Here is a 56,918-nt window from a genome sequence, read left to right on the forward strand (position 1 = left end):
CGGCCTGCGGTACGCCGGCGTCGACCCGCGCGAGACGCTGCGGGCAGCCGTCCCCGACCCGGCGGAGGTCGCGGAGATCGTCAGCGGCCTCGACCGCCTCGACGCCGCCTCCCCCGTCGGTCCGTGGACCCGCGCCACGCTGCGCCTCATCGACCGCCATCCCGAGGTGCGGGCCCCCGAGCTGGCCGCCCAGGTCGACCGGCCGACGGCCGAGTTCAAGCGCGACGTCCGCAAGCTCAAGGAGCGCGGCCTCACCGAGTCGCTCGCGATCGGCTACCGGCTCTCGCCCCGCGGCGAGGCGGTGCTCGACCACGAGGACGGCCCGCGCGAGCGGGCACCGCGCCGGGAGGGCACGCCCCTGCCGCGCACCATCGGCGCGCCTGCTACCCGCGCCCTGCGCGCGGTCGACGTCCACACCCTCGAGCAGGCGGCCACCTGGACCCGCGCCGACCTGGCCGCCCTCCACGGTGTCGGCCCGATCGCGCTGGATCGGATGGAGGCGGCGCTCGGCGAGCTCGGCCTGGGCTACGCCGACAGCCAGGGCTAGGCGTTGGAGCCGAGGTCGAGCTGGGCGGTACCGCCCGCGCACGAGCCGAACGGCTCCGGAGCGGTCTCGCCCGCGCCGTAGGCGTCGAGGAACAGGCCGATCCGCGGGTCGTCCGGCCCGACCAGCGCGAGCTGGCGGCCCCAGACGGTGATCACAGCGGGCGCCTCCTGGTCCGGGACGGGCGACATGATCCCGTTGGCGGGCAGCTGGGCGGCGAGCTCGTCGACGCCGGCCGGGTCCACGAGGTCGGGCCGGTAGGTGATCCAGACCGAGCCGTGCTCGAGGTCGTGCACCGCGTTCTCGTCGGGGACCGGGACGTCGTAGACGCCGCAGTCGAGCCAGGCGTCGAAGTGGTCGCCGCCGACGGGAGGGGTCTGCGGGTAGTCGACGTCCTCGCGCACGTGGAACGGCTGGACGTCGTACTCCTCGACGAGGTCGAGGTTGCTCGTGTCGACCGTCGAGGACGGGCCCGCCGTCGACCGGCTGCCCTCGTCGTCGTCGCCGAGCAGCACCAGCGGGAGCACGACGGCGGCGGCCACCACCAGCAGCCCGGCCACGCCCGCGACGACGACCGGGAGCGTACGACGCGGCGACTCCGGGGGCTCCTCCACGCGCACACCGTAGTCGCGGTCAGCGGAAGACGTGGTACTCCCCCTTGCCGAGGAAGAAGCCGGCGTCAGCCGCACGGTCGATGCAGGTGACCCCGAACGACTCGGCCGCGCAGGTGACCTCACCGCTCACCACGACTCCGGGCGCGCCGACCACCTCGGCGCCCGGTTCGCGGATGGTGTCTGCGTTGCACACAGGGCGGGGCCGTCCCTCGAAGGTCTCGATCCGGCCGACCCGGTCCGTCGAGTCGGCGCCGCACACGTCCGGGTCGTTGATGAAGCCGTTGCCCAGCTCGCAGGTCGGGCCGATCACGGGGTCGTCGAGGAGGCAGTAGACGTCGTCGCCCCGCCCGCCCGACCCGTCGGTCCGGGTCACGAACCGGGTCGCGAACACCGTCGGCCCCTGGGTCGCGGTGGCGTTGATCCGGTCGATGGCGTCCTCGTAGGAGGTCGGACCGGCGGCCCGGTCGGGCGGCGGGGCCGAGGTCGGTGCCTGGTCGGTCGAGCCGTCGGTCGTCTCCCCGCCGGTCGCCTCGGTGGTCGCCTCGCTCGTCGCCTCCGTGGTCGCGGGAGCGGTCGCGGAGGTCTCGGGCGTCGCGGAGGACGCCGTCGGGCTGGTGGTCACCGACGGCTGCGTGGTGATGGTCGGGACGTCGTCGGCGTCATCACCGCCGGAGCCCCCGCCGACACCGCAGCCGACGAGCGCCGTCAGCGCGAGGAGCAGTGCCGCCGTACCCCCGAGCCGCGTCCACGTCGCCATGCGCCCATGGTGGCAACAGAGAAGCCCGATGGCCCGCCACCACGCGGGTGACGGGCCATCGAAGGAGGATCTGAGCGTCGGTCAGCCGCGCAGCAGGTTGCGCAGCACGAACTGCATGATGCCGCCGTTGCGGTAGTAGTTCGCCTCACCGGGGGTGTCGATCCGGACGACCGCGTCGAACTCCACGTCGTCCGCCTTGACCTTCACCGTGGACGGCGTGGTGCCGTCGTTGAGCGCGGTGATGCCGGTGATCGAGAACGTCTCCTCGCCGGTCAGGCCGAGCGACGCGGCGGTCTGGCCCTCGGGGAACTGCAGCGGGATGACGCCCATGCCGATCAGGTTGGAGCGGTGGATCCGCTCGTAGGACTCGGCGATGACGGCCTTGACGCCCAGCAGCGAGGTGCCCTTGGCCGCCCAGTCGCGCGACGAGCCCGAGCCGTACTCCTTGCCGGCCAGGACGACCAGCGGGATGCCGGCGGCCTGGTAGTTGACCGACGCGTCGTACACGGTCGTGACCGGGCCGTCGGCGACGGTGAAGTCACGGGTGAAGCCGCCCTCGGTGCCCGGCGCGATCTGGTTGCGCAGGCGGATGTTGGCGAACGTGCCGCGGATCATGACCTCGTGGTTGCCCCGGCGCGAGCCGTAGGAGTTGAAGTCACGGGCCGTCACACCGTTGTCGGTGAGGTACTTGCCCGCGGGCGAGTCGGCCTTGATCGAGCCGGCCGGCGAGATGTGGTCGGTGGTGACCGAGTCGCCGAGGCTGAGCAGGACGCGGGCACCGGCGATGTCGGTGACCGGGGTCGGCTCGTCGGGCATGCCGTCGAAGTAGGGCGCCTTGCGGACGTAGGTCGACTTCTCGTCCCACGTGAAGGTGTTGCCCTCCGGCGTCGGGAGCGAGCGCCAGCGGTCGTCGCCAGCGAAGACGTCCTTGTAGGACTCACCGAACATCTCGGAGTTGATGGCGCCGGCGATGGTCTCCTCGATCTCGGCCGGGGTCGGCCAGATGTCCTTGAGGAAGACGTCGTTGCCGTCGGTGTCCTGCCCGATCGGGTCCTTGAAGAGGTCGACCTTCATGTTGCCCGCGATGGCGTAGGCGACCACCAGCGGCGGCGAGGCCAGGTAGTTCATCTTGATGTCGGGGCTGATCCGACCCTCGAAGTTGCGGTTGCCCGAGAGCACCGAGACGACGGCGAGGTCGTTGTCGTTGATCGCGGTCGAGACCTCGGGGATGAGCGGACCCGAGTTGCCGATGCAGGTGACGCAGCCGTAGCCGACCAGGTTGAAGCCGAGCTTGTCGAGGTACGGCGTGAGGCCGGCCTTCTCGTAGTAGTCCGACACGACCTGCGACCCGGGTGCGAGCGTGGTCTTGACCCACGGCTTGCGGGTGAGGCCCTTCTCGACCGCCTTCTTCGCGAGCAGGGCGGCGCCGATCATGACCGACGGGTTCGAGGTGTTGGTGCAGGAGGTGATCGAGGCGATCGTGACCGCACCGTTCTCCAGCTCGAAGGAGGTGCCGTCGGCCAGGGTCACCGGGATCTTCGCGTCGACGTTGCTGCTGTAGCCCTTGACGTCCTCGGCGAAGTGCGTCGCGGCAGCGGTGACCTCGATCCGGTCCTGCGGACGCTTCGGGCCGGCGATCGACGGGACGACGGAGGCGAGGTCGAGCTCGAGCTTCTCGGAGTAGCGCGGCTCGGCATCGGGGTCGAGCCAGAGGCCCTGCTCCTTCGCGTAGGTCTCGACGAGGGCGAGCTGCTCCTCGGAGCGACCGGTGAGGCGCAGGTAGGTGATCGTCTCGCCGTCGATCGGGAAGACCGCGATCGTGGAGCCGAACTCCGGCGACATGTTGCCGATCGTGGCGCGGTTGGCCAGCGGCAGCGCCGAGACGCCCGGACCGTAGAACTCGACGAACTTGCCGACCACGCCGTGCTTGCGGACCATCTCGGTGATGGTGAGCACCAGGTCGGTGGCGGTGGATCCGGCCGGCAGCTCGCCGGAGAGCTTGAAGCCGACGACCCGCGGGATGAGCATCGAGACCGGCTGGCCGAGCATCGCGGCCTCCGCCTCGATGCCGCCGACGCCCCAGCCGACGACGCCGATGCCGTTGACCATGGTGGTGTGGGAGTCGGTGCCGACGCAGGTGTCGGGGTAGGCCAGCAGCTCGCCGTCGACCTCGCGGGTGAAGATCGTCCGCGCCAGGTGCTCGATGTTGACCTGGTGGACGATGCCGGTGCCCGGCGGGACGACCTTGAAGTCGTCGAAGGCGCCCTGGCCCCAGCGGAGGAACTGGTAGCGCTCGCGGTTGCGCTCGTACTCGATCTCGACGTTGCGGGCGAACGCCTCGGGCGTGCCGAACACGTCGGCCATGACGGAGTGGTCGATGACCATCTCGGCCGGGGCGAGCGGGTTGATCTTGGTGGCGTCGCCGCCGAGGTCCGCCATGGCCTCGCGCATGGTGGCGAGGTCGACGACGCAGGGCACGCCGGTGAAGTCCTGCATGATCACGCGCGCCGGCGTGAACTGGATCTCCTTGTCGGGCTGGGCGGTCTCGTCCCAGCCGGCGAGGGCCTTGATGTCGGCGGCCGTGATGTCCGCGCCGTCCTCGGTCCGCAGGAGGTTCTCCAGCAGGACCTTCAGGGAGAACGGGAGGCTCTCCACGTCGATGCCGTCACCCTTGACCGCATCGAGGCGGAAGATCTCGTAGGACTTGCCGTCCACGTCCAGGGTGCTCTTCGCGCCGAAGCTGTCCTTGCTGGCCATCCGGGTCTCCGTCCTCGTCGACATCTCGGTCGTCGGTAGGTCTGCCTGCCCATCCTGCCGCCGCGACCTGCCGGGGGGATAGTGAGGCTCGCCTAAGTCTCGCCTGATGTCGGATCGTTCGATATCTCTTGATATCAAGATACATGAGGTCGAGCGAGTTTTCCACCGTTTCTCGACCCGTGGGCGTGTCTCAGATCGGTCTCACAAGGCCCGGCATCGGGTGCGCTGCGGACGGACCGCTCCTTAGCCTCAGCCCGTGAGCGAAGCGCAGCAGAGCAGCGAGGCCGCCGCCCCGCGCCACCTCCAGGTGGTACGACCGGTGGCGCCGTCGTGGCCCGGGCTCCTGTCCCGGCGCGAGGCCGACGTGCTGCGCCTGCTGGCCGAGGGCCAGTCGACGACCGAGATCGCACGCACCCTCTTCATCTCCCCCGCCACCGTGAAGTGCCACGTGGCGCGGCTGATCGCCAAGGTCGGCGTCCGCGACCGCGTCCAGCTCGTCGTCGCCGCCTACCGCAGCGGGTTCGTCCCGGTCTCGACCGCCTCCGAGAACTGGGTCGTGTAGAGCTCCTCGTAGCGACCACCGGCGGCGAGCAGCTCGAGGTGGGTCCCCTGCTCGGCGATCACGCCGTCCTCGATCACCAGGATCAGGTCGGCGCTGCGGATCGTCGAGAGCCGGTGCGCGATGACCAGCGCCGTGCGCCCCGCGAGCACCTCGCCGAGGGCGGCCTGCACCGCCGCCTCGGACGTCGAGTCGAGCGACGCCGTCGCCTCGTCGAGGACGACGACCCGCGGGCGCTTGAGGAGGAGCCGCGCGATCGTGAGCCGCTGGCGCTCGCCCCCGGAGAGCCGGTAGCCGCGCTCCCCCACCACCGTGGCCAGCCCGTCGGGGAGCGACCGCACGAGGTCGGCCAGCCGGGCCCGCGCGAGGGCGTCCCACACCTCCTCCTCGGTCGCGTCGGGGCGTGCGAACAGCAGGTTGTCGAGGATCGAGTCGTGGAAGAGGTGACCGTCCTGGGTGACCATGCCGACGGTGTCGCGGATCGACTCCGCGGTCAGGTCGCGGACGTCGACGCCGGCCAGGCGGACGGCGCCCGAGTCGACGTCGTACAGGCGCGAGACGAGCTGGGCGATCGTGGACTTGCCGGCCCCCGAGGACCCCACCAGGGCGATGACCTGGCCCGGCTCGGCGTGCAACGTGATCCCGTGCAGGACCTCCTCCCCGCCTCGCGTGTCGAGGGTCGAGACCTCCTCCAGCGAGGCGAGGGACACCCGGTCCGCCGAGGGGTAGGAGAAGCGCACGTCGTCGAAGTCGACGGTGACCGGGCCGTCCGGCACCGCGCGCGCGTCCGGCCGGTCCCGGATGAGCGGCTCCAGGTCGAGGATCTCGAAGACCCGCTCGAAGCTCACCAGTGCCGACATCACGTCCACCCGCGCGCTGGCGAGGGAGGTGAGCGGGGCGTAGAGCCGGACCAGCAGCAGCGAGAGCGCCACCACGTCGCCCGCGTCGAGACCGCCGGTGAGCGCGTAGTAGCCGCCCAGCCCGTAGACGAGGGCGACCGCGAGCGCGGAGACGAGCGTGAGGGCGGTGACGAACGCGGTCTGCACCATGGCGATCCGGACACCGATCTGGGCGACCCGTCGGGCCCGGGCGGCGAACTCGGCCGACTCCTGGTCGGGCCGGCCGAAGAGCTTGACCAGGGTCGCGCCCGGTGCGGAGAAGCGCTCGGTCATCTGGTTGCCCATCGCGGCGTTGTGGTCGGCCGCCTCCCGCTGGATCCCGGCGATCCGGTTGCCCATCCGGCGGGCGGGGACGACGAAGACGGGCAGCAGCACCAGCGACAGCAGGGTCACCCGCCACGAGATGCCGAGCATCACCACCAGGGTCAGCACGAGCATCACGAAGTTGCCGACCACGCCCGACAGGGTGGTGCTGAACGCGCGCTGGGCACCGATGACGTCGTTGTTGAGACGGCTGACGAGCGCCCCGGTCCGGGTCCGGGTGAAGAACGCCACCGGCATCAGCTGGACGTGGTCGAAAACGGCCCGTCGCAGGTCGAGGATCAGTGACTCCCCGATGCTCGCCGAGAGCCACCGGGTGACCAGGCCCATCGCCGCGTCCAGGACGGCGATGCCGGCGATGACCAGGGCGAGCACGACCACGACCCGGGGGGCGTCACCCGCGACGATCGCGTTGACCACCCGGCCGGCCAGGACTGGTGTCGCCACGGCGAGCGCGGCGCCGGCCACGCTGAGCACGATGAAGCCGATCAGCTTGCGGCGGTGCGGCCGGGCGAACGTCAGGATCCGGCGCGCCGTCGCGGCGCTGAACGCGCGCCGGTCGTCCGGCGCGGCCATCCGCCGGTACAGCTGGTTCCACGCGATCGACTCCATGCTCATGTCGACGACCCTAGGACTTGAAGTCGACTTGAAGGCAAGTCCCGGGACCGTCCGGTCGGATCGCATAGGTTGCTGTCGTCATGCGAGCTGCGCCAGCTGGACCGTCGGGGGTCCGCGTCCTCCGCGTCCTCCGCGTCTACGGGCGCATCCTGGTCGCCGGCTTCCGCCGGCAGTCCGCCTACCTGGCCGCGGCGTTCGGCGGCCTGGTCGCCAACACGATGTTCGGCCTGCTCAAGGTCGCGATCCTGTTCGCCACCGTGCGCGCCGCCGGCGGGGAGCTCGAGGGGTACGACGTCGCGCTCATGAGCACCTACATCTGGGTGTCGCAGGGCCTGCTCGGCTCGGTCAACCTGTTCGGCCGGATCGACATCGCCGACCGGATCAAGGACGGCGACGTCGCCGTCGACTTCCTCCGGCCGCTCGACGTGCAGGCCGCTGCGATCACCACCGAGGTCGGCAGGTCGCTCTTCAATCTCATCCCCCGCGGCATCCCGTCGGTGCTCATCGGCGGGCTCGTCGTGGGCATGGCGCTCCCCGACGACCCCGCGGCGTACCTGCTCGGCGCGCTCAGCATCCTGCTCGGGATCACCGTCTCCGCCGCGACCGTCTACCTGGTGGTCGCGGCCCCGGGGTTCTGGCTCGTCGAGACCCGCGGGCTCCAGCTGCTCTACATGGTCGTGTCGGGGTTCCTCGCCGGGCTGTTCGTCCCGATCTGGATCTTCCCGCACTGGCTGGAGACGCTCGCCCAGGCGACGCCCTTCCCCTCGATGATGATGTATCCGGTCGACATCGTCTCCGGGCGCGTCGACACCAGCGGGGCACTGGTGCTGGTGGCGGCCCAGGTGGCCTGGCTTGTCGGCGTCGCCGCGCTGGGCCAGGTCCTCACCCGCGCCGGCCGGCGCCACCTGGAGGTGCAGGGTGGCTGACACTGTGCCGCCCACCGGGCTGCGGGACCGGCTGCGTCCCTACCGTGCCGTGCTCGCGTCGCGGGCGCGCTCGCAGACGTCCTACCGTGCCAGCTTCACCCTCGACCTCGCCAGCTCGCTCCTCATCGGAGTCGTCGAGCTGGCCGAGATCTGGGTGCTCTTCCACAGCGTCACCGAGATCGGCGGGCTGGACTTCGCCCAGGTCCTGCTCGTCTTCGGGCTGGCCGACCTGTGCTTCTCCCTCGCCGACATGTCCTTCGGGCACTGCGACAACCTGCCGACCTACCTGCGGGCCGGGACGCTCGACGTGTTCTACCTGCGCCCCCAGCCGCTGCTGCTCCAGCTCGTCACCAGCGACATCTCGCTGCGCCGCCTGTCCCGAGCCCTGGTCGGGGCGACCGCCCTGACCGTCGGGCTGGTCGTCAACGACATCGCGTGGAGCCCCGCGCACGTCCTCATGGTCATCGTCGCCGTGATCAGCGGATATGCGACGTTCGCGGGGATGTTCGTGTGGGCCGGGGGTGCCCAGTTCTTCCTCATCGAGGGCGCCGAGACCACCAACGCCTTTGTCTACGGGGGTCGCTACGCGGCCACGCAGCCGGCCTCGGTCTGGAACCGGCCGCTGTGGGCGGTCTTCGGCTTCTTCTTCCCGATGGCGTTCACCGGCTTCCTGCCCGCCCTGTGGCTGCTCGGCATCGAACCGCCGTACGGGCTGCCCGACGGCGTGGGCTGGTGCGCGCCGATCGCGGCGGCGTGGACGTGGGCGTGGGCACTGCTCAGCTGGCGGCTGGGCGTCCGGCACTACCAAGGAGGCGGCGGATGACCGACCAGACCAACGACCGGACCGCGAGCGTGCCGATCATCGAGACCACCGGCCTGACCCGGGAGTTCCGCGTCCGCGACGGGCTGCACCGGCGCACCGTGGTGGCGGTCGACGACCTCACGGTGCGGATCGAGCCCGGCGAGGCGGTCGGCTACATCGGCGCGAACGGCGCCGGGAAGTCGACCACGATCAAGATGCTGACCGGGATCCTGGTGCCGTCGCGCGGCTCCGTCACCACCTGCGGCCTGCGGCCCGTGCAGGACCGACGCCGGCTCGCCCGCCAGGTCGGGGTCGTCTTCGGCCAGCGCTCCCAGCTGTGGTGGGACCTGCCGGTCCGCGAGTCGTTCCGGATCCTCGCCGCCATCCACGACCTGTCCGCCGCGGCGGAGCACGAGCGCACCGACGAGCTCGTCGAGCGGCTCGAGATGGCCGACTTCCTCGGGCAGCCCGTGCGCCAGCTCTCGCTGGGCCAGCGGATGCGGGCCGAGGTCGCGGCCGCACTGCTCCACTCCCCCCGTCTGGTCGTGCTCGACGAGCCCACGATCGGGCTCGACGTGCTCGCGAAGCAGCGGCTGCGGGAGTTCCTCGTCGCGGAGCGGCGCACCCACGGCACCACGCTGCTGCTCACCACCCACGACATGGGCGACGTGGAGCGGCTCTGCGACCGGATCCTGGTGATCGACCGCGGGCGGCTCGCCTACGACGGCGACCTGCCCGGCCTGTCCCGGACGGTCGGCGCCGAGCGGGTCCTCGTGGTCGACCTCGCCGCGCCCACCCCCGACCTCACCGGCATCGCCGCGACCCGCCACCTCGCCTCCGAGGGCGGCGGCCTGCGCCAGCGGCTGGCCTTCGACGCCGAGGCCACCACCGCCGCGAAGGTGCTGGCCGCCGTCTCCGACCACGCCGAGGTGCTCGACCTCACCGTCGAGGAGCCCGACATCGAGGACGTCGTCCGCCGGATCTACGCCTCCCGCCGCCCCTGACCCCCGCCGAGTCGCCCATCCTGCGGGCCCGAGTCGCCCATCCTGCGGGCCCGAGTCGCCCATCCTGCGGGCCCGAGTCGCCTAACTTGCGGGACTGACGAACAAGAAAATCCGCGCAGGGGTGTCGTATCGAACGACCCACGTTCGTGGTGAGGTAAAGCAACCCCTCCCGGGGCCGACTCAAGGAGATCACCATGCGCACCCTGTACGTCACCGAGTTCATCACCCTCGACGGCGTCATCGACTCCCCCGGCGGCAACGAGGGCCACCCGCACGCCGGCTGGTCGTTCAAGGACGTCGAATTCCTGCCCGAGGTCTATGCGATGAAGGGCCAGGAGCAGGAGGAGGCCGGCGCGCTGATGCTCGGCCGCGTCAGCTACGACCTCTTCGCCCCGGTCTGGCCGTCGATGACCGAGGAGTTCCCGAAGTACAACGCGATGCCCAAGTACGTCGTGTCGACGACGCTCAAGGACGAGGACCTCGTCGACAACTGGGGCGACATCACGATCCTGCGCACGATGGACGACGTCGCCGCACTGAAGGAGACCGACGGCGGCCCGATCTCGGTCCACGCCAGCGCGAACCTCGCCCAGTCGCTGGCCGCTGCCGGGCTGGTCGACCGCTACCAGCTGCTCGTCTTCCCGGTCGTCCTCGGCTCCGGAAAGCGCCTCTTCTCCGACTCCTCCCCCGACAAGCACCGGCTCCACCTCGCCGAGAGCGAGTCCTTCGCCAACGGCGTGCAGAAGCTCGTGTACGACGTCGTGCGCTGAGACGAGAGGGACCACCCGATGGCCGATCGCGACAGCATCGCCGCCGCCGCGACCGCGGTGGTGGTGCTGGCGCTCGGCGCGGGCTACGTCGTGACCCAGGGCGGCTCCGACGGGGATGACTCCCGGCTGGTGCCGGACGCACGGAAGGTGTCGGGCCCGTGCGGCGCCGGCGACCTGGTCGCCGGCGCCGTCGACCGCGAGGGGGCGGCCGGGACGTCGTACCTCACGGTGAGCCTGGAGCTCGCCCGCGGCGCCGAGCCGTGCACGGTCCGTGGCTACCCGTCGGTCCTCGTCCTCTCCGACGGCCGTCCCGCGGGCGTGCCGACGGTCGACGACAGCGGCCTCGGACGGCCCGAGCGGCTCACCGTGCTGCCGGACCGGTCCGCGAAGGTGACCCTCGCCTGGTCGGTCGACCACTACTGCGGCCCGGTCGACAACGACGGGATCCGGCTCTGGGTGGCCGACGGACTGCCGATCGACCTGCCCGGGTTCGGCCCGACGTCGTGCTCGCCGGGCGAGTCGCGCCCCGCTGTCCGCGTCGGCGGCTACGCGACCGTCAGCCAGCGCGCCGAGGGCGGCACTGTCGCCGGGGTGGTCGCGCTCAACGGCGGCCCGGCTCCCGGCACGGGCGAGTTCGTGACCTCGGGCGAGGTCCTGCTCGTCGGCGCGGACACCTTCCGGGCACCCGTCGGGGAGGACGGCACGTTCCGCCTCGTCGTCCCTGCCGGCACCTACGCGGTCGCCGTCTCCACCCGCCAGTGGAACGCCGGCGACCCGTACGACGCCGGCGAGCTCACGGTCCTCCCCCGCGAGCTCAACGACCTCAACGTCATCCTCCCCATCCGCTGACCGGCGGTCCGGTGACGACCCGTCAGCTCGCGGGCTCGAGCAGCGCGACGCACTCGACGTGGTGCGTCATGGGGAACAGGTCGAAGGCGCGCAGGCTCCGCAACCGGTAGCCGTGCTCGGCGAAGATCGCGACGTCGCGGGCCAGGGCCGCCGGGTCGCAGGCCACGTAGGCGACCGCGCGCGGGCGGCGGTCGACCACCTGCTCGACCACCTTGCGCTTGGCGCCGGTCCGCGGCGGGTCGAGCACGACGAGGTCGAACGGTTCGTCGTAGCCGTCGGTGAGGACCCGGCTGACGTCGCCCGCGGTCGCGTGCAGACCGGGGCAGTTGCGCTTCGCGAGCCGCACCGCGGCCCCGTCGCCCTCGACCGCGCACACCCGGCCGCCTGCACCGACCGCCTCGAGGAGGAATCGGCTGAACAGCCCGACGCCCGCGTAGAGGTCGAGCGCTCGCTCGCCCGGCTGCGGGGCGAGGGCGTCGAGCACGGCGTCCACCAGGACCTCGGGCGCGCCCGGGTGGACCTGCCAGAAACCGCCGTCGGCGACCTCGAACCGGCTCCCCCGCACCTCGTACGACGGACCCTGCGGCGCCTCGAGCAGGCACTTCTCGACGGGGACCACCTCGTGCGAGCGGTGCTGGCGCATGCCGCGGCGCCCGCCGGCCAGCGGGACGTAGCGCTGCCGGGTCCGCCAGCCGAGCCCGTCGACGTCGCCGGGCACCGGCTCGACCTGGACGTCCACCTCCAGACCGGCGAGCCGGCGCAGCTGCTCACGCACGACCTCGGCCTTCAGCGCCCGTTGGCGAGCGACGGTGACGTGCTGGAAGTCGCACCCGCCGCAGCGGCTCGGACCGGCGTACGGGCACGGCGCCTCGACCCGGTCCGGCGACGCCTGGAGCACCTCGACGGCGTCGCCCCGCCAGAAGCGGTCTCCCGCCGTCCCTTCCGTGATGCGTACGACGACCCGCTCGCCGGGCAGCGCGTGCCGGACGAAGACCACCCGCTCGCCGTGCCGGACGACGCAGTGGCCACCGTGCGCGACCGGCCCGACCTCGGCCTCGAACTGCTCCCCGACGTGCGACTCCCCGCGCTCCTTGCGGGCCCGCGGCCGCCGTGGGCCTCGCGGAGCGGAGCTCACTGGACCTGCCGGTCCCGGTCGCCGCGTCCGCGGCGCAGGTCGCCGGGCCGGACCCGGGTCTCCTCCCGCTCCTCGCGCTCGCGGGCGATCTGGGACGACCTCAGCTGGTAGGGCACCGACGTGACCATGACTCCGGGCGTGAACAGCAGCCGCCCCTTGAGGCGCAGGGCCGTCTGGTTGTGGAGCAGCTGCTCCCACCAGCGCCCGACGACGTACTCCGGGATGTAGACGGCGACGACGGCGCGCGGGTTGGCGCCGCGGATGGCGATCGCGTACTCCACGATCGGCTTGACGACCTCGCGGTAGGGCGAGTGGAGCACCTTGAGCGGGACGCCGACGTTGCGCTCGTCCCACTCCTCCAGGAGCCGGTTGGTCTCGGCGTTGTCGACCGAGACGTAGACGCCCTCCAGGGAGTTCGGCCGGGTCGCCTTGGCGAACGCCAGCGCACGCAGGGTCGGCTTGTGCAGCTTGGACACCAGCACGATGGCGTGGACCCGGGTCGGGAGCGCGTTGTCGGTCTCGTCGGCGGCCAGCTCGGACGCAACGTTGTCGTAGTGCTTCTTGATCCCCTTCATCACCAGGAAGAAGAAGCCCATCGCCAGGATCGTGATCCAGGCGCCGGCGAGGAACTTGGTGGCGAGCACGATCACGAGCACGACCGCGGTCATCCCGAGCCCGAACGTGTTGATCACCCGCGATCGCTGCATCCGGCGTCTCTCGGCAGGATCCCGCTCGGTCGCGAGATGGCGCGTCCAGTGCCGGATCATCCCGAGCTGGCTGATGTTGAACGAGACGAAGACGCCGACGATGTAGAGCTGGATCAGCTTGGTCGTCTGGGCGTCGAAGACCAGGATCAGCACGATCGCCATCACCGCCAGGAACACGATGCCGTTGCTGTAGGCCAGCCGGTCACCGCGCGAGGCGAGGGCCCGCGGCGCGTACCCGTCGTTGGCGAGGATCGACCCGAGGACCGGGAAGCCGTTGAACGCGGTGTTGGCCGCCAGCACCAGGATGACCCCGGTGACCGTGACGACGAAGTAGAAGCCCGGCGAGAAGTGGTCGAAGACGCCGTTGGCGATCTGCGAGATGACCGGGTGCTGCTCGTAGCCCTCCGGCACCGCCTCACCGGACGCCGTGCGCAGCTGCTCGAGCTTGTGGGGGTCGACGTACCGGATGCTCATCTGCTTGGCGAGCACGACGACGCTCATCATCATGCTGATCGCTATCAGCCCGAGCAGGAGCAACGTGGTGGCGGCGTTCTTGCTCTTCGGGCGCCGGAACGCGGGAACGCCGTTGGAGATCGCCTCCACACCGGTCAGCGCCGCGCAGCCCGAGCTGAACGCCCGTGCGAGCAGGAAGATCAGCGCCACCTGGGTGAGCGGGCCGTCCCAGCCGTCCTGGGGCTCGATCTTGAGGTGAGAGCTCTCCGCGTCGGGGAGATCGCCGCTCAGCAGCCGCAGCAGGCCGTAGCCGCACATCCCGAGGATCGCGAACATGAACAGGTAGGTCGGGACCGCGAAGAACGTCCCGGACTCACGCACGCCGCGGAGGTTCACCGCGGCCAGGAGCAGGACGGCGACCGACGCGACGATCGCCTCGTGCCCGATGAGGGCGGGGATCGCCCCGGCGGCGTACTGCGCGGCGGAGGAGATCGAGACCGCGACGGTCAGCACGTAGTCGACGAGCAGCGCGCTGGCGACGGTGATGCTCGCCGTCCGTCCGAGGTTGACGGCCGCGACCTCGTAGTCGCCGCCACCCGAGGGGTACGCGTGCACGGTCTGCCGGTACGACGCCACGACGGTGAGCATCACCACGGCGACAGCGATCGCGATCTTCCACGACCAGACGTAGGCGGACGCCCCGGCGACGGCCAGCATGATGAAGATCTCGTCGGGCGCGTAGGCGACCGACGAGAGCGCGTCGCTCGCGAAGACGGGCAGGGCGATCCGCTTGGGGAGCAATGTCTCCCCCAGCTGCGCGCTTCTGAGCTTGCGGCCCAGCAGGATGCGCTTCGAGACGTCGCCGACACCCACGGGCGACAACGTTAGGGCATGAGTCGCCGGTCAGAGCGTTCGCCGTGCCACCACGTCGAGGACGAGCGGTCGGCCGTGGTCGACGAGCTGGGCCTGCGAGAGCGGCGTGGCCCAGATCTTCTGGAGCGCCTCGCGGAAGGCGAGGGCGGTCGCGGCGTCGTCGAAGTCGAGGTCGACGAGGACCCGGCGCGGGTCCTCGGCGTCGCGGGCGATCCGGTAGGACCGGACTCCCCGCTCCTCGCGGAAGCGCTCGTAGCGGTCGAACGCGGCCCTCCAGGAGTCGTAGTCGTGAACGGTGTTGTCGATGTGCAGCGTGGTCATGGGGCCAGCGTGGTCCGGGGCAGGCTCCGGGGACATCCCCGACCTCGGGGATCCCGGCCGCCGGTCCGTCGCCCTACGCTGGGCCGGTGGACCTCCTCGTCCGCGCCGAGGACCTCTGCGCCCGGCCGCTGTCCGACCGGTCGCTCCGGGAGCGACTCGTGCGGCTGGTCGCCGAGCGGGTGGCGTTCGACGGCCATGTCTTCGCGCTCACCGACCCGGTGTCCGGGGTCGCCAGCTCGCCGCACGCGACCGTGCCGATGCTGCCGTGGGAGCGGCTGCCGGCCGTGATCGGCCAGCGGTACCTGGCCGGGAGCGACGAGGAGTGGCGGGGCCTGCTGGCGCCGTACGGCGTCACGGACACGGCGCTGGTCAGGTTCACGGACCGTCATGGCGGGTGGGGCTGGCTCGAGCTGTGGCGCACCGGCGGAGCCTTCACGGAGGCCGATCGGTCGCTCCTCGAGCGGCTGGCGCCGACCGTCACGACGGGCCTGCGCGCCGCCGCCGCACGGACGTTCGTGGCCGACGCCGGTGCGCTGGCGGGCCTCGGTCCGGGCGTGGTCGTGCTGGGGCCCGACCTCGGCGTCCGTGCGCAGACCGATGCCGCGGCCTCGGCGCTCCTGCGGCTGCTGCCGCCCGACGAGCCGATGCCGCCGATCCCTGCGGCGGCCTACAACGCGGGCGCCGCGCTGCTGGCGGTCGAGGCCGGCCGGTGGCCGGGCGAGCCGGCGGCGCGGGTGCACCTGGGCGGCAACCGGTGGGTCACCGTCCGGGCGGCACGCCTCGGCGACACCGTCGCGGGCGACATCGCGGTCTCGATCGCGCCCTCGACGGCCGGCGGGCGCACCGACCTCTTCGCCCGTGTCCACGGACTGTCACCGCGCGAGACCGAGGTCCTCGGACTCGCGGTCCACGGCCTCGACTCGCGCCAGGTCGCGGACCTGCTGGTCATCGCGCGGACGACGGCCGAGGACCACCTCAAGGCCCTGCTCGCCAAGAGCCGGTCCCCGACGCGGCAGGTCCTGGTCGCCAGGGCTTTGGGCGCCTGACCGTACTTCCTGCCCGCCGCTGCTATAGCGTTCAACCGTGCACGTCGTGATCATGGGTTGTGGCCGCGTCGGCTCGACGCTCGCCCGCAGCCTGGAGGACCGCAACCACACGGTGGCCGTGATCGACAGCGAGCCGGACTCGTTCCGAAGGCTGGGTCCGGGCTTCAACGGTGACAAGGTCGCCGGGATGGGCTTCGACCAGCAGGTCCTCGAGAAGGCCGGCATTCGGCGTGCCGACGCGTTCGCCGCAGTCTCGAGCGGTGACAACTCCAACATCATCGCCGCCCGGGTGGCGCGGGAGACCTTCGGCATCCAGCAGGTCGTCGCCCGCATCTACGACCCCGGCCGGGCCGAGGTCTACCAGCGGCTCGGCATCACGACCGTCGCGACGGTCAAGTGGACCGCCGACCAGGTGCTGCGCCGGCTGCTGCCGGTCGGTGCCGAGCCCGACTTCCGCGACCCGTCCGGCACCATCCGGATGGACCACATGCTCGTTCCCGAGGTGTGGGTCGGCTCGTCGGTGGGCTCGTTCCAGGAGCAGGCTCGGGCCCGGGTCGCCTGGATCGACCGGCTCGGCGAAGGCATGCTGCCCACCCGCGACAGCATCATCCAGGAGGGCGACCTGCTCCACGTCGTCGTCCGGGAGGAGAACGCCGGCCGGGCCTACGACGTGCTCGAGACCGGCCCGGAGCACGGGGACTGAGGAGGAATGGGGATGCGAGTCGCCATCGCCGGAGCCGGCGCCGTCGGCCGTTCGATCGCGCGCGAGCTGATCGAGAACGGTCACGAGGTCCTGCTCATCGACAAGTCGCCGTCGTCGATCCGCCCGGAGCGGGTGCCCGACGCCGAGTGGCTGCTGGCCGACAGCTGTGAGCTGTCCTCGCTGGAGGAGGCACGCCTCGACAAGTGCGACGTCGTCATCGCCGCCACCGGCGACGACAAGGCCAACCTGGTCACCTCGCTGCTCGCCAAGACCGAGTTCGGGGTCCCCCGCACCGTCGGCCGCGTCAACCACCCCAACAACGAGTGGCTCTTCACCGAGGCGTGGGGCGTCGACGTCAACGTCTCCACCCCGCGCATCATGTCGGCGCTGGTCGAGGAGGCCGTCTCCATCGGCGACCTGGTGCGGCTGTTCACGTTCCGCCAGGGCAACGCCAACCTGGTCGAGATGACGCTCCCGACGGACTCCCCGTTCGTCGGCAAGGCCTCGGGCCTGATCCCGCTGCCGGAGAACTGCGCCCTCGTCACGATCCTGCGCGACGGGCAGGTCTACGTCCCGACGCCGGAGCAGCCGGTCGAGTCGGGCGACGAGCTCCTGTTCGTCGTACCGGCCGAGGCCGAGGACGCGCTCGAGCGGCTGCTCGCGCCGGCCTCGCACCCCGGCTGACCGTCGCACCCGGCCTACATGTCGGGTTTCGGCGAATTCTCGACATCTAGAGCGGGTACGACGGGCTCCGCGGGCTCCTCCAGTGGCGTCGCGTTACGGGCGAGCAGCCAGATCATGAGGCTCCACGAGCCGATCCGGAGCGCCCAGCCCAGGCCGGTGCGCAGCACCAGGATCACGACGACCGCGGTGTCCGGGTCGATCGTCCCCGAGTGTCCGAGCAGCCAGACCGGCCCCTGCCCCAGGACGCCGATGGCGCCGGGCAGCAGCATCACCCAGGTGAGCCGGTTGCAGAGCCGCACGACCTGCTTGTTCTGGTGCCACCCCACCGGGTCCTCGGTCGCGGCGCCGAGCATGAAGCCCAGCACCGGCCACCCGACGAGGCAGGACGCACCCATCACCACGGTGTAGCCGAGGCTGATGAGGATGCCGGGCAGGAAGAACGCCAGGGCCTGGTCGGACTCCGAGCCTCCGGAGGACTCCGCCCACCGGACGAAGACCCAGCCGAGCCCGATCCCGAAGATCGCGTTGAAGACGTACTGGGTCGAGCTGCGCTGCACCAACCGGGCCAGCAAAGCAGCGCCAGCGACGGCGAGGCTCGCGACGAGCGCGATCTGGAGCTCCTTGGTCGGCAGCCAGACGGCGCTGAACACGATCCCAGGGATCGCAGCCTCCAGCATGCCTCGCTTGCCGCCGAGGGACGCCGAGAGCTGGTGGCGGACGAGCGCCTCCACGGTGTCGACGCCGATCCTGCGCGCGGCCTCCGTCGTCAGCGAGTGGTCCTCGTCCTCGGGCGGCTCCGTGGCGGTGACCTCGGTCGCGTCGGTCTGGCCGGGCTCGTCGGTCACAGGAGCTCGTAGCGCGGGTTGAAGAGCACGCGGTCGCCGTCGTGCTCGCCGATGCGGCCGGCGACCTCGATCGCGCGGCCCGGTCCGATGCCGGCGATCCGGCGGCGGCCGAGCCAGATGAGCGTCAGCGTGCCGGTGCCGTCGTACAGCTCGGCCTCGAGAGCCGGTACGCCGCCGCGCGGGCGCAGCGTCACGGTGCGCAGGGTGCCCCGCAGCTGGACGGGCGTCCGACTCGGGGCGTCAGAGATCGAGACGACGCCGGAGCCCGCGAACGTGCGCCGGAGGTCACGCGCCTCGGCCTCCTCCGTGCTCGCCCACCTGCTGATCGTGCGCCGCAGCCGGCTCTTGGTCGCCACCGCTCCTCCTAGGCTCCCGGTTGGCCCTGGCCAGCGGCCGCACGGGCCGCTGCAGCCTGCTCGGCCTGCGCCTTGACCTCGGCCGGGAGGGTCAGCGGCAGCTGCTCCCCGACCGGCATCGCCTGGGCACCGCGGCGGACCGCGACGTTGGCGACCGCGCTGCGCCACTCGGCCAGCGCCGCCTCGTCGCGGGCGGGCTTGCCGAGGAACGTCGCCCGCAGCAGCCAGCGAGGGCCGTTGAACCCGACCACCCGAGAGGCCTGGTTGCCGACCTTGCCGTCGGGCTGCTGGACCTGCACCTCGCAGAAGAGCTCGGTCCCGAACGGACCGTCCTGCTCGGTCGCGGTGCCACCGCGGCGGGCAGCGTCGGCAGCGATCTGGGGCCGGACCTCGCTCCACAGGTCACCGTTGCGCGGCGCGGCGTAGGCGCGCAGCTCGACCGCGCCGTCCTGGCCGGCCAGCACGACGGATTTCACGGCGCCGGACTTCTCGTCGATCTGCACCCGCAGGTCCCGACCCTCGACCGGGGCCACCAGCAGGGCACCCAGGTCGACCCGCTTGACGGCGTCGCCGTCGGGGAGGTCGTCGACGTCAAAGGGGCCGCCCGTCGCGTCGCCCGTGGCCGCAGCCCCGGTGCCGACGGACTCGTCGGCAGCGCTCTGCGGCGCCCCGTCGGTCTCGCTGTCGGCCGGGGCGCCCTCGGCGACCGAACCTGCCTTGCGGCGGAACTTCACGACTTGCTCTCCTTCACCTGGCCAAAGCCTCCTGTAGAACCGTAGCCGCCGGTGCCACGGACGCTCTCGGGAAGGTCGGCAACGGGCACGAACCGAGCCCGCTCGAAGCGCTGGACGACGAGCTGGGCGATCCGGTCGCCACGGCTCAGGACGATCGGCTCGACGAGGTCGTGGTTGATGAGCAGCACCTTGATCTCACCGCGGTAGCCCGCGTCGATCGTCCCCGGGGTGTTCACGATCGACAACCCGTGCCGCGCCGCGAGGCCGCTGCGCGGGTGGACCAGTGCGACGTAGCCGGAGGGCAGCGCGATGGCGACCCCGGTCGGAACCAGCATCCGCTCCCCCGGCGCGAGGACCACGTCGACGGTGGTGACGAGGTCGGCCCCGGCATCACCCGGGTGGGCGTAGGAGGGCAGCGGCAGGTCGGCGTCGAGCAGCGTGACCGGGATGTCCAGGTCGGTGGCGACGTCCTCGTGAGCAACAGGTTCGAGAGGCACGGAACCCACCCTAGAGACGTCGTGGCCAGGGGCGGATGGGATCCTTCCTCCCGTGAACACCGGCCCGGAGTACGTCGAGCGGCTCGGCGTCCCCCTCCGCTGGTGGGCGCAGGGCACGATGCTGGTCGCCACGCTCTGGCTCACCGTCGTGGTGGCCGTGCCCGGCCCGACCGCCTGGGTGGTCACCGCGGTCGCGCTGGCCCTGCTCGGCCTCGCCCTGTGGGGGTACGGCGACGCGCGGATCACCGTCCGTGACGGCTGGTTCCAGGCGGGCCGCGCCCGGATCGAGGCGCACCACCTCGGCGCAGTCGCTGCGCTCGACGCCGAGCAGACCCGCCTGGTCGCCGGCCGCGACGCCGACGCCCGCGCGTTCCTGCTGCTGCGGCCCTACCTCAAGCGTGCGGTCAAGGTCGAGATCGCCGACCCCGCCGACCCGACGCCGTACTGGCTGGTGAGCTCGCGTCACCCGCAGGCCCTGGCGGACGCGCTCGCCGCCCTGCCCCGCGCCCACTGATCGGGCGCCGGTCGACGACTCGCTAGGGTCGTCCCATGGCAAAGGACGGCGGTTCGAAGGTCTGGTCGATGTTCTCCCTGGTGGCGGCGCTCGGTGGCGCCGCGGCCGCACGGAAGGCGATCGACAAGTCCTGGCAGGTCAGCACCGGCAAGAAGCCGCCGGAGAACCCGGCCGACCCGGACGTCGACATCTGGGAGGCCGTCGCGTGGGCCGCGACGACCGGCGCCGCGGTCGCGCTGGCCAAGATGTACGCCCAGCGCCGCGCCGCCAACTACTACGTCCGGTCCACCGGCCACCTGCCGCCCCCGCTCCGCAAGGACGGTCAGTAGCCCTCGGCTTCTGTCCGACGAGAAGCGGGCCGAGCCGATCGCTGACACGCGATCAGGCTCGGCCCCTCGAACCGCTCAGGCGCAATCGCGACAGATCATCTTCTTCGGGTCGGCCAGCTGGCTGCGGTGATGCACGAGGAAGCAGCTCATGCAGGTGAACTCGTCGTCCTGCTTGGGCTTCACCTCGACGGCCAGCTCCTCGTGGGAGAGGTCGGCGCCGGGCAGCTCGAAGGACTCAGCGGCCTCGGTCTCGTCCTCGTCGACCTTGCCGGAGTTCTTGTCGTGGCGGCGCGCCTTGAGCTCTTCGATGCTCTCCTCGGACTGCTCGTCCTCGTTCTTGCGCGGTGCGTCGTAGTCAGTCGCCATGACGCTGCCTCCTCTATCTCCTTGCCGACGAACGGTCCTCCCCGCCCCGGACCTGCGATTCGTGATCGGCGCGGCAGATTGTGCACTATCCCGGTGCCCAGCGATACCTCGGGTCGGGCGAGTCGTCGGAACAGCGAGAGAACGCAGGCTATTCCCCGGTGAATCCGGTCGCGCGGGCGAGTGCCTCCAGCTCCTCGTAGCCGTGACCCGGGCCACACACCACCAGGTCGCGACCGGTCGCCCCACGGAGGACCCCGAGCCGGGCTCCGGCGAGCCGGGCGATCAGCCCGCCGGCGGCGTAGTCCCAGAGGTTGACCCCCTCCTCGAGGTAGCCGTCGAGGGCACCCTCGGCGACGTGGCAGAGCTCGAGGGCGCAGGAACCGTGCCGCCGGATGTCGCGCACGAGCGGCAGCATCCGGGCCGTGGCGGCCGCCTGCACCGCGCGCATCTCGGCGCTGTAGGAGAAGCCGGTGGCGATGAGCCGCTGGGCGAGGGGCGCGGGCCCGCGGGCGGCGAGCGGACGGCCGTCCCGGGTCGCGACACCACCCCCGGGGAGGTCCGGGGCGACGTAGCCGACGTAGGCGCGGCCCTTGGCCGCGTCGAGGACGACCCCGGCGACCACCTCGCCGTCGACCTCGGCCGCGATCGACACCGAGAACTCGGGCAGGCCGTAGAGGAAGTTGACGGTCCCGTCGATCGGGTCGACGACCCACCGCACGCCGCTCGTCCCCGCGACGTCGTCCCCCTCCTCCCCCAGCACCGCGTCGTCGGGGCGCACCGCGAGCACGCGGGACCGGATGAGGTCCTCGGCAGCCCGGTCGGCGACGGTGACGACGTCGACGTCACTGGACTTGGTGGCGGCGACGTCCACGCCGCGCTCGGCGTGCTCGAGGACGAGCGCCGCGGCGTCGCGGGCTGTGGCGAGCGCGAGGTCGGCGAGCTCCTGCGGGAGTCCGCTCACGTCTCGGTCCGCGGCAGGCAGCACCCGACCGGACACGCCTCGATCGGGCGGTCCAGGGCGAGCTCGAGCAGCGCCGAGACGAAGCGCGGGTCGGTGCCGGCGGTGCCGGCGCGCCGGGCAGGGATCCCGAGCCGCTCCGCGGTCGCGAGCGCCTCGGTGTCGAGGTCGTAGACGACCTCCATGTGGTCGGAGATGAAGCCGACGGGGATGAGCACGACCGCGGTCACGCCCTCGGCGGCGAGCTCCTCGAGCCGGTCGTTGACGTCGGGCTCGAGCCACGGCGTGTGCGGCGAGCCGCTCCGGGAGCAGTAGACCAGCTCGTGCGCGCGCTCGACCCCGGTCGCGGTCGCGACCCCCTCGGCCACGGCTGCGGCGGCAGCGAGGTGCTGGGCGACGTACTCCCCTCCGGTCGGGCCGCTCTCGTCGTTCATCTTCGTCGGGATGGAATGGGTGACGAACACCAGTCGTGCCTCGTCGCGCACGTCCTCCGGCAGGTCCGTGACCGCAGCGACCGTGCGATCGACGAACGCGGCGACGAAGCCGGGGTGGTGGGCGAACCAGCGGATCTTGTCGATCTGTGGCGCACCGGGGACCTCGGCGACGGCGGCGGCGAGGTTCTCTCGGTACTGCCGGCAGCTCGACCACGACGAGTAGGCGCTGGTCGCGATGCAGGCGACCCGCTGCCGGCCGTCAGCGGTCATCTGGCGGACGGCGTCGACGAGGTAGGGCTCCCAGTTGCGGTTGCCCCAGTAGACCGGGAGATCGACGCCCTGGGCCGCCAGGTCGGCCTCCAGCGCGGCGATGAGCGCCTTGTTCTGGTCGTTGATCGGCGAGCGGCCGCCGAACAGGAAGTAGTGCTCGCCCACCTGGGCGAGCCGTTCGCGCGGAATGCCCCGACCGCGCGTCACGTTCTCGAGGAACGGCACCACGTCGTCAGGCCCCTCCGGTCCACCGAAGCCGAGCAGCAGGATCGCGTCGTACGGGGTCGACTCGGGAATCGGTGTCCGGGGATTCGTCACCGGACCATCGTAGGGAGGACCATCGAGAGGTCATGCTCGCCTCCGCCATCGCGCCCTACCGCCGGATCTTCTCGCCCGCGACCGCCCTGTTCAGCCTGACCGGCCTGGTCGCCCGGCTGCCCATCTCGATGGTCGGTCTCGGGATCGTCCTGCTGGCCGAGCACGAGACCGGCTCCTACGCGTTCGCCGGCGCCGTCTCGGCGACCGCGCTCGTCGCCAATGCCGGGTTCGCGGTCGCCCAGGGACGGCTCCTCGACCGGCTCGGCCAGGCGCGGGTGCTTCCGATCCTGATCACCCTGTGGGGCGCGGGCCTGGCCCTGGCGATGGTCGCGCTCGGTGCGGACTGGCCGATCTGGAGCGTCTACGTGTTGGCGGCCGTCGCCGGTGCTGCCCTGCCCTCCGTCGGCACGTGCGTGCGGGCGCGCTGGTCGCACTGCCTCAAGGACGACCCGGCGCGCCTGCACACGGCCTTCTCGTTCGAGGCGGTCGCAGACGAGACCGTCTTCCTCCTCGGGCCGATCGTCGTCACGACCCTCGCGACGGCGGTGCACCCTTATGCCGGCCTGACCGCCGCGCTCGGCTTCGGCCTGGTCGGCACCTACGTCTTCGGGGCGCTCCGCTCCACCGAGCCGCCGGTCCACCCGGCCCCGCCCGCCGGGACGGTTCGTCCGGCGATGCCGTGGGGCGCGATCGCACCCCTCGCCGTGCTCACCTTCGCCCTCGGCGTGCTGTTCGGCGCCGCCGAGGTCAGCACCGTCGCCTTCGCCGAGGAGGAGGGCCAGCAGGGCGCAGCGGGCTTCCTGCTCGCCCTGTGGGCGCTCGGCAGCCTCCTCGCCGGCCTGGTCTCGGGTGCCGTCGCCTGGAAGCAGGGACCGCTCATCCGGATGCGCTGGGGTGCACTCGGCATGGCTGCCGCGATGGCACCGCTCTTCCTCGTCCCGTCGATCCCGGTCATGGGCCTGGTGCTGCTCGTCGGCGGCGTCGCGATCTCGCCGACCCTGATCGCCGCGATGTCCCTGGCCGAGCAGGTGCTGCCCGGCGCGCGGCTGACCGAGGGGATGATGATCCTGCAGACCGGCATCGCCCTCGGGCTCGCTCCGGGCGCGGCGCTGGCGGGCGTCGTGATCGAGGCGTCCGGTGCCTCCACCGCCTACCTGGTGTCCCTGGGCGGCGGCGTGCTGGCGCTGGCTGCTGCCCTCGCGACCCGCGTCCCCGCTACCGTGCAGTCCCATGGCGAGGGCGCAGGCGCAGGGGTCCAGCAGCACGTGGCGTAACTGGTCCGGGCTCGAGGTCGCGCGCAACCTGAGGACGGCGACACCGACCGGGGTCGACGACGTCGTCGCCGAGGTACGGCGTGCCGCCGAGCGCGGCGAGACGGTGAAGATGGCCGGCACCGGCCACAGCTTCACCGCGATCGCCCGGCCGGAGCACACCTTGCTCCAGCCCGGCGGGCTCACCGGGATCACCGACGTCGACCGCGACGCGATGACGGTGACGGCACGGTCCGGCACCCAGCTCAAGGTGCTCAACGCCGAGCTCGAGCGGCTCGGGCTCAGCCTGCACAACATGGGCGACATCGCCGAGCAGACCCTCGCGGGAGCCATCTCGACCGGCACCCACGGCACCGGTGGCCGTGCGGCCGGGCTGGCTGCTCAGGTGGTCGGCCTCGAGCTGGTGACCGGGACCGGCGAGCTGCTGCGGCTGACCGGAGCGGACGACCCCGACCTGCTCGACCTGGCGAGGGTCGGCCTGGGCGCCCTCGGGATCCTGGTGTCGATCACGTTCGCCGTGGAGGAGCTGTTCCTGCTCCACGCCGAGGAACGGCCGTTGTCGTGGGACGAAGGGCTCGCGACGTTCGACGAGGTGACGGCCACCCACGACCACGTCGACATGTACTGGTTCCCCCACACCGACCGGCTCCTCAGCAAGCGCAACACGCGGTGCGGCACCGACCTCAGCCAGGCGGAGCCGCTCCCCCGCTGGCGGCACGCGATCGACGACCAGTTCCTGTCCAACACCGTGTTCGGGCTCCAGACCGCCGCGCTCAACCGCGCGCCGCGGGCGATCCCAGCCGCCAACCGGTTCGCCTCACGCCTCCTTGGCGCCCGGACCTACACCGACGTGGCGCACCGGGTCTTCACCGCCGAGCGCCGGGTGGTCTTCCGCGAGATGGAGTACGCCGTCCCGCGCACCGCCGGGCTCGACGCGCTGCGCGAGGCGCGACGGATGCTGGAGGCCTCCGGCCTGACCGTGTCGTTCCCGGTCGAGGTCCGGGTCGCGCCGGCCGACGACGTCGCGCTGTCGACCGCCGCCGGCCGTGACTCCCTCTACCTGGCCTTCCACGTCCATCACGCGACCGACCACGGGCGCTACTTCGCGCTGATGGAGGCCGTGATGCGCGACCACGACGGCCGACCGCACTGGGGCAAGCTCCACACCCGGGACGCGGCCGACCTGGCCGAGCTCTATCCACGGTTCGAGGACTTCCTCGCCCTGCGGGACCGGCTCGACCCCGGCCGCGTCCTCACCAACGGCTACCTGCGCCAGGTCCTGGGCAGCTGACCGTGCCGGCCGATGCCTCCGGGCACGCCTGTCCGTGCGGGTCGGGGACGCCGTACGACGCCTGCTGCGGCGCGATCCACCGGGGCGAGCGTGTCGCGGCGACCGCGGAGGAGCTGATGCGGTCGCGTTACAGCGCGTTCGCGGTGGGTGATGCGTCGTACCTGCTGGAGTCCTGGCACCCGGCGACGCGACCGCCGACGCTCGACCTCGACCCGACCGTGCGCTGGACCGGGCTGGAGATCGTCGCGACCGACGCCGGCGGGCCCGACGACCTCAACGGTGTCGTCGAGTTCCGGGCCCACCACGACCACGACGGCGAGGAGGGGGTCCTGCACGAGATCAGCCGGTTCCGGCGGCACGACGGCCCCTGGCGCTACGTGCGCGGCCGCTCCTAGTGGCGCACCCTATGCTCCGGGCCATGGCTGGTTCCCGTGTCCGTGCCGTCGGCGCCCTCCGCGCCGCCGTAGGTGTCGCGCTGCTCGCGGCCCCGAAGGCGATCTCGCGCAACGACGACGCCGACTTCACCCTGCTCATGCGGACCATCGGCGTGCGCGACCTGGTCCTCGGCACGGGGGCGCTCCTCGGCGGCGCCGGACCGGGTGGCCCTCTCTGGGGCCGGGCAGCGCTGGCCAGCGACTCGCTCGACGTCGTCGTCGGCACCCTGTCGATCCCCAAGGTCGGGCTCGGCGGCGGCCTGGTCGCCGCCCTGCTCCCGGTGCCGTTCGCTGCCGCGGACGTCTGGTCCCTGCGCGGCTGACGTTCGGCGCCGGGTCGGTCGCCAGAAATGTCGACAGATCGCCACACGCCGGAGAGGCATCCCGATCAGCGCCGTTCGCGCGCGTAGTCTCGGCCCATGGCCGCCCTCGACCTCGCAGGAGTCAGCGACGATGGCCGGCGTCTGCTCCTCGTGGGTCAGCAGGGCGAGGAGTTCGACCTCGAGATCACCCCTGCGCTGCGCGCCGCGATCCGTGGCGAGGCCACCCGTTCCGCCCGTTCCACCCGTCCGGCTGCGTTGGAGAACCAGATGACGAGCACCCTCCGCCCTCGCGAGATCCAGGTCCGGATCCGAGCCGGTGAGACCCCAGAGTCGGTCGCCACCGCGGCGCAGACCACCGTCGACGCGATCATGCCCTTCATCGCGCCGGTCCTCGCCGAGCGTGCGCACGTGGCCGAGCGCGCCCAGAAGTCCTCACTGCGTCGTCCGCTGGGCGACGGCGGCTCCGGGACCCGCGTCCTCGGCGACGCCGTCGCGACCCACCTGGTGAGCCAGCAGGCCAAGATCGACCAGGTCACCTGGGACGCCTACCGCCGCGACGACGGCCGCTGGGAGCTCACCGGCACCTTCGCGACCACGCCGCGCACCGGTACTGCCCGGTTCACCTTCGACGGTCCCGGCAACTACGTGGTGGCCGACAACGACGACGCCAAGTGGCTCGTCGGTGACCTCGTCGTCGTGTCCGAGTCGCCGCGCCGCGACGACCTCCAGGAGGCGCGGGAGCGGCGACTCGCGGTGGTCCCGGCCGAGGAGCTGCCGCTCGGCGACGACGTCCTCGACCTGGTCGGCGTCGAGACCGAGGCGGCGATGTTCGAGACCCCCGCCCTGCACACGCCGGAGCCCGCACCCGCCCACTCGCCGGGGCACCCGTCCGGCGACGAGCCGCTCCGCGTCACCGCGCACGACGACCCGGCCCTCCTCAGCGCCCCCGAGGAGCCGCACGCAGACGACGGCGCCGACGCGTCGCGTCACCGCCGACCGGTCGCCAAGAAGCGCGGCCGGGCCTCGGTCCCGAGCTGGGACGAGATCATGTTCGGCGGCTCCGGGGACTGATCCCTGCAGGCTCCCGCTGTCTTCTTGACGCCGGGGTGTGCGCTGTCCAGGGCCGCTGAGACGGACCCTGACCGGCGGCTCCGATTTCGGTCTACGCTGCCCGCATGTCCTCCTTCGTGACCGGCGCCACGGGCTTCATCGGTCGTCATCTCGTCAGCGAGCTCGTCGATCACCGCGAGGGGCCGATCTACGTGCTCGTGCGCGCGTCCTCCCTCGGGCGGATGGAGACGATGATCCAGCAGTGGACCGGCGGGGCCGGCTCGACGCCCGTCATCCCCGTCGTCGGCGACCTCGGCGAACCCGGCCTCGGCGTCGACCCCGACTGGGTCGCCGACAACGTCGGCAAGATCGACCACTTCTTCCACCTCGCCGCGATCTACGACATGACGGCCGACGACGCGACCAACGACGCGATGAACGTCGACGGGACCCGCAACGCACTGGCGCTGGCCGGGGCGCTCGAGGCCGGGCGGTTCCACCAGGTCTCCTCGGTCGCCGCGGCCGGCGACTACCACGGCCGCTTCAGCGAGTCGATGTTCGACGAGGGCCAGCCACTGCCGTCGCCGTACCACCGGACGAAGTACGAGTCGGAGAAGATCGTGCGCGAGGAGAGCACCGTCCCGTGGCGGGTCTATCGCCCGGCGATCGTCGTGGGTCACTCCGAGACCGGCGCGATGGACAAAATCGACGGCCCGTACTACTTCTTCCCGGTCATCAAGCGGCTGCGTGACAACCTGCCGTCGTGGCTGCCGCTGGTCGGCATCGACCTCGGTGACACCAACCTGGTGCCGGTCGACTACGTCGCCAAGGCGATGGACCACCTCGCCCACCTGCCCGACCGGGACGGCGAGGCCTTCCACCTGGTCAACCCCGAGCCGCAGTCGACGATCGAGATGATCAACGCGTTCTGCGCGGCGGCGGGCGCCCCCAGGTTCGCCACGCCGATCGACCGCAACCTGACCGCCGGAGCGACCGGCCTGCTCCCCCGCGCCCTGCGGCCGAGCAGCCTCATCAACGCCGTCGTCCGCACGGCGCCCGCCCACCTCGTCCTCGACCAGACCCTGGGGCGGCTCGGCATCCCGGCCGAGGTCGTCAGCCACGCATCGTTCACTGCCGTCTTCGACTCCCGGGAGACCGAGCGGGCCCTCGCCGGCAGCGGGATCAGCGTCCCGGACCTGGAGTCCTACGCCCGCACGCTGTGGGGATTCTGGGAGGAGAACCTCGACGACACCACCGCCAAGGACAAGCGCACCCGCACCGCTCTGAAGGGCAAGCACGTCGTCATCACCGGCGCCTCCTCGGGCATCGGCAAGGTCACCGCCCTCAAGGTCGCCCAGGCCGGCGGCATCCCGGTCCTGGTCGCGCGCGGCAAGGACAAGCTCGAGGAGACCAAGGCCACGATCGAGCTGCGCGGCGGCCAGGCCCACGTCTTCGCGTGCGACCTGTCCGACCTGCGGGCCATCGACGACCTGTGCGAGCGGATGTCCACCGAGCTGCCGACGGTCGACTTCGTCGTCAACAACGCCGGGCGGTCGATCCGTCGTTCGCTCAAGCTGTCGCACGACCGCTTCCACGACTTCGAGCGCACCATGCAGCTCAACTACTTCGGCGCGATCCGGCTGATCATGGGCCTGATGCCGAAGCTCCACGAGCAGCGCTCGGGCCACATCGTCAACATCTCCTCGATCGGCGTGCAGACGAACCCGCCGCGGTTCTCGGCCTACGTGGCCTCCAAGGCGGCGCTCGACGCCTGGAGCAACGTGGTGGCGTCCGAGGTCGTCGGACACGGCATCTCGTTCACCAACATCCACATGCCGTTGGTGCGGACGCCGATGATCGCCCCGACCAAGATGTACGACAAGTTCCCGACGCTCTCGCCGGCGCAGGCAGCCGACCTGGTGATCAAGGCGATGGTGGAGAAGCCCCACGAGATCAACACGTTCGCGGGCAACGCCGGCGCAGTCGCCCACACCTTCGCGCCGAAGGCGGCGTTCCGGGTGCTCAACCTCGCCTACCAGGTCTTCCCCGACAGCGCGGCCGCCAAGGCTCGTTCGGGCCCCGCGGACTCTGCGCCCGAGGTGGTGGCGCCCGAGGCGGTCGGCGACGTGACCGGCGGTCGGGAGTCCGAGCAGATGCTGATGGCCCGGCTGTTCCCGGGCGTCCACTGGTAGGTCGGTCGCTCGGTCAGTCGCGCTCGACCGGACGGTGGGGGTCCGCGATCCACTCGCTCCAGCTGCCGGGGTAGAGCGCGGCTCGCAGGCCGGCGACCTCCAGCGCGAGGACGTCGTGCGCTGCCGTCACGCCGGAGCCGCAGTAGACCGCGACCGAGGCTGCCGCGGAGGCACCGGCAGTGTCGTACAGCGCCCGCAGGTCGGCGGCTGGGAGGAACCGGCCGTCGTCGGAGAGGTTGGCTGAGGTCGGGACGTTGACCGCACCCGGGATCCGGCCCGCCACCGGATCGATCGGCTCGACCTCGCCCCGATAGCGCTCTGCGGCCCGCGCGTCGATGAGGACGTCGACCCCGGGTACCTCCTCCGCCGTCACCATCGCCATCGCGCCCGGTCGGGCCACGAAGGTCCCGGCGTGACGGATCCCCGAACCGTCGCCCACCTCCACCGGCAGGTCCGCCTCGGTCCACGCCGTCCAGCCTCCGTCGAGGACCCGGACGTCCCGGTGCCCGTGGAAGCGCAGCAGCCACCAGCAGCGAGCGGCGGCATGCCCGGCCCAGTCGTCGTAGACCACGACCGGGCCGTCGTCGAGGACCCCCGCGTCGCGCATCGCGGACTCGAAGACTCCCGGCTCGGGGAGCGGGTGCCGTCCACCGCTGCCGGGTGCGCCCGCGAGCGCGGTGTCCAGGTCCACGTACGACGCACCGGGGACGTGGCCGACGGCGTACTCCCCCGGCCCGGACGGGCCGCCGCCCATCCGGTAGCGGACGTCGAGGACGGTGACGGCGCCCAGCAGCCCGGCGAGCTCGTCGGCGCCGATCAGAGGGCTCGATGCGGCGCGCGACCGGCTGCTCAATGCCGGCCCGTTCGCGGCTTCACCGTCAGCACCGGGCAGGGCGCGTCGAGCATGACCCGTTGGGCGTTGCTGCCGAGGATCAGCTTGCCGACGGGAGAGCGGCGGCGCAGGCCGATGACGATCACGTCGGCGTCGAGGTCCTCGGCCAGGGCGACCAGTCCGTCGGAGACCTCCAGGAACGGGTCGAGCACGGCGATCTCGTGGTCGACGCCGGAGTGGTCGAGCAGGTCGCGGACCTCACCGAGGTCCGACTCCGTGCCCCCGCCTCCCAGCGCCACCACCGCCCGGGCACCACGGAGCCGCGCCTCCTCGATCCCGGCCAGCAGGGCCGCGTCGCCCTCCGGCTTCGGGACGTACCCGATCAGCACCGTCGCCATGGGCCCACCTTAGGTCGCGCCCCGAGGACCTGTGGAGGACGCCGCCGCCGCCGCGTCGGATCGGGCAGTCTGCCGGGCATGGGCTACGACGGCACGGGCGGGATCCACGAACCGGTCGACCGGCGGGTGCAACAGCTGCTCCGGCGGGCGGTGCTCGACCACGCCGTCACCGAGCACCGCCGGCAGTTCCTCCCGGTGCTCCACGTCGGCGTCCCGGGGATCCGGGCACGCCGTTTCGAGGTCGACCGGCACCTCGACCACACCCTGCGGACCGACGTCGTGGAGGCGATGCTGCGTCCGGCGCTCCGCAAGGGCGTGGTCCCGCTGCTGTGGATGACCCGGCGCGGGGACATCGAGCCGCACGACGTCGACGGCGCCTGGTCGGCGGCGGTGCAGTCAGCGGCCGGCGAGCTCGGGATCGAGCTCGGCCTGGTGGTCGTGACCCGGCACAGCTGGCACGACCCGCGCACTGGCGTCAGCCGGACGTGGAAGCGGATCCGCCAGCGTTGAGCGGCTCGCGCAGGATCACCAGGTGTGGACCGGTTCGTTGGCGTGCATCCGCTGCCGGTAGTCGGCGAGCACCGTCCGCAGCGCGTCGTAGCGGTCGAGATCCTCGTGACGGGCCATCTCGCGGGCGAACCACTCCGCGCCGTTGACACCGCCCAGGCAGCGGCCCTCGATCATCCCGAGGTAGCGAGCGGCCTCGTCGTGGTCCACCCCCCAGGCCGCCAGTCCCTCGTAGGCCATCGGCAGCAGCCGGCGCAGCACCAGCTCGGTCGCGCGAACCCTCCCGACCGCGGGCCAGTAGATCTCCGCCTCGATCCCGTCGCGGGCCGCGACGTGGAAGTTCTCCTCGGCGGCGCTGAAGGACATCTGCGACCACAGCGGTCGCTCGCTCTCGGCGAGCGTGCGGACCAGCCCGAAGTAGAAAGCGGCGTTGGCGACGATGTCGGCCACGGTCGGCCCGGCGGCCAGCGCGCGGTTCTCGACGCGGAGGTGGGGGCGGCCGCCGGCGATGTCGTAGACGGGCCGGTTCCACCGATAGATGGTGCCGTTGTGGAGACGCAGCTCGGAGAGGTTGGGTGTGCCGCCCGCTTCGAGCACGGTGAGCGGATCCTCGTCGTCGGTGACCGGCAGCAGCGCCGGGAAGTAGCGGACGTTCTCCTCGAAGAGGTCGAACACCGAGGTGATCCAGCGCTCGCCGAACCAGACCCGCGGCCGCACCCCCTGGGCCTTGAGCTCTTCGCTCCGAGTGTCGGTGGCCTGCTCGAACAGGGGGATGCGCGTCTCGCGCCACAGCTGCTTGCCGAGCAGGTAGGGGGCGTTGGCAGCCAGCGCCACCTGGACCCCCGCGATCGCCTGCGAGGCGTTCCAGTACGCGGCGAAGCGCTCCGGCGGCGTCTGGACGTGGAACTGCGTGCTGGTGCAGGCGGCCTCGGGGAGGATGGAGTCGGCCGTCGTCCGCAGCACCTCGGCGCCCCGGATGTCGATGCTGATGTCCTCGCCGCGGGCCTGGAGGACCTGGTCGCTCAGCAGTCGGTAGCGCGGGTTGCGGCTGATCGCGGACAGCGAGAGGTGCTCGTCGGCGAGGGTCGGCAGGATGCCGATCATCACCATGTGCGCACCGACGCTGGCCGACCGGCGCTCGGCTTCGTTGAGGCTGCGTCGCAGGCCCTCCTCGAACCCTGTGAGCCCGCCACCGCGCAGCACCGCCGGCGGCACGTTGATCTCGATGTTGAACTGACCGAGCTCGGTCTGGAAGTCGGGGTCGGCGATCGCCTCCAGCGCCGCCTCGTTGCGCAGCGCCGGGTCGCCTGCCTCGTCGACGAGGTTGAGCTCGACCTCGAGACCCGTCATCGGGTCGTCGGTGTCGAAGGCTGATTCGCGCAGCATCCGCTCGAACACGTCGAGACAGCGACGCACCTTCTCCCGGTGCCGCGTTCGGTCAGCACCGGTGAACTCCTGCGCGTCGACCTCCGAACCCATAGAGGCAGGTTAGTCAGGCCGACCACCTTTCGTCAGTCATGCAGGCAGCCCTTCGTCCCAGGCGAAGCCGGATCCGAGAATGTCCGGAGGCACCGCTCCCTCCAGGCAGCGAGACAGCAGCGTCGCCATCGGATAACGGTCGTCGACCTCGCGGCAGCGGTCGACGGCGATCCACGCGAGCGCACCGTGGCCGGCCTGCCACGCCGCCCAACCCAGCAGCGCCGCCGGCGCCGGCACGAGGGCGTCGGGGGCGCCGCGGACGACATCGGCCCAGAACGACTGGTGGCGCGACGCGCCCTGCCGATCGATGAGCGACCAGGCCGCGTCGCGCACCCGCTCGTCCTGGAGCAGCCAGCACAACCAGGCCACCCGCGCCTCGTCAGGCGCCGTGCCGGCGTCGACGTGACGCGCCACAGCCTGTCGCAACCACTCGCCCCAGTAGCGCCGTTCCTCGTCAGCCCACGGCGGACCGGCGGTGCCGGCCCGGACCTGGGTGAGGGCGCGCTCGACCTTCCCCTGGAACACGGGGTCCGGCGCGACCGAGGCGGTGAGGACCGAACGGTCCTTCTCGACGACGATCCCGTGGAGGACCGCCTCGACGACGAACGGGTGCGCCGACACGTCGTAGGCGATGCCGACCTCGCGCGAGTGCCGGTCGCCGAGCAGCGGGTAGTAACGCTGGCCGTCGACCCGGACGGCGTCGGCCACGTGCAGCCCGGCCTGACGGGCAGCCCCACGAAGGGCGCCCCAGCACCAGCGGACGACCCGCTCGTCGCCGCTGAAGAAGACCAACGCCATCGAGCGCGCCCCGTTGCGGACGGCGGAGCGGACCAGGTCGGCCGCGAGCGCACGGGCGAGGTCGGCGAGGTCGACCGGGGAGTCCCGCGCGGGGAGATCGGCCCGGGCGTGGAACGGCCGGGCCCCGTCGCTGGTCATCATCACCACCGATGCGGCGGGGTGGAAGCCGAGCACCAGGGGCGCGGCGGCGATCAGGTCCTCGCTGCAGCGCGCGCGGAGGGAGAGGGCGGAGTCGGAGGTCGAACGGGTCGTTGCCCGATGCGTGTGGGTCATGGGTCCACGCTCGCGACCGGGACCCCCGACGCCCACCCGACCGGGTCCGACCTGGGGAAGACCCGGGCTGTCGCCCGGTGCCGGGACGACAAGCGGGCCGTCGGGACGGCGATGGTCCGCGCCGCTGGTTACGGTTCACCCGTGCGCGCGCAGGCCTCGGTCCTCCACCTGGACCTCGACGCGTTCTTTGCCGCCGTCGAGCAGCGCGACAAGCCGTCGCTGCGCGGCAAGCCGGTGGTCGTCGGGGGTGTCGGCGGGCGTGGAGTCGTCTCCACGGCGTCGTACGAGGCCCGGGTGTACGGCGTCCGCTCGGCGATGTCGACCCGCGAGGCCCGTGCCCGCTGCCCCCACGCCGCCTACCTCTCTGGGCGCTTCGACGCCTACCGCGCGACGAGCGCGGCCGTGATGGGGCTGCTGCGCTCCTGCTCGCCGCTGGTCGAGCCGCTGTCGCTCGACGAGGCGTTCGTCGACCTCGCCCGGGCCGACCTGCCCGACCTCGAGGTCGCGACCGTCTCCGCGTTCGCGGAGGACCTCCGCAGGCGGGTCGTGGAGGTGACCGGTGGTCTCACCGCGTCGGTCGGCGTCGCCAGCAGCAAGTTCCTCGCCAAGGTGGCCAGCGACCTCGACAAGCCCGACGGGCTGGTCGTCGTCACGCCGGGCACCGAGCTGGAGCTGCTCCGGCCGATGCACGTCGCGATCATCCCCGGCGTCGGGCCGGCGACCGTCGAGCGGCTGCGCCGGGTCGGCGTCAACACCGTCGCCGACCTCCAGCAGATCAGCGAGGAGGAGCTGGTGCGGGTGCTCGGCAAGGCCCATGGGCACGTCCTGCACGACCTCGCGTTCGCCCGCGACGACCGGACGATCGACGCCGACCGCGAGACCAAGTCGGTGAGCGTCGAGGGCACCTACGAGCAGGACCTGACCGACCGCCGGATCATGGACAGCCTGCTCACCCGCCAAGCCGGCGAGGTCGCCCGGCGGCTGCGCAAGAACAACCTCTCCGGCCGCACGGTGACCATCAAGGTGCGGCTCTACGACTTCACGACCCTCAACCGGTCGACGACGCTGCCGTCCCCCACCGACGAGGAAGCAACGATCGCCCGGCTCGCCCGCCGCCTCCTCGAGGACCTCGACACGTCCGGTGGGGTCCGGCTCCTGGGTGTCGGCGTCTCGGGCCTGGCCGACTGGGTCCAGGAGGAGCTCTTCGGGTCGGACGCGACCGACGGCGGTCCCACCGATGCCCACCCCACCGAGAAGGACGACGGCGAGGACGACGGGAGCCCGGAGGGCGACGAGCTCCCGTCGTTCCCGACCGCTGCCGCCGGGACGGACCCCACCGGCGGCTACCGGCCGGGGATGGACGTCGTCCACGACGAGCACGGGCGCGGCTGGGTCTGGGGCGCCGGCAAGGGCGTCGTCACCGTCCGGTTCGAGACCGCAGACACTCCCCCGGGTCCAGTCCGAAACTTCCGGGCCGACGACCCGGCACTGAACCGCTGGCGGATGCCGGAGCCCGAGCCGGAGCCGGAGCCGGAGTGACGATCGGGCCTGCCGTCCGGATCACCCGAAGCGGATTTCACACAGCCGTCACGTGTCGCTCGTTGTCGCGGGCCCGACCAGGCGTCACCATGGAGGGGACGCGACACGCTCGCGGCAAAAAAGGGTGAGGGCCTTCTTGATGGTATGAGCATCAGGAAGGCCCTCGGCTTGACCGGCTGCGGTGGCTCCGATCGACCCGGACCTCCGACCCTCTCACCGCTGGGCCCGCCACCGGGGTCAGCGCCCGCGAGTTGCCCCGCGGATGGAGAGGACTTCCGTCCGGCTCCCCGATCGTTTCCCGCCTGGCCCGGAGGCCCTGCGTTCCGCTCTCGGTAGGGAGAGTTCTACGCTCCGCGAGGACACGCGCACAAGGGCTTTGCGCAAAGAGTTTCGACATTCTCCGAGTCCCACAGGATCGTCCACAGCTGAGGCCCGCTTCCTCCACAGGAACCGCTCGAACTCCACAGGAATCCACCGGTGCCTGTGGATCATTCCGGGCCGGATACGGTGACCGTCGTGCCAGCCCCTCACGCCGCTCGCCGACCGGTCACGGTCACCCACCACGGCCACACCCGCACCGACGACTACGAGTGGTTGCGCGCCAAGGAGGATCCGGAGGTGCGCGCCTACCTCGAGGCGGAGAACGAGCACACCCAGGAGCGCACGGCCCACCTCGCCGACCTGCGCCAGCAGATCTTCGACGAGATCAAGAGCCGCACCCTGGAGACCGACCTCTCGGTGCCCACCCGGGTGCGCGGCTACTGGTACTACGGCCGCTCCTTCGAGGGCAAGCAGTACGGCGCCAGCTGCCGCGTGGCCGTGACGGACCCCGACAGCCCCGACAGCTGGGTCCCGCCGCGACCGGCCGAGGCCGCACGACCCGACGAGCCCGCGCTGCCGGGCGAGGAGGTCCTGCTCGACCTCGACGTCCTCGCCGGCGAGCACGAGTTCTTCTCCCTCGGCGGCTCGTCGGTCAGCCCCGACGACCGGTTGCTCGCCTACGCGACCGACGTGGTCGGCGACGAGCGCTACACCGTGCGGGTCAAGGACCTCACGACCGGCGACCTGCTGCCCGACGAGCTGACCGGCGTCCTCGGAGGAGTGACCTGGGGCGGGACCCCGGACCACTTCTACTACTCGACCATCGACGAGACCTGGCGTCCTGACAAGGTCTGGCGGCACCGGCTCGGCACCGACCAGGCGGACGACGAGCTGGTCCACCACGAGCCCGACGGCCGCTACTGGCTGGGCGCCGGACGCACCCGCAGCCGCCGCTACATCCTCCTCGCAGCGTCGTCCAAGAACACCTCGGAGTACCACGTCCTCGACGCCCACGACCCGACCGCGAAGCCGTTCTGCTTCGCGCCCCGCGAGGAGGGCATCGAGTACTCCCTCGACCACGCGGTCCTCGCCGGCGAGGACCGCTTCCTGGTGCTCCACAACGGCAACGGGCCCGAGTTCGAGCTCGCCACCGCGCCTCCGCGCAGCACGCCCCGCGCGGCGTGGGTGCCGCTCCTGGCCCACAGCGACGAGGTCCGCCTGGAAGACGTCGAAGCGTTCGCCACCCACCTCGTCGTCTCGCAGCGCAGCGGCGGGCTGCCGCGGGTGCGGATCCTCGAGCTCGGGCCGGACGGCGTGAGCGACGACTGGATCGTGGAGTTCCCCGGCGACCTCGCGACGTCGGGCGTCGGAGGAAACCCGTCGTTCGAGCAGCCCACGGTCCGGGTCGGCATGACGAGCATGATCCAGCCGTCCTCGGTCTACGACCTCGACCTGCGCACGCGCACCAAGACGCTGCTCAAGCAGGCGCCCGTGCTCGGCGGCTACGACCCGACCGCCTACGAGGAGCACCGGATGTGGGCCACTGCGCCCGACGGTGTCCGGGTGCCGATCTCCCTCGTCGTCCGCAGCGACGCCCGTGGTGCCGACGGCACCGACCCGGTCCCGCTCCTGCTCTACGGCTACGGCGCCTACGAGGCGTCGATGGACCCCTACTTCTCGGCCGCCCGGCTCTCCTTGCTCGACCGGGGCGCGGCGTTCGCCATCGCCCACGTCCGGGGAGGAGGCGAGCTCGGTCGGCACTGGTACGACGACGGCAAGCTCACCCGCAAGCCTCACACGTTCAGCGACTTCATCGCGTGTGCGCAGCACCTCGCCGCGAGCGGGTGGACCACCCCCGGTCAGATCATCGCCGAGGGTGCCAGTGCCGGGGGCCTGCTCATGGGTGCGGTCGCCAACCAGGCGCCCGAGGCGTTCGGTGGCATCGTCGCGGGGGTCCCGTTCGTCGACACCCTCACCTCGATGCTCGACGCGACCCTGCCGCTCACCGTGACCGAGTACGACGAGTGGGGCAACCCCGAGGCCGACCCAGCGGCCTACGAGCTCATCGCGTCCTACGCGCCGTACGAGAACGTGGCCGACCTCCCCTATCCCCCGATCCTCGCCGAGACCTCGCTCAACGACACCCGGGTGCTCTACGTGGAGCCCGCGAAGTGGGTGGCGAGGCTGCGGGCCACGGCGCCGGCCGCCGACGTGCTGCTCCGGACGGAGATGGCTGCGGGCCACGGAGGGGTCTCCGGGCGCTACCGGGCCTGGCACGACCGCGCCTTCACCCTCGCTTGGATCCTCGACCGGATGGGGCTCGCCGAGCGGGGTATCTCCGGATCCGTCGGAACTCCCTCGACCGACGCAGGCTGAAAACTCCCTGAGAGTTGGCGCGAGCGGCAACTCTCAGGCGGTCTGGTACGTCTGAGCAGTCGAGAGCACTTCACCGGAGCACCGGTCGGACCTCGGGAAAACCCCGGGAACAACCACCATCCGAAAGTGCGTTGGAGACGAAGTACTCCTGCAGGAGCGGGTGTACGCGAAGGAGGGTGGCGATGGCAGCAGCAGCAGTGGCCAGCAGGCGCGGAGGACGAGAGATCGAGGGGCGCGACAGCGTCGGGCTGTACCTCGACGAGATCGCCCGCACCCCGTTGCTCGACGCCGCCCGTGAGGTCGAGCTCGCCAAGACGATCGAGGCAGGTCTCTACGCCCAGTCGTTGCTCGACGAGGGCCGTGTCGCCCGCGCCAAGGGCGGCGCGCCCAAGCGCGCGACCCGTGAGGAGCTCGAGTGGATCGCCGAGGAGGGCCAGCGGGCGACGACGGAGTTCATCAACGCCAACCTGCGTCTGGTCGTCTCCATCGCCCGCAAGTACGGTCGCGCGCAGATGCCGATGCTCGACCTGATCCAGGAGGGCAACACCGGCCTCATCCGCGCGGTCGAGAAGTTCGACTACGCCAAGGGCTACAAGTTCTCGACCTACGCAACGTGGTGGGTACGGCAGGCGATCACTCGCGGCATCGCCCAGCAGGCCCGTGTGGTCCGGCTGCCTGTGCACGTGGTCGAGGAGCTCAACCAGGTCGGCGGTGCCCGCCGTACCCTCGAGCGTCAGCTCGGCCGCGAGCCCAACCCCGAGGAGATCGCCACCGAGCTCGGCATGGAGCTCGAGCGGGTTCTCGACCTGATGTCGTGGGGCCGTGAGCACGTCAGCCTCGACACCCCGGTCGACGAGGACGGCGACACCTCGCTCGGCGACCTGATGGCCCAGGAGACCGCCCCCGGCCCTGACCTGACGTTCCTCGACACCGAGGCACGCGACCGGCTCAACACGCTGGTCAACCAGCTCGACGAGCGGGCCGCCGACATCATCCGGTCGCGCTACGGCCTGGTCGACGGCCGCCAGCACAAGCTCGCCGACATCGGCGCCAAGCACGGCATCTCCGCCGAGCGCGTGCGCCAGCTCGAGCGCGAGGCACTGCAGAAGCTGCGCCGCCTCGGCGACCCCGACATGGCCGCCTGAGTCAGCTCGACCGGCTCGCCAGCTCTACGACGACCTCCGTCACCCGGTGACGGAGGTCGTCGCGCGTCCGGGGCGGGTTGCTGTGTCAGCCGAGGCGTCGGGTGCTGCCATCGGCGAGGTGCGCCGTGTAGGTCCACGTCTCGGAGGGGTGCTCGGAGTCCGGCTCGACCGACGGCCACCAGGCCGCGAAGCGGTCGCCCGCCACCGACGCCTCGATGTCGAGGCCTGTCGAGGTGTGGACCGTGACACCGACGACGTCGCTGCCGACGTAGCCGTGGAACCAGATGAACCAGCCCTCCTCGGTGCTGCCCTCCATGCCCTCCGTCACCCTGACGTGGCCGGGGGCCACGACCGGAACGTCGACCGCGACGGGATGGTAGGTCCCGAAGAAGGCTCGCCGCTCGCCCGCCGAGCGTCCCACGAGGTCGTTGGGCATGAGGCACACGGCCTCCCTCCCTGGGCCGGCGACGACGACGTAGGTCCACTCTCCGCGTCGCTCTGCCAGCGCGACACGTGCGCCCTGTTCGGGGACCCCGAAGACGCCGCTGCAGGTGGCAGCGGCCCTGCCGGCGGCCACGTCCGAGAGCGGCACCGGCCTCGGCGTCCACGACCCGTACGCCGAGCCTCCGTCGAGAAGCAGGCTCGAGAACGCGACCGCGACGGCGCCGGAAAGGCCCGCAGCCACCCACCATCGAAGTCGAAGGCGGAACGGTCGGCGTACCGATTGTGCGGGATGACCCCCACTTGATTCGGCCACGGGGAACCGCTGTTCGCGCTCGCGTGATGAAGGTGCACTGGGTTCCATGAGCTGCTCCTGTCCGGAAACGTCCGAATGGGTCATTTCGAGTTCAGCGAAGATCAACTAGTCGGTCCACTGCGTCAGGTCGTCCCACTCGTACGGATCCCACTTGTCCGCGCCGGCTCCTGCGAAAGCGCTATAGGGCAGCCGGACGCCGCCGATCTTGTCGTCGTCGTCGTCCATCTGGACTCCGAGGCTGAAGCCGGCGTAGGAGAGCTCGTAGTCGGAGCTCCCACCGTCGTCCTCCCACCAGTAGAAGACGACGTCACACGTGGTGTAGCCGAGCTCTCGGGGCCCCTGCCACCAGTCGTCGTCGTTGTTGAGGTTGGTCCAATTGTGGGACGAGTACTCGACGCCGCCGCATCCCCTGTGCACAGGACGATCGATGCCACCACCAGGGGACGAGACACCCTGAAGGGACGATCGCGTTGCCATCGTCCCCGAAGCCCTTCGCACGCCGATGAACCACGCACCATCTGAATCACGCCTCCCGATCGACATCAACCTGATGTCACGTGGACGTGCGGGAGGGCGGTTTCCTTACGCGGTTCCGGCAGGTTTCTCGAAAGCTCTCAGTTCTCGAGGTTCTGGCTACGCCGTCAGGGCGCCGTCGGCCCGGTCCGCAGCTCGGCGACGACCTCCGTCACCCGCTGCCGGAGATCCGCGAGCGTCCCGGTGTTGTCGATGACGTACGTCGCGATGGCGCGGCGGTCCTCGCGGGTGGCCTGGGCGGCGATCCGGGACTCGGCGTCCTCGCGGGTCCAGCCGCGGTCGGTCAGCATCCGCTCGACCTGGACCTCAGTCGGGGCGTCGACGACGATCACGGCGTCGAAGGTGTCGGCCCGGCCGGACTCGGCCAGCAGCGGGATGTCGTGGACGACGAGGTCGTCGGCCGTCGTCGCCGACTCGAGCGCGATGATCCGCTCGAAGACGAGCGGGTGCACGATGCTCTCCAGCAACCGCCGCTTCTCCTCGTCGCCGAAGACGATCGCGCCCACGGCCGGGCGGTCCATCTCGCCGTCCGCGGTCAGGATCTCGGGCCCGAACGCCGCGACCACCTTCTCCAGCCCGGGCGACCCCTTGGCGACCACCTCGCGCGCCAACTGGTCGGCGTCGATGACGACCGCCCCCAGCTCGCGCAGGATGCCCGACACGGTGCTCTTCCCCGAGGCCACTCCCCCGGTCAGTCCGATCCGCACACGGCGACCCTACTGGTGGCCTCTAGGGTGACGCCGTGGAGCAGGGAGCACTGACCGAGGGCGACCGGGTCGCGCTGCTGGTGCCCGGCTCGCACGCCTACCTGGACCTCGTCCACCGGCTGCTCACCGCCGGGGTGTTCCCGATCCCCCTGGACCCACGGTTGACGACCTCCGAGCGTGCCCGGATCCTCGCCGCCCTGGAGCCGACCCTCGTGGTGGAGGACGAGGTCGCACTCGCCCGGCTGGCCGCCGGCCTGCCGCCGCCCGGCCTGCCGCGAGGCCGCCCGATGCACTGCACCAGCGGCACGACCGGTACCCCGAAGGGCGTCTGGTCCGGGCTGCTGGACCCGCCGGCCGCGGCCGCGCTCGTCGCCGAGGAGCGGGACCTCTGGGGCTTCAGGGCCGACGACGTCAACCTGGTGCTGAGCCCGCTCTACCACTCCGCTCCGCTGCGGTTCGCGCTCGGCACCGTGCTGGCAGGCGGGCGGGTCGTGATCCCCGGCCCCTTCGACCCGGAGGCGGTGACCGCCGCGATCATCGCCGAGCGGCCGACCACGATGTTCTGCGTCCCGACCCACCTCCAGCGCCTGTTCGCGCACTGGGAGGACGCGGGGGTCCCCGACCTCTCCTCGTTCCGGCTGGTCGCCCACGCGGGCGCCCCGTGCCCAACCGACGTCAAGCGCCGGCTGGTCGAGGTGTTCCCGCCCGGGTCGACCTGGGAGTTCTACGGCTCGACCGAGGGCCAGTTCACCGCCTGTCGCAGCGAGGAGCAGGAGCAGCGCCCGGGCACCGTCGGCCGCGCCCGACCCGGACGGCTGCTCGCTGCCGACCCCGACGGCACGCTGTGGTGCGTGGTCCCCGACTTCGCCCGCTTCACCTACTACGGCGACCCGGACAAGACCGCGGCGGCGTGGCGCACGACGCCGGACGGCCCGGCGTTCACCGTCGGCGACCACGGCCGCATCGACCAGGACGGCTACGTCTTCCTCGACGGCCGCCGGGAGGACCTCATCATCAGCGGCGGCGTCAACGTCTACCCGACCGAGGTCGAGCAGGTGCTCGGCGCCTGCCCCGGCGTCACCGACGTGGCCGTCTACGCCGAGGCGGACGCGGACTGGGGACAGCGGGTGTGCGCGGCGGTCGTCGGCGACGTCAGCGAGGAGACGCTGGCGTCGTACGCCCGCAGCCACCTGGCCCCGCCCAAGCGGCCCAAGACCTGGGTCTTCCGCGAGGAGCTGCCCCGGACGCTCACCGGCAAGGTACGACGCGACGAGCTCAGTCAGGGAAGTTCGCGAGGATCCAGCGGGTCGCCTGCTTGAACTGCGCCCACGCCATCGTGTGGCCCTGACGCGGCAGGACACGGAGCCAGTAGAGCGACCCGCCCCGCATCCGCGCGGCCAACGACGCCACCGACGGGAGCGTCCGCTCGGCCCCGAGGATCGTCACCGTCCCGCCGTCGAGCGGCACCGTCGGGTCCTGGGCGCCGTGCCACTGGCCGATCCGCACCTTCGCGGTGTCGCAGCTGCCGGGATAGGTCGCGGCGAGCCCGGCCACCGTCGCGGCGAGGTCGGGCCGCTCGCACGCCACGCGCAGCGCCAGCATGCCGCCGTTGGAGAGCCCCATCATGCCGACCCGGTCGCGGTCGACGGGCCAGCGGCCATCGATGTTGGTGATGACCCGCTCGAGGTAGCGCACGTCGTCGACCGGCTCCTCGGTGCAGCAGAACCCGGCGTCCCAGCGCATCGACCCGTCCTTGCTGACGGCGAAGACGAAGATCGTCTCCCTGCTGATCGCGTGCAGCCCGCCGAGCCAGCCGTCGGCCGTCTCCCGGTCCTCGGCCCCTCCTGCGCCGTGCAGGAACACCACGACGGCACGACGGCGGCCCAGGAACTCGACGCACGCCTCGGAGTCCGCCGGACGGCACGTGGGCACCCGGGCGAAGTAGGTGCGGCCGTCCGCGAAGGTGCGCTTGGTCGTGTCCCAGGAGATGGTCGGACCCTGCGCTGCGGTGGCCGTCGTCGGGAGCGTGCTCCCCGCGCCCAGCACGCCAACGAGGAGCACGATCAGCGCCCCGAGGGCACCCTGTCGTCGAGCGGTCGTCATGACCCGTCAGGAAGCCTGGTCGCGCGGGGCTGGGCAGAACGTCCGGCGATACTGCTGGGGGCTGACGCCCCGGACCCGCTGGAAGTGATGGCGCAACGCGGCCGCGTTCCCGAAGCCGACCTCGCCGGCGATCCACTCGACGGGCTGCTCGGTCGTCTCGAGCAGCTCCTCGGCGGCGGCGACCCGCTGGGCGGTCACCCAGCTGTGCGGCGTCGTGCCGAGCTCGTCGCGGAACCGCCGCGCGAACGTGCGCGACGACATCAGGGCGCGCCGGGCGAGCGAGTCGACGCTGTGCTCCTCGGCGAGGTTCTCGAGGATCCAGGTGAGCAGCGGCCGGAGGGTGTCGGCGTCGCAGTCGGGCACGGCACGCGCGATGAACTGAGCCTGCCCACCGTCGCGGTGGGGCGGTACGACGGCGCGCCGGGCGATCATGCTCGCGACCGCGGCGCCGTACTCCTGTCGCCAGATGTGGAGGCAGGCGTCGAGGCCGGCTGCCGTCCCGGCGCTGGTGACGACCTGACCGGTGTCGACGTAGAGCACCTCGGGCACGACCTTGGCACTGGGGAACCGGCGCTGGAGCTCCTCGGTGTACATCCAGTGCGTCGTGCACTCGCGGCCGTCGAGCAGTCCGGCCTCGCCGAGCGCGAACGCTCCGCTGCAGACCGACAGGATGCGCGCACCGCGGTCGTAGGCCTCGCGGATGGCATCGATGACCTCGCTCGGGACCGTCTTGCTGCGGGGGACCGCGGGCACGGCGACGAGGTCGGCGTCGCGGACCCGGTCGAGTCCCTCGTTGACCTGGAGGGAGAAGCCCATCGTCGTCGGGATCGGCTCGGGAGAGGCAGCACAGACGGCGAACTCCAGCCGGGGCACGCCGTGCTCGGTGCGGTCGAGCCCGAAGGCCTCGCAGAGCACGCCGAGCTCGAACGGCGCCACGCCCTCGTAGGCGAGGACAGCCACGTTGGTCAGCATCGCGCCATGCTCGCACGGGTATGGCAGCAAATCAACGTTAGGCGGCTTTTCTGCCACTGGTGGCAGGATCACGAGAGGCGCAGACTTTCTGCCATGACCACCGCATTCCTCCTCCTCGTCATCCTGTCGTCCGTCGCCGGCACGATGTACATGATCTGGCGCGACGCCCGCGGCCCCCGGCCCGCTCCCCTGTCCCACCGCACCGACGCCGACTTCCTCCCCCCGGCCTCGGTCCTGTCGACCCGCTGACCGCCGTCCCCGCACAAAGCCGGAAGGCCCGCTCACCGTGAGGTGAGCGGGCCTTCCGTGCGTGGTGCTAGCGGTGGATCAGTTGCCGCCGGTCAGCTTCTCGCGGAGCGCCTGGAGCGCCTCGTCGGACGCCAGCGAACCGCCGACCTCCTCGGCCACACCGGTGTCGGAGGAGTACGACGTCGCCTCGCCGGCCTCGATCTCGGCCTGCTTGGCGTCGGCCTGCTGCTTGACGTGCGCCTCCCAGCGAGCGTGCGCCTTGGCGTACTGGTCCTCCCAGACGCCGCGCTGCTCCTCGAAGCCCTCGAGCCACTCGCCGGTCTCCGGGTCGAACCCGTCGGGGTAGACGTAGTTGCCCTGCTCGTCGTAGGTGGCCGGCATGCCGTAGAGGGTCGGGTCGAACTCCTCGACGTCGACCGCAGCGGTGGTCTCGTTGGCCTGCTTGAGGGACAGCGAGATCCGGCGACGCTCGAGGTCGATGTCGATGATCTTGACCATGACGTCGTCGTTGACCTGGACGACCTGCTCCGGGATCTCCACGTGGCGCTCGGCCAGCTCGGAGATGTGGACGAGGCCCTCGATGCCCTCCTCGACGCGGACGAACGAACCGAACGGCACCAGCTTGGTGACCTTGCCCGGCACGATCTGACCGATCTGGTGGGTCCGCGCGAAGTGCTGCCACGGGTCCTCCTGCGTCGCCTTCAGCGACAGGGAGACACGCTCGCGGTCCATGTCCACGTCGAGGACCTCGACGGTGACCTCGTCACCCACGGTGACGACCTCGGACGGGTGGTCGATGTGCTTCCAGGACAGCTCCGAGACGTGGACGAGACCGTCGACGCCGCCGAGGTCCACGAACGCGCCGAAGTTGACGATCGAGGACACGACACCCTTGCGGATCTGACCCTTCTGGAGCTGGGTGAGGAAGCCGTGGCGAACCTCGGACTGGGTCTGCTCGAGCCAGGCACGGCGCGACAGGACCACGTTGTTGCGGTTCTTGTCGAGCTCGATGATCTTGGCCTCGAGGGTCTGACCGACGTACGGCTGGAGGTCGCGCACCCGGCGCATCTCCACCAGCGAGGCGGGCAGGAAGCCGCGCAGGCCGATGTCGATGATGAGACCGCCCTTGACGACCTCGATGACGGTGCCCTCGACGACTCCGTCGGCCTCCTTGATCTCCTCGATCGTGCCCCAGGCGCGCTCGTACTGGGCGCGCTTCTTGGACAGGATCAGGCGGCCTTCCTTGTCCTCCTTCTGGAGGACGAGGGCCTCGACCTTGTCGCCGACCTGGACGACCTCGGAGGGGTCCACGTCGTGCTTGATCGAGAGCTCGCGCGAGGGGATGACGCCCTCGGTCTTGTAGCCGATGTCGAGGAGGACCTCGTCACGGTCGACCTTGACGATCGTGCCGTCGACGATGTCGCCGTCGTTGAAGTACTTGATGGTCTGGTCGATAGCGGCCAGGAAGTCCGCCTCCGAGCCGATGTCGTTGACCGCGACCTGGGGCGCGTTGTCGTCGAACTGGCTGTACAGAGGGGTCGAGAGGGTGCTCGTCATTGAAAGGGTTCAGTCCTTGGGTGGGCAGATGTCGTAGGGATGCCGCCGAGGCAGCGCGCAGCGGTCGGTCGACCGCGACATTCCAGGGTACGCGGGTGCCCCGTGCGGCGTCCAACCGGCGGCGTACCCTCTCAGCGTGGAGCAGGTCCAGCAGCACTGGCCGCATCCCCCGGTGACGGCTCACCGGCGGGCGGTGACCGAGGAGGAGTCCCGCCGTGCCAACGGCCCTGACTGGGACCGGTACGCCGACGAGTACCAGGCGACGCACGGCGACTTCCTCGGCGACGTCGGGTTCGTGTGGGGCCCGGAGGGCCTGACCGAGGCCGACGCCGGCGTCCTGGGGACGGTCGCGGACCGCGACGTCCTGGAGGTCGGGTCGGGCGCCGGGCAGTGCTCGCGCTGGATCCGGACCCAGGGCGGGCGGGCGATCGGCCTCGACCTCTCCCACCGCCAGCTCCAGCACTCGCGTCGGATCGACGACGCCACCGGGGTCGCCGTACCGAGCGTGCGTGGCACCGCGACGGCTCTCCCGTTCGCCGACGCGAGCTTCGACATCGTCTTCTGCGCCTTCGGCGCGCTGCAGTTCATCGCGGACATCGACGTCGCCGTCGCGGAGAGCGCCCGGGTCCTGCGCCCCGGTGGCCGGTTCGCCTTCTCGATCACCCACCCGACCCGGTGGATGTTCCCCGACGACCCGACGGAGGAGGGCCTGACGGCGACCCAGTCGTACTGGGACCGCACGCCGTACGTGGAGGTCGACAACGAGACCGGGGTGATCGCGTACGCCGAGCACCACCGCACCCTCGGGGACTGGGTCGCGCTGCTGGCTGACGGCGGCTTCCGGCTGACCACGTTGCTCGAGCCGGAATGGCCTGCCGAGCACGAACGACTCTGGGGTGGGTGGTCGGCGGTGCGCGGGCGGCTGACCCCGGGGACCGCGATCTTCGGAGCCGACCTGCTGATTTGATTATCGGATCAGGGCATTTCCCCGTTTTGTACACCTGATCCGCAGAAATGTCGCCGAATTCGCGGACCTTGCCGATAGCGTCAAAGCGCTCGGTAACAATGAGACTCTAAGGACGCCCCCATGTCTGACCACCGGTCCTTGTCGCGCCTGCGGGTGGCTGCCCTTCTGGGCACCGCCACCGCGACCGCGGCAGCACTGACCCTCGCCCAACCGCCCCTCGCCCACGCGACCCACGACGCGACCGGGCACGCCGATGCCCAGGCCGTCGAGGGCGATGGCATCCTCGCGATCCTCAACACCGGTCCTCGGTGCGACGCGGACGACACCGCCATCACCGCGGAGGCGACCCCGACCGGCCGCTGCGGCGCCGGACTCGCCTTCGAGGGCGAGCAGATCGCGACCTTCACCCAGGAGGCCTCGGCCGGCAACGGCAGCTCGTCGGCGAACGCCGGCACGGCGCCGCTCGCGATCGAGGACTTCCACGCCGTCGACCTCAACGGCGTCCTCGACGGGCTGGACACCATCGACTCCGGAACGGTCCTCGACCCGGTCGTCCAGGCCCTCAACCCGCTCCTGCAGGACGCCGTCCGGGCCGCACTCCAGCCGCTCATCGACCCGATCAACGACGCGCTCCAGAGCACCCTCGCGGGGGTCGAGCAGGCACTACCGCTGTCGATCGAGATCGGTGCCGTCACCGCGCAGTGCACGGCGACCGCCGATCCTCTGGCGGCCACCGGCAGCACCGAGGTCGCCGGGATCGACATCCTGATCGAGCTCGGCTCGACCCAGGTGCGTGCCCCCATCGACCTCGGCACCGGCGCCAACGCTCCCCTCACCGTGACGGCGCCGCAGGACCTCGTGGACGGGGTCCTCGAGGGGCTGCGCGACACCTTCGAGCAGACCCTCGGCGGCGCGCTCGCGCCGCTCAACGTCCTCGTCACGGGGCTCGAGGACACCGTGATCGACACCCTGCTCGAGGCCCTCGAGCCGTCGTTGCTCACGGCTCTCACCGATGCCCTCCGTGGCGTCGTGTCGGGAACGGTCAACATCCAGGAGCCCGTGTCCCCCTCGAGCACCGGTGAGATCACGGTGCGCGCACTGGAGCTCACCCTCGTCGGCAGCACCGGCCGTCTCGCCAACGCGCACTGCGGCCCCAACACGGCCGGCACCGTGGACGACGACGACGCCGACGACGACGGACTCACCGACGACGAGGAAGACGGCCTCGGCACCGACCCGCTCGACCCCGACACCGACGACGACGGACTCACCGACGGCGACGAGGTCAACGGCGACTCCAACGACACCTACGGCAACGAGCCCACCGACCCGCTCGACCCCGACAGCGACGACGACGGACTCACCGACGGCGACGAGGTCACCGACCACGGCACCGACCCCAACGACGCCGACACCGACGACGGCGGCGTGCCCGACGGCATCGAGGTCAACACCGACGGGACCGACCCGCTCGACGGCAGTGACGACCTGGTCGACGACGACGCCGACGACGACGGACTCACCGACGACGAGGAAGACGGCCTCGGCACCGACCCGCTCGACCCCGACACCGACGACGACGGACTCACCGACGGCGACGAGGTCAACGGCGACTCCAACGACACCTACGGCAACGAGCCCACCGACCCGCTCGACCCCGACAGCGACGACGACGGACTCACCGACGGCGACGAGGTCACCGACCACGGCACCGACCCCAACGACGCCGACACCGACGACGGCGGCGTCTCCGACGGTGACGAGGTCCTCGACCAGGACACCGACCCGCTCGACGGCAGCGACGACATCCTCGATGACGACGCCGACGACGACGGCCTCACCGACGACGAGGAAGGCGACCTGGGAACCGACCCCAACGACGCCGACACCGACGACGACGGCATCAACGACGGCGACGAGGTCGACGGCTCGACGAACGACGACTACGGCGACGAGCCGACCGACCCGCTCGACGAGGACAGCGACGACGACGGACTGCTGGACGGTGCCGAGACCGGGACCCACGGCACCGACCCCAACGACGCCGACACCGACGACGACGGGCTGAGCGACGGGACCGAGATCAACGGCCCCACCAACTGCTCGACCGGGAGCACCGACCCGCTCGACGCCGACACCGACGGCGACAGCCTGCGGGACGGCGCTGAGGTCAACGGCATCCGGATCAACCAGGAGGTGCAGTTCAGCAAGACCCGGAGCCGGACCATCGGACTGGTCAAGCCGGACCCGTGCGACGCCGACACCGACAACGACGGCCTGCGCGACAACCGAGAGGTCCGAGGCATCAAGATCGGCCAGAAGGTGATCGTCCGTGACAGCCAGGGCGGCAGCTACTTCCTCGGCAAGCGCAAGTCCAACCCGCTCCGCAAGGACACCGACGGGGACGGGCTGCGTGACAAGGCGGAGTTCACCGGCAGCCGCAACGGCGCCCACGACAACCGCAAGTCGGACCCGACCAACTGGGACACCGACAAGGGCGGCGTGAGCGACGGCCGCGAGATCGAGGGCAAGTCGGACCCGTCCGACGTCCACTCCGGCCTGAAGAACCCGCGCCTCCCGGCCGGTCGTACGGCGATCGGATAACAGCGCGAGCAGCATCGACCCACGGGGGCACCGGCACCACGCCGGTGCCCCCGTGGCGTTCCCGTATCGGTCCACCAGGCACTTATAGAGTCAGGACGTGGACGACGAGGAGATCGCCAAGTCAGCCGCCCTCGAGCAGCGGCACTGGTGGTACGCAGAGCGACGCGCGCTGGTGCGTCGTACGACGTCGTCGTGGCCGCGCGGCCGCGCCCTCGACGTCGGTTGCGCCGGCGGCGGCAACACGGCCGTGCTCGCCGAGCTCGGCTGGTCGACCACGGGACTGGAGTACTCGCCGGCCGGGGTCCGGATCGCCGCGTCCCGCGGGCTCGACGTGCTCCGTGGCGACGCGACCAGCATGCCGTTCGCCGACGCCACGTTCGACCTGGTGATGGCGACCGACGTGTGGGAGCACATCGAGGACGACCACGCGGTCGCGGCGGAGTCTGCCCGGGTGCTCCGTCCCGGGGGGCGGGCCCTCGTCGCGGTCCCCTGCAGCATGAAGCTGTGGAGCGGCCACGACGTCGCGCTGGGGCACTTCCGACGCTACGAGCGAGACGAGCTCGCCGCGGTCGTGACCGGCGCCGGCCTGGTGGTCGACGACGTGTGGTCCTGGAACGTGCTGCTGCGACCGGTCGTCCGAGCCCGTCGCCGCAAGCGCAACGACTCCGAGAGCGAGATGGAGCCGGTCAGCCCGGTCCTCAACGCCGGGCTCCGCTCCGCGGTGGCACTCGAGCGGGTCCTGCCGCTGCGCCGCCTCCCCGGGGTCAGCCTGGTGGTGACGGCGCACAAGCCGTGACCTCCGCCGAGTCTCCCCAGGAGCGCTGGGTCGCCGATCCGAGCATCGGGTGGCGGATCCTGCTCACGGCGTCGCTCCCCCACCCACCCGCCGTCGCGACGGTCACCGGGCACCTCGAGGCCCTGGCGGCGTCGCACGGCTGGCCATCGCCGCCGGTACGGACGGCAGCCGACCCGGCTGCACTCCGACGGGCCCTGACCGCGGCCGACCCGGCGCCCGTCGTGGTCGGGATCGCCGGTTCCGACCTGGTCGTGTCCGCCCACCACGCCGCCGTCGACGGCCTCGGCCTGCTGCGGGTCCTCGACGGTCTGGGCCTGGCGCCCGTGCGCTCCACCGCGCGCGGGGTGGGCGAGAGGCCTGCCGAGCACGGCCTGCTCGGGACGATCGCCCGCCGGCTCGGTGAGGCGGCCGTGTCCCCTCCGGCCCGTCCTCGGCCGTCGACCCGGGGCGAGACCCCGAGCGCGACCCGGGCCGAGGGCGACGTCCTGTGCGACCTCGAGGTCGCCGGGACCTACCGGACGGCGGCCGTGGTGCACGCGGCGGTCCGCGCCGTCGTCGACCACGAGGAGGGGCTCGGCCGCGCGGCCCGACACGTGGCCGTCGCCGTCGGTGTCACCCGCGACCCCGACCCGGACTCCCCCATCGCCGACCGCAGCGCGCTGCTGCGGCTGCGGGACGTCGAGGGGCTGACCCGGCTCGACATCGAGCGCGCGCTGCGGACCGCCCCCGTCCAGGCGCCGCCCGGCGGCGGCACACGGCGCCCGTGGAGCGGAGCCGTCGGACGGGTCAGCGCCGTCGGCATGCGGGTCCTCGGGCCGCGGCTCGGCTCGACCCTGCTGGTCTCGCACCTCGGCGAGGTCAGCGCGCCGCACGTGGACCGGCTCGCGTTCCACCCGGTCACGGCTGGCGGCAGCGGGCTCTCGCTGGGCGTCGTCGGCGACCGCGGGCGCACCGTGCTCGGTCTGCGCGCGCGAGCCTCGGCATGGGACGCCGACGGCCTCGAGCGACTGCTCGAGCCCGTCGGGGGCAGGCTCACGGACGGCTGATCCGGGCGCCCACCCACTCCCTCCTGGGAGATCGGGGGTCAGGCCGTGACCAACGGCCGATCCTTGTGTGCGCCGTCGGCGAGCGGCGCCGCGACCCGGCGGTTGATGACCAGGCCGAGGCCGAGCATCAGCAGGCCGAGCAGGACCATGACGACGGGGTACAGCAGGTGCAGGCCCCCGAGCAGCATCGCCTTGCTGCCGACCGCCTCGACGTTGTCGTCGACCTGGCCGTCGGTGTAGTAGACGGTGCCGACGAACGCGGGCACGGCCTGGCCGTCGTAGACCAGCTCTTGGGTCCGCTCCTCGATCCGGTGGACCGGCGAACCGGTGACCGGCTCGACGTAGAAGGTCCGGATCATCGAGTACCGCATGTCGGCCTGGACCGCGTCCTCGACACCGAAGACGCTGCCGGGGACCTCACGGGTGTCGATGACCTGCGACTCGACGACCTGCACGAACTTGTAGACCTTGAGGCCCTGGATCTCCTCCTCGCCCTCGTAGGTCGCCGGAGCGGTCTCCTCGGTCGAGCCGTCCCACACGTCGTAGGTCTGCTTCTCGGTGCCGAACGGGAACTTGTAGATCTGGCCCTGGAAGTCGGTCGCCACCTGCTCGACGACGTCGCCGTCGGCCTCGGCCACCCAGGTGTCACAGCTCGCGCAGTCCACGGCCTCGCCGGTGACGGCGTCGAACGCGACGCGCTCGGTCGACTTCTGGAAGTTGCCGCCCGTCGCCTTGTCGATCGTGGTGACATTGACCCAGACCACGGCACCGTCGGGGGCGTCGGCGTCGACGTCCTCGCTGGTCTTGGACGTGATCCTCAGGTCGTGGGTCTCGGCCGCGAGGACCGAGGGGTCGGAATTGAAGACCTGAGCCCCGTCGGCCTGCAGGCTGGTCTCCGAGCTGTAGCCGGCGGGCACCCGGGCCAGCGCGGGGTAGGCGTAGAAGCGGGCCAGCCCGGCCGCGACGACGAGAAACACCCCCAGTCCGACGAGAACCGGTCCGATCATTCGACGCATGTCGTTCCTCCCATGACGGCCACGCGTTCGTTTCGCGGGCGTGCTTGAGCGGGGCGCACGGGAGTGCGCACCGCGAGTTCGCAGATGACCAGGTCCAGCGCCTGACGGCGCATCTCGGACCAGTCGAATCGGTGGGCCCAGGTCTGGCTCGCCTCGAACCAGCGGGCCCGGGACGCCCGGTCGGCGGCCTCGACGAGCACCTCGGCGAGGCGCTGGGTGAGCCGGCGGCCCACCTCGTCGAGGTCGGCGGCGTCGGGCACCAGCCAGCCGGTCTCGCCGGCTCGGATCGAGTCGCGCAGGCCCGGGACGTCGCGGGCCAGGGTCGGGACGCCGTGGCCGGCGGCCTCGATCACCGCCTGCCCCCAGCCCTCGGCGTCGGACGCGCAGACGTGGACGGCGGCGCGGTCGAGCAGCCGGCCCTTGGTGGCCTCGTCGACGAAGCCGTGGAACGTGACGATGCCGGTCAGCCCGAGGTCGACCGCGAGCTGCTCGAGCCGCGGGCGCTCGGGGCCCTCCCCGATGACGTCGAGGCGCAGCCCGGGTCGCTGGGCGACGAGCGCGGCCACCGACCGGAGCACGAGGTCGACCCGCTTGTGCGTCACCAGGCGGCCGAGGACGGCGATGGTCTCGGGGTCCTTGGCGGCGGGGTCACCGGCGCCGAGCGGCGGCAGGTCGGCGCCGTTGGCGAGCAGGCCCACGTCACCGCTCCAGCCGAGCCGCTCGCGCATCTCCTCGACGGTCGAGGGCGACACCCCGACCACCGGCCGACGGCGATAGACCCGCGGCATGACGCTGCGCTCGAGCCACCGGCCGAAGGCGGCGACGGGCCCGGGGAACCGGGTGGCGAACTGGTCCTGGTGGACGTGGTGCATCACCAGCAGCACCGGCGTGCGCCGACGGAGGAACAGGGGCGCGAACGACGGCAGGCCGCACGACGGGTCGATGACCGCGTCGACCTGGCGACGGCGGGCGAGCAGCCGCAGCGCCGTGTGGGCGTAGAACGAGATCGTCCCGCCCCGACGGCGGACGACGATGTCGTCCCGTACCGAGGTGGCGGGCTGACCGGGCTCGCGCGCGGTCAGGAACTCGACCTCGGCGCCACCCTCGCGCAGTGCCCGGGCGAAGTGCCAGGCGTAGATCTCCGAGCCCCCGGCCAGCGAGTGGTCGAGATCGCGCCAGTTGACCAGCACGACCCGACGACCCGCGAGCGGGCCGAGGGGCAGCAGGGACGACGGCGCGCGGCGCATCTCAGGCCTCGCTCAGCAGGGATGCGGCGGCGGGGACGGCGATGGCGACCGGCAGGGCGACCGAGGCGGGCAGCGGCATGGGGGACTGCGAACGCGCCTTGGTGGTCGCCCTGCCGGAAATCGAGGTCGCAGGAGCGGGGATGGTGACGATGCGCCGGGTCCGCCAGGCGATCCGGGCGAGCTCGGTGAACGCACCCGCGCCGTGTCGGGCCGGGACGAAGGTCGAGCCCGGGACGTCGGTCCAGGTCACCGGGATCTCCGCGATCCGGGCACCGGTCGCACGCAGCCGGACCAGCAGCTCGACGTCGAAGGAGAAGCCGGTCGCCTCGAGGTCGACGGCGACCGCACGGGCGATGCCGCCGCGGATGACCTTGAAGCCGCACTGGGTGTCGGCGATGCCGGGCACGAGACGCCGGGCGATCCGGCGGTAGGCGGCGGCGCCAGCGCTGCGGGTGCGGCAGTTGCGCACCTCGGCGACCGCACCGTCGACCGCGCGGGAACCGATCACGACGTCGGCCCCCAGCTGGAACCGGCGCCAGGCGTCCTCGAGCGCAGTCAGGTCGGTCGCACCGTCGGCGTCCATGAAGGCGACCAGGTCGGCGTTGCTGGCGAGCAGCCCCGCACGGACCGCGGCACCCTTGCCGCGGCGGGCGCACTCGACGACCCGCACCGGCAGACCAGTGCTGTCGGCAGCCCGCGCCACCTCGGCGGTGCGGTCGGTGCTGGCGTTGTCGACGACCAGCACCTCGACCTCGCCGAGGACCGAACGACGCTGCGCGACGTAGCGGCGCAGCGCGTGGAGCGTACGCGGGAGCCGAAGCTCCTCGTTGTACGCAGGAATGACGATGTGCAGCATCCGGACCCTCCCAAGCCGTCTGCGTGATCGCCTCGTCCCGCTCCCGTGGGTCGAGGCTGGTCCGACCGTCCGCGTGCTCCCCAGCTGCGGACGGTCGGCGCGATCACTCGCTCGAGTAGGTGTAGAGCTCCGCGTTGGAAACGGGCTTCTGGCCACCCTCGACAGCGTTGACGCCACCGACGAGGACAGCTGATGCGGCAAGTGCTCCGACGACCGCAGAAATGAACATGTTCATGCGAAGGTCCCCTCCCAAAGACCTGTGCCGTCCCGGTGAACCGGCCGGCACCCCTCGTTCACTGTACGTGACGAAGGTCTCTCCCACGTCGGATTCTGGCAGCCCATCCGGCCAGGAGGCAAACCCACGACGCCGCGTGTCCGGTAACAATCAGGACAACTGTCCCGGATCCGATACCACGGTCGTCGCTCTCAACCGCCGCAGGATCTCCGGCGACGAGGTCGATGAGAACGAGTTCTTCCCCGTCGTGGACCACCTCGCCCGGGGGCGGGTCGACCTCGGACATGCCCTTCTCGACCAGCACCCAGCGCACCCCGGCCCCCCGCAGCGCGACCTCCGGGTCGCGGGCGTCGAGCGCCCGGCGTACCTCCGAGACCCGCGCGTCCTCGGCCGGGACCGAACCCTCGCCGCCCTCGCCGAGCAGCACGGTGTCGTCGACGAGGACCTCGCCGGGGAAGTAGCGCGGCGCCGGGTCGAGGACGGCGCGACGGTGGTTCCAGTCGAACCCTCGGTAGGAGCCCGCCCACGGCAGCACCACCACCCGGCCCGGGTCCTCGTCGAGCACGTCCGCGACCGCTTCCCACTCCCGCGGGTAGAACGAACGCTCGAGCTCGCCGCCCGCACCCCAGGCGAGGACCGGCAGCAGCAGGACGGGCGCCGCCACGACGAGGCCGACCACCGCCCACAGCGCCTCCCGGCCCGTCCGGACCCGCTCGCTCACGGCGGCCGCGGCTCCCGCCGCGCCGATCGCGAGCACCACCCCGAACGGCGCGAGGAAGCGGTGCGAGTCGCGCAGCAACGCCAGGCCGGGCATCCGTGCGGCCAGGTCCTCGAGCAGCTCGGCCGCACCAGGAACGGCGGGTCCCGCCGCGACGATGAAGGCGCCGGCGCCCAGCGCCGCGAGCCGGCGCCACTCCCCCGGGTGCCGGCTGACGGCACGGCGCAGGCCGGCCACCGCGGCGACGGTGAGCAGGCACGACAGCAGGACGAGCGCCGTGCTCGTCCGGGCCTCGGGGAGGATCGCGGTCTTCCAGATCCCGCCCAGCGACAGCAGGCTCGCCACGAGCCCGGCACCGGACTCCGCACGGGCCGCGAAGTCGCCGAAGACGCCGTCGGTCGACAGCGTGGCTGCGTCCGCGGTGAGCGAGGGCACCACCCAGGTCAGGTTGGCGAGCACCGCCACGGCGGTCGCGGCCAGCCAGGTCCGGCGGTCACGGGTGAGGCCGACGACGGCGAGCACGACCGCCGCCATCACGCCGCTCGACGGGCTGCAGACCGCCGCCACGGTGAGCGCGACCGCGGCCTCCGGCCATCCGCGGCGCGGGTCGGCGCGCAGCCGGCGCGCAGCCAGGACGACCCACGGCAGCGCCAGGTAGCCGAGGAGGATCGCCCACTGGCCGATGAGCAGCCGCTCGTAGACCCACGGGTTCCAGAGCAGCAGGGTGATCGCGGCGGCCCGGGCGTACCAGGCGTGCTCGCGCACGACCCGGCCGACGCCGACGCCGCCGAGGAGGAACCCTCCGACGAGCAGCATCCGCTGGACCCAGCTGCCGGGCAGCACCTGGGTCACCACGGACACCAGCGCGTCCATGGGGACCGCCCGGGGCAGGGTGCCGTCCAGGCCGAGCCAAGCCGCCTTCCACGGTTGCTCCGGGACGAAGACCATGTCGCCGAACAGCCAGTAGCCCCGGCCGAGGAGGAGCGGGCCGAACACCACGAGGGCCAGGCCCGCGCTCCACGCGAGGTCGGCGACGGTCCCCGGCGCGAGGCGCTTCACGGCGTCTCCGGCAGGCCCGCGCCGACATCGGTCACGCACACGGTGCCGCGTCCGTCGCCCGAGAACCACAGCTCGTCGACCTGCCCGGCGACGTCCGGGAGCACCAGCCACACCTCGTTGGGTCCGCGGCGAGCCAGGAAGTCCTCGGTCCAGTCGTCCACGCTGACGGTGACCGTCGACTCGACGCCTGCGTAGTACCGGACCCGGAGCAGGAGCCGCCCGTCGACCGGTGCCGCCAGGCGCACGGCCCTGGTGCCCGCAGTGATTCCGTAACCGCAGTCGCCGTCCGGCCCCCTTCGGCTC

The 56,918-nt window shown here is 71.8% G+C and carries 58 protein-coding genes (1 of these 58 running past the window's edge); 28 read left to right on the forward strand and 30 right to left on the reverse strand.

What is annotated here, in order from left to right; genetic code table 11:
- The coding region (locus tag H0487_RS03330; RefSeq protein ID WP_183092811.1) for a hypothetical protein at positions 1-547 on the forward strand (547 nt) is incomplete at its 5' end.
- Here the strand turns inward: H0487_RS03330 and H0487_RS03335 are convergent.
- From H0487_RS03335 to acnA, 3 genes are all read right to left on the reverse strand, one after another.
- Positions 544-1,158, reverse strand: coding sequence for a thioredoxin-like domain-containing protein (locus H0487_RS03335; RefSeq protein ID WP_183092812.1), 615 nt, complete (start codon positions 1,156-1,158; stop codon positions 544-546). The genes H0487_RS03330 and H0487_RS03335 overlap by 4 nt on opposite strands.
- Before the next feature lie 19 nt (positions 1,159-1,177).
- Positions 1,178-1,915 (reverse strand): hypothetical protein, encoded by a 738-nt coding sequence (locus H0487_RS03340; RefSeq protein ID WP_183092813.1) that lies wholly within the window; start codon positions 1,913-1,915, stop codon positions 1,178-1,180.
- A gap of 81 nt (positions 1,916-1,996) precedes the next feature.
- On the reverse strand, positions 1,997-4,672 hold the full coding sequence (gene acnA / locus H0487_RS03345) for an aconitate hydratase AcnA (protein WP_183092864.1): 2,676 nt from the start codon (positions 4,670-4,672) through the stop codon (positions 1,997-1,999).
- 256 nt (positions 4,673-4,928) lie between these two features.
- Here acnA and H0487_RS24165 point away from each other — a divergent pair, with 256 nt between their 5' ends.
- Positions 4,929-5,234: a response regulator transcription factor gene (locus H0487_RS24165; protein ID WP_183092814.1), complete on the forward strand. Its 306-nt coding sequence runs from the start codon at positions 4,929-4,931 to the stop codon at positions 5,232-5,234.
- On the opposite strand, the gene H0487_RS03355 is transcribed toward H0487_RS24165, so the two are convergent.
- On the reverse strand, positions 5,180-7,069 hold the full coding sequence (locus H0487_RS03355) for an ABC transporter ATP-binding protein (RefSeq protein ID WP_183092815.1): 1,890 nt from the start codon (positions 7,067-7,069) through the stop codon (positions 5,180-5,182). The two genes, H0487_RS24165 and H0487_RS03355, sit on opposite strands and share 55 nt — an antisense overlap.
- 80 nt (positions 7,070-7,149) lie before the next feature.
- Between H0487_RS03355 and H0487_RS03360 the strand changes: the two genes are divergently transcribed.
- From H0487_RS03360 to H0487_RS03380, 5 genes are all read left to right on the forward strand, one after another.
- Positions 7,150-7,995: an ABC transporter permease gene (locus H0487_RS03360; protein ID WP_183092816.1), complete on the forward strand. Its 846-nt coding sequence runs from the start codon at positions 7,150-7,152 to the stop codon at positions 7,993-7,995.
- Positions 7,988-8,818 (forward strand): ABC transporter permease, encoded by an 831-nt coding sequence (locus tag H0487_RS03365; protein WP_183092817.1) that lies wholly within the window; start codon positions 7,988-7,990, stop codon positions 8,816-8,818. The genes H0487_RS03360 and H0487_RS03365 overlap by 8 nt, the downstream gene beginning before the upstream one ends.
- On the forward strand, positions 8,815-9,801 hold the full coding sequence (locus H0487_RS03370; protein ID WP_183092818.1) for an ABC transporter ATP-binding protein: 987 nt from the start codon (positions 8,815-8,817) through the stop codon (positions 9,799-9,801). The genes H0487_RS03365 and H0487_RS03370 overlap by 4 nt, the downstream gene beginning before the upstream one ends.
- Positions 9,802-9,995: 194 nt before the next feature.
- Positions 9,996-10,571 (forward strand): dihydrofolate reductase family protein, encoded by a 576-nt coding sequence (locus H0487_RS03375; RefSeq protein ID WP_183092819.1) that lies wholly within the window; start codon positions 9,996-9,998, stop codon positions 10,569-10,571.
- Positions 10,572-10,589: 18 nt separating this feature from the next.
- The gene (locus H0487_RS03380) at positions 10,590-11,420 is read left to right on the forward strand and encodes a DUF4232 domain-containing protein (RefSeq protein WP_183092820.1); all 831 of its coding nucleotides are present in this window, start codon (positions 10,590-10,592) and stop codon (positions 11,418-11,420) included.
- A 22-nt stretch (positions 11,421-11,442) separates the two neighbouring features.
- Here H0487_RS03380 and H0487_RS03385 read toward each other — a convergent pair whose 3' ends face one another.
- From H0487_RS03385 to H0487_RS03395, 3 genes are read right to left on the reverse strand one after another with little or no spacing between them, the layout of a single operon-like run.
- Positions 11,443-12,555 carry a class I SAM-dependent RNA methyltransferase gene (locus H0487_RS03385; RefSeq protein WP_183092821.1) on the reverse strand — a complete coding sequence of 371 codons (1,113 nt, stop codon included), beginning with the start codon at positions 12,553-12,555 and terminating at the stop codon, positions 11,443-11,445.
- Complete coding sequence (locus H0487_RS03390) at positions 12,552-14,588, reverse strand: APC family permease (RefSeq protein WP_183092822.1); 2,037 nt, start codon at positions 14,586-14,588, stop codon at positions 12,552-12,554. Before H0487_RS03390 ends, H0487_RS03385 begins: the two co-directional genes overlap by 4 nt.
- 30 nt (positions 14,589-14,618) lie before the next feature.
- On the reverse strand, positions 14,619-14,909 hold the full coding sequence (locus tag H0487_RS03395; protein ID WP_183092823.1) for a hypothetical protein: 291 nt from the start codon (positions 14,907-14,909) through the stop codon (positions 14,619-14,621).
- An 86-nt stretch (positions 14,910-14,995) separates the two neighbouring features.
- Between H0487_RS03395 and H0487_RS24170 the strand changes: the two genes are divergently transcribed.
- Genes H0487_RS24170 through H0487_RS03410 form a run of 3 tightly spaced genes read left to right on the forward strand, consistent with a single transcriptional unit; the run spans position 14,996 to position 17,342 of the window.
- On the forward strand, positions 14,996-15,955 hold the full coding sequence (locus tag H0487_RS24170; RefSeq protein WP_183092824.1) for a helix-turn-helix transcriptional regulator: 960 nt from the start codon (positions 14,996-14,998) through the stop codon (positions 15,953-15,955).
- 37 nt (positions 15,956-15,992) lie between these two features.
- Entirely contained in the window at positions 15,993-16,658 is a 666-nt protein-coding gene (locus H0487_RS03405; protein ID WP_183092825.1) for a potassium channel family protein, read from the forward strand.
- A gap of 12 nt (positions 16,659-16,670) precedes the next feature.
- Positions 16,671-17,342 (forward strand): potassium channel family protein, encoded by a 672-nt coding sequence (locus H0487_RS03410; RefSeq protein ID WP_183092826.1) that lies wholly within the window; start codon positions 16,671-16,673, stop codon positions 17,340-17,342.
- Between the two features lie 14 nt (positions 17,343-17,356).
- On the opposite strand, the gene H0487_RS03415 is transcribed toward H0487_RS03410, so the two are convergent.
- Genes H0487_RS03415 through dut form a run of 4 tightly spaced genes read right to left on the reverse strand, consistent with a single transcriptional unit; the run spans position 17,357 to position 19,732 of the window.
- Positions 17,357-18,187 (reverse strand): DUF3159 domain-containing protein, encoded by an 831-nt coding sequence (locus tag H0487_RS03415; RefSeq protein WP_312855806.1) that lies wholly within the window; start codon positions 18,185-18,187, stop codon positions 17,357-17,359.
- Positions 18,184-18,543, reverse strand: coding sequence for an OB-fold nucleic acid binding domain-containing protein (locus H0487_RS03420; protein ID WP_183092827.1), 360 nt, complete (start codon positions 18,541-18,543; stop codon positions 18,184-18,186). Before H0487_RS03420 ends, H0487_RS03415 begins: the two co-directional genes overlap by 4 nt.
- 8 nt (positions 18,544-18,551) lie before the next feature.
- Positions 18,552-19,277, reverse strand: coding sequence for a DUF3710 domain-containing protein (locus H0487_RS03425; RefSeq protein WP_183092828.1), 726 nt, complete (start codon positions 19,275-19,277; stop codon positions 18,552-18,554).
- Positions 19,274-19,732 (reverse strand): dUTP diphosphatase, encoded by a 459-nt coding sequence (gene dut / locus H0487_RS03430; protein ID WP_220793048.1) that lies wholly within the window; start codon positions 19,730-19,732, stop codon positions 19,274-19,276. Before dut ends, H0487_RS03425 begins: the two co-directional genes overlap by 4 nt.
- Before the next feature lie 94 nt (positions 19,733-19,826).
- Here dut and H0487_RS03435 point away from each other — a divergent pair, with 94 nt between their 5' ends.
- Positions 19,827-20,288 carry a DUF3093 domain-containing protein gene (locus H0487_RS03435; protein WP_183092830.1) on the forward strand — a complete coding sequence of 154 codons (462 nt, stop codon included), beginning with the start codon at positions 19,827-19,829 and terminating at the stop codon, positions 20,286-20,288.
- 35 nt (positions 20,289-20,323) lie between these two features.
- Entirely contained in the window at positions 20,324-20,617 is a 294-nt protein-coding gene (locus H0487_RS03440) for a DUF4235 domain-containing protein (RefSeq protein WP_183092831.1), read from the forward strand.
- Positions 20,618-20,692: 75 nt separating this feature from the next.
- Here H0487_RS03440 and H0487_RS03445 read toward each other — a convergent pair whose 3' ends face one another.
- From H0487_RS03445 to H0487_RS03455, 3 genes are all read right to left on the reverse strand, one after another.
- Positions 20,693-20,983, reverse strand: a complete 291-nt coding sequence (locus H0487_RS03445) for a DUF4193 domain-containing protein (protein WP_183092832.1) — start codon at positions 20,981-20,983, stop codon at positions 20,693-20,695.
- A gap of 148 nt (positions 20,984-21,131) precedes the next feature.
- Complete coding sequence (locus tag H0487_RS03450; protein WP_183092833.1) at positions 21,132-21,944, reverse strand: inositol monophosphatase family protein; 813 nt, start codon at positions 21,942-21,944, stop codon at positions 21,132-21,134.
- A complete protein-coding gene (locus H0487_RS03455; RefSeq protein ID WP_312855807.1) occupies positions 21,941-22,963 on the reverse strand; it encodes a ferrochelatase in 1,023 nt (340 codons plus the stop codon). The genes H0487_RS03450 and H0487_RS03455 overlap by 4 nt, the downstream gene beginning before the upstream one ends.
- A gap of 32 nt (positions 22,964-22,995) precedes the next feature.
- Here H0487_RS03455 and H0487_RS03460 point away from each other — a divergent pair, with 32 nt between their 5' ends.
- The 6 genes from H0487_RS03460 (at position 22,996) to H0487_RS03485 (ending at position 29,524) form a co-directional block, all read left to right on the forward strand.
- On the forward strand, positions 22,996-24,237 hold the full coding sequence (locus H0487_RS03460) for an MFS transporter (RefSeq protein ID WP_183092834.1): 1,242 nt from the start codon (positions 22,996-22,998) through the stop codon (positions 24,235-24,237).
- Positions 24,194-25,525, forward strand: a complete 1,332-nt coding sequence (locus tag H0487_RS03465; protein ID WP_183092835.1) for a D-arabinono-1,4-lactone oxidase — start codon at positions 24,194-24,196, stop codon at positions 25,523-25,525. The genes H0487_RS03460 and H0487_RS03465 overlap by 44 nt, the downstream gene beginning before the upstream one ends.
- 2 nt (positions 25,526-25,527) lie before the next feature.
- Positions 25,528-25,920, forward strand: coding sequence for a YchJ family protein (locus tag H0487_RS03470; RefSeq protein ID WP_183092836.1), 393 nt, complete (start codon positions 25,528-25,530; stop codon positions 25,918-25,920).
- 23 nt (positions 25,921-25,943) lie between these two features.
- Positions 25,944-26,282: a hypothetical protein gene (locus H0487_RS03475; RefSeq protein WP_183092837.1), complete on the forward strand. Its 339-nt coding sequence runs from the start codon at positions 25,944-25,946 to the stop codon at positions 26,280-26,282.
- Between the two features lie 96 nt (positions 26,283-26,378).
- Complete coding sequence (gene sepH, locus H0487_RS03480; protein ID WP_183092838.1) at positions 26,379-27,353, forward strand: septation protein SepH; 975 nt, start codon at positions 26,379-26,381, stop codon at positions 27,351-27,353.
- A gap of 104 nt (positions 27,354-27,457) precedes the next feature.
- Positions 27,458-29,524: an SDR family oxidoreductase gene (locus H0487_RS03485; protein ID WP_183092839.1), complete on the forward strand. Its 2,067-nt coding sequence runs from the start codon at positions 27,458-27,460 to the stop codon at positions 29,522-29,524.
- 13 nt (positions 29,525-29,537) lie between these two features.
- Here the strand turns inward: H0487_RS03485 and H0487_RS03490 are convergent, their stop codons facing one another.
- Both H0487_RS03490 and H0487_RS03495 read right to left on the reverse strand, forming a co-directional pair.
- A complete protein-coding gene (locus H0487_RS03490) occupies positions 29,538-30,377 on the reverse strand; it encodes a sulfurtransferase (protein WP_246382928.1) in 840 nt (279 codons plus the stop codon).
- Complete coding sequence (locus tag H0487_RS03495) at positions 30,374-30,754, reverse strand: universal stress protein (RefSeq protein WP_183092840.1); 381 nt, start codon at positions 30,752-30,754, stop codon at positions 30,374-30,376. Before H0487_RS03495 ends, H0487_RS03490 begins: the two co-directional genes overlap by 4 nt.
- 78 nt (positions 30,755-30,832) lie before the next feature.
- Here H0487_RS03495 and H0487_RS03500 point away from each other — a divergent pair, with 78 nt between their 5' ends.
- Positions 30,833-31,264 carry a hypothetical protein gene (locus tag H0487_RS03500; RefSeq protein ID WP_183092841.1) on the forward strand — a complete coding sequence of 144 codons (432 nt, stop codon included), beginning with the start codon at positions 30,833-30,835 and terminating at the stop codon, positions 31,262-31,264.
- Positions 31,265-31,279: 15 nt separating this feature from the next.
- Here H0487_RS03500 and H0487_RS03505 read toward each other — a convergent pair whose 3' ends face one another.
- Entirely contained in the window at positions 31,280-32,740 is a 1,461-nt protein-coding gene (locus H0487_RS03505) for a glutamate-cysteine ligase family protein (protein WP_183092842.1), read from the reverse strand.
- A 36-nt stretch (positions 32,741-32,776) separates the two neighbouring features.
- Positions 32,777-33,811: a DUF4192 domain-containing protein gene (locus H0487_RS03510; protein ID WP_183092843.1), complete on the reverse strand. Its 1,035-nt coding sequence runs from the start codon at positions 33,809-33,811 to the stop codon at positions 32,777-32,779.
- A gap of 141 nt (positions 33,812-33,952) precedes the next feature.
- Between H0487_RS03510 and H0487_RS03515 the strand changes: the two genes are divergently transcribed.
- From H0487_RS03515 to H0487_RS03525, 3 genes are all read left to right on the forward strand, one after another.
- Positions 33,953-35,350: a DNA polymerase IV gene (locus tag H0487_RS03515; RefSeq protein ID WP_183092844.1), complete on the forward strand. Its 1,398-nt coding sequence runs from the start codon at positions 33,953-33,955 to the stop codon at positions 35,348-35,350.
- A gap of 516 nt (positions 35,351-35,866) precedes the next feature.
- Positions 35,867-38,047 carry a S9 family peptidase gene (locus H0487_RS03520; protein WP_183092845.1) on the forward strand — a complete coding sequence of 727 codons (2,181 nt, stop codon included), beginning with the start codon at positions 35,867-35,869 and terminating at the stop codon, positions 38,045-38,047.
- Between the two features lie 182 nt (positions 38,048-38,229).
- Complete coding sequence (locus H0487_RS03525; RefSeq protein ID WP_183092846.1) at positions 38,230-39,192, forward strand: sigma-70 family RNA polymerase sigma factor; 963 nt, start codon at positions 38,230-38,232, stop codon at positions 39,190-39,192.
- An 85-nt stretch (positions 39,193-39,277) separates the two neighbouring features.
- Here the strand turns inward: H0487_RS03525 and H0487_RS03530 are convergent, their stop codons facing one another.
- The 3 genes from H0487_RS03530 to coaE form a co-directional block, all read right to left on the reverse strand.
- Complete coding sequence (locus H0487_RS03530) at positions 39,278-39,877, reverse strand: hypothetical protein (RefSeq protein WP_183092847.1); 600 nt, start codon at positions 39,875-39,877, stop codon at positions 39,278-39,280.
- A 177-nt stretch (positions 39,878-40,054) separates the two neighbouring features.
- Positions 40,055-40,366, reverse strand: a complete 312-nt coding sequence (locus H0487_RS03535) for a hypothetical protein (protein WP_183092848.1) — start codon at positions 40,364-40,366, stop codon at positions 40,055-40,057.
- Positions 40,367-40,590: 224 nt separating this feature from the next.
- On the reverse strand, positions 40,591-41,190 hold the full coding sequence (gene coaE / locus H0487_RS03540) for a dephospho-CoA kinase (protein ID WP_183092849.1): 600 nt from the start codon (positions 41,188-41,190) through the stop codon (positions 40,591-40,593).
- A 35-nt stretch (positions 41,191-41,225) separates the two neighbouring features.
- Between coaE and H0487_RS03545 the strand changes: the two genes are divergently transcribed.
- Positions 41,226-42,509, forward strand: a complete 1,284-nt coding sequence (locus tag H0487_RS03545; protein ID WP_183092850.1) for a class I adenylate-forming enzyme family protein — start codon at positions 41,226-41,228, stop codon at positions 42,507-42,509.
- Here the strand turns inward: H0487_RS03545 and H0487_RS03550 are convergent.
- Positions 42,466-43,293, reverse strand: a complete 828-nt coding sequence (locus H0487_RS03550) for a CE1 family esterase (protein ID WP_183092851.1) — start codon at positions 43,291-43,293, stop codon at positions 42,466-42,468. The genes H0487_RS03545 and H0487_RS03550 overlap by 44 nt on opposite strands.
- Positions 43,294-43,299: 6 nt before the next feature.
- The gene (locus H0487_RS03555; RefSeq protein WP_183092852.1) at positions 43,300-44,265 is read right to left on the reverse strand and encodes a helix-turn-helix domain-containing protein; all 966 of its coding nucleotides are present in this window, start codon (positions 44,263-44,265) and stop codon (positions 43,300-43,302) included.
- Positions 44,266-44,358: 93 nt separating this feature from the next.
- Here H0487_RS03555 and H0487_RS03560 point away from each other — a divergent pair, with 93 nt between their 5' ends.
- Positions 44,359-44,514 carry a hypothetical protein gene (locus H0487_RS03560; protein ID WP_183092853.1) on the forward strand — a complete coding sequence of 52 codons (156 nt, stop codon included), beginning with the start codon at positions 44,359-44,361 and terminating at the stop codon, positions 44,512-44,514.
- A gap of 78 nt (positions 44,515-44,592) precedes the next feature.
- Here H0487_RS03560 and rpsA read toward each other — a convergent pair whose 3' ends face one another.
- Positions 44,593-46,071: a 30S ribosomal protein S1 gene (rpsA, locus tag H0487_RS03565; RefSeq protein ID WP_183092854.1), complete on the reverse strand. Its 1,479-nt coding sequence runs from the start codon at positions 46,069-46,071 to the stop codon at positions 44,593-44,595.
- A 136-nt stretch (positions 46,072-46,207) separates the two neighbouring features.
- Between rpsA and H0487_RS03570 the strand changes: the two genes are divergently transcribed.
- From H0487_RS03570 to H0487_RS03585, 4 genes are all read left to right on the forward strand, one after another.
- Positions 46,208-47,038 (forward strand): class I SAM-dependent methyltransferase, encoded by an 831-nt coding sequence (locus H0487_RS03570; protein ID WP_312855808.1) that lies wholly within the window; start codon positions 46,208-46,210, stop codon positions 47,036-47,038.
- Between the two features lie 120 nt (positions 47,039-47,158).
- Positions 47,159-49,642, forward strand: a complete 2,484-nt coding sequence (locus H0487_RS03575) for a hypothetical protein (protein ID WP_183092855.1) — start codon at positions 47,159-47,161, stop codon at positions 49,640-49,642.
- A gap of 97 nt (positions 49,643-49,739) precedes the next feature.
- Positions 49,740-50,438, forward strand: coding sequence for a class I SAM-dependent methyltransferase (locus H0487_RS03580; RefSeq protein ID WP_183092856.1), 699 nt, complete (start codon positions 49,740-49,742; stop codon positions 50,436-50,438).
- On the forward strand, positions 50,435-51,484 hold the full coding sequence (locus H0487_RS03585; RefSeq protein WP_183092857.1) for a hypothetical protein: 1,050 nt from the start codon (positions 50,435-50,437) through the stop codon (positions 51,482-51,484). Before H0487_RS03580 ends, H0487_RS03585 begins: the two co-directional genes overlap by 4 nt.
- A 38-nt stretch (positions 51,485-51,522) precedes the next feature.
- Here H0487_RS03585 and pgfA read toward each other — a convergent pair whose 3' ends face one another.
- The 6 genes from pgfA to H0487_RS03610 form a co-directional block, all read right to left on the reverse strand.
- Positions 51,523-52,500: a cell envelope lipid trafficking protein PgfA gene (gene pgfA / locus H0487_RS03590; protein ID WP_183092858.1), complete on the reverse strand. Its 978-nt coding sequence runs from the start codon at positions 52,498-52,500 to the stop codon at positions 51,523-51,525.
- The gene (locus H0487_RS03595; RefSeq protein ID WP_183092859.1) at positions 52,488-53,747 is read right to left on the reverse strand and encodes a glycosyltransferase family 4 protein; all 1,260 of its coding nucleotides are present in this window, start codon (positions 53,745-53,747) and stop codon (positions 52,488-52,490) included. The genes pgfA and H0487_RS03595 overlap by 13 nt, the downstream gene beginning before the upstream one ends.
- A gap of 1 nt (position 53,748) precedes the next feature.
- A complete protein-coding gene (locus tag H0487_RS03600; RefSeq protein ID WP_183092860.1) occupies positions 53,749-54,603 on the reverse strand; it encodes a glycosyltransferase in 855 nt (284 codons plus the stop codon).
- Between the two features lie 103 nt (positions 54,604-54,706).
- Positions 54,707-54,838, reverse strand: coding sequence for a hypothetical protein (locus H0487_RS23790; RefSeq protein ID WP_281370598.1), 132 nt, complete (start codon positions 54,836-54,838; stop codon positions 54,707-54,709).
- 58 nt (positions 54,839-54,896) lie between these two features.
- Complete coding sequence (locus H0487_RS03605) at positions 54,897-56,615, reverse strand: MmpA family trehalose lipid delivery protein (protein WP_183092861.1); 1,719 nt, start codon at positions 56,613-56,615, stop codon at positions 54,897-54,899.
- A protein-coding gene (locus tag H0487_RS03610) for a hypothetical protein (protein ID WP_183092862.1) crosses the window boundary here: on the reverse strand, positions 56,612-56,918 show its 3' end. It continues 1,445 nt past the right edge of the window; only the last 307 of its 1,752 coding nucleotides appear in the window; the start codon falls outside the window, past its right edge; its stop codon occupies positions 56,612-56,614. The genes H0487_RS03605 and H0487_RS03610 overlap by 4 nt, the downstream gene beginning before the upstream one ends.

Origin of the sequence: Nocardioides stalactiti, assembly GCF_014180715.1 — a bacterium.
In the GTDB taxonomy this organism is placed as follows: Bacteria; Actinomycetota; Actinomycetes; order Propionibacteriales; family Nocardioidaceae; genus Nocardioides; species Nocardioides stalactiti.

Coding starts and splice junctions, on each gene's coding strand:
- H0487_RS03360 (WP_183092816.1), top strand. CDS start 7,150: ATGCGAGCTGCGCCAGCTGGACCGTCGGGGGTCCGCGTCCTCCGCGTC.
- H0487_RS03510 (WP_183092843.1), bottom strand. CDS start 33,811: ATGACCCACACGCATCGGGCAACGACCCGTTCGACCTCCGACTCCGCC.
- H0487_RS03550 (WP_183092851.1), bottom strand. CDS start 43,293: ATGACGACCGCTCGACGACAGGGTGCCCTCGGGGCGCTGATCGTGCTC.
- H0487_RS03370 (WP_183092818.1), top strand. CDS start 8,815: ATGACCGACCAGACCAACGACCGGACCGCGAGCGTGCCGATCATCGAG.
- H0487_RS03495 (WP_183092840.1), bottom strand. CDS start 30,754: ATGGCGACGGTGCTGATCGGGTACGTCCCGAAGCCGGAGGGCGACGCG.
- rpsA (WP_183092854.1), bottom strand. CDS start 46,071: ATGACGAGCACCCTCTCGACCCCTCTGTACAGCCAGTTCGACGACAAC.
- H0487_RS03525 (WP_183092846.1), top strand. CDS start 38,230: ATGGCAGCAGCAGCAGTGGCCAGCAGGCGCGGAGGACGAGAGATCGAG.
- H0487_RS03410 (WP_183092826.1), top strand. CDS start 16,671: ATGCGAGTCGCCATCGCCGGAGCCGGCGCCGTCGGCCGTTCGATCGCG.
- H0487_RS03505 (WP_183092842.1), bottom strand. CDS start 32,740: ATGGGTTCGGAGGTCGACGCGCAGGAGTTCACCGGTGCTGACCGAACG.
- sepH (WP_183092838.1), top strand. CDS start 26,379: ATGGCCGCCCTCGACCTCGCAGGAGTCAGCGACGATGGCCGGCGTCTG.
- H0487_RS03440 (WP_183092831.1), top strand. CDS start 20,324: ATGGCAAAGGACGGCGGTTCGAAGGTCTGGTCGATGTTCTCCCTGGTG.
- H0487_RS03465 (WP_183092835.1), top strand. CDS start 24,194: ATGGCGAGGGCGCAGGCGCAGGGGTCCAGCAGCACGTGGCGTAACTGG.
- H0487_RS03375 (WP_183092819.1), top strand. CDS start 9,996: ATGCGCACCCTGTACGTCACCGAGTTCATCACCCTCGACGGCGTCATC.
- H0487_RS03500 (WP_183092841.1), top strand. CDS start 30,833: ATGGGCTACGACGGCACGGGCGGGATCCACGAACCGGTCGACCGGCGG.
- H0487_RS03485 (WP_183092839.1), top strand. CDS start 27,458: ATGTCCTCCTTCGTGACCGGCGCCACGGGCTTCATCGGTCGTCATCTC.
- H0487_RS03600 (WP_183092860.1), bottom strand. CDS start 54,603: ATGCTGCACATCGTCATTCCTGCGTACAACGAGGAGCTTCGGCTCCCG.
- H0487_RS03355 (WP_183092815.1), bottom strand. CDS start 7,069: ATGAGCATGGAGTCGATCGCGTGGAACCAGCTGTACCGGCGGATGGCC.
- H0487_RS03555 (WP_183092852.1), bottom strand. CDS start 44,265: ATGCTGACCAACGTGGCTGTCCTCGCCTACGAGGGCGTGGCGCCGTTC.
- H0487_RS03575 (WP_183092855.1), top strand. CDS start 47,159: ATGTCTGACCACCGGTCCTTGTCGCGCCTGCGGGTGGCTGCCCTTCTG.
- H0487_RS03395 (WP_183092823.1), bottom strand. CDS start 14,909: ATGACCACGCTGCACATCGACAACACCGTTCACGACTACGACTCCTGG.
- pgfA (WP_183092858.1), bottom strand. CDS start 52,500: ATGCGTCGAATGATCGGACCGGTTCTCGTCGGACTGGGGGTGTTTCTC.
- H0487_RS03340 (WP_183092813.1), bottom strand. CDS start 1,915: ATGGCGACGTGGACGCGGCTCGGGGGTACGGCGGCACTGCTCCTCGCG.
- H0487_RS23790 (WP_281370598.1), bottom strand. CDS start 54,838: ATGAACATGTTCATTTCTGCGGTCGTCGGAGCACTTGCCGCATCAGCT.
- acnA (WP_183092864.1), bottom strand. CDS start 4,672: ATGGCCAGCAAGGACAGCTTCGGCGCGAAGAGCACCCTGGACGTGGAC.
- H0487_RS03460 (WP_183092834.1), top strand. CDS start 22,996: ATGCTCGCCTCCGCCATCGCGCCCTACCGCCGGATCTTCTCGCCCGCG.
- H0487_RS03560 (WP_183092853.1), top strand. CDS start 44,359: ATGACCACCGCATTCCTCCTCCTCGTCATCCTGTCGTCCGTCGCCGGC.
- H0487_RS03380 (WP_183092820.1), top strand. CDS start 10,590: ATGGCCGATCGCGACAGCATCGCCGCCGCCGCGACCGCGGTGGTGGTG.
- H0487_RS03475 (WP_183092837.1), top strand. CDS start 25,944: ATGGCTGGTTCCCGTGTCCGTGCCGTCGGCGCCCTCCGCGCCGCCGTA.
- H0487_RS03595 (WP_183092859.1), bottom strand. CDS start 53,747: ATGCGCCGCGCGCCGTCGTCCCTGCTGCCCCTCGGCCCGCTCGCGGGT.
- H0487_RS03445 (WP_183092832.1), bottom strand. CDS start 20,983: ATGGCGACTGACTACGACGCACCGCGCAAGAACGAGGACGAGCAGTCC.